Here is a 44,829-nt window from a genome sequence, read left to right on the forward strand (position 1 = left end):
CCCCTCTGTTTAAACATAATATCCTGGTCTTTATGAGGAAAAATGCTGAATAAAAACAACTTCTAAACCTCTAGGAGATAGTGATACAATGTCAAATGGGGGGAGGGTATGAACTATGGTTAATCAACGTATAAAGGAAATAACACTAATTACAATTGGTTCATTATTATTCGCAATTGGTATTAATTACTTTGCAATTCCAAACCGTTTATCGGAAGGTGGAATTATTGGTTTAACGGTTGTTACGTACTACTTATTTGATTGGTCACCAGGGGTTGTGAACTTTGCTATAAATGCAATTTTACTAGCTGTTGGTTATAAATTTTTTGATAAGAAAACGATGGTTTATACAATTTTAGGGATTGTAGAAACATCTTTGTTTTTATATGTTACGGAACATATTGAGTATCATGTAAATAGTGATACTTTATTAGCGGCACTATTTGCTGGTGTATTTGTCGGTATCGGATTAGGCTGTATGTTCAAAGCTGGAGGTACATCAGGGGGATCGGCAATTTTAGCACGGTTAGCAAATCAATATTTAGGTTGGAGCGTCGGTAAAGGTGTACTTATTATTGATATCGTTGTAATTGCTGGTTCCGTATTTATAATAGGGCAAGAAAAAGCGATGTACACACTTGTTGCAGTATTCATCGGAGCGAAAGTAATTGATTTCATTGTAGAAGGAATGGACACAAAAACGGCTGTTACAATTATTTCAAATCAACCAGAGTTAATACGTGAGGCTATTACGAAAAACATGACACGCGGCGTTACTGTATTAGAAGGGCGCGGCGGATATACTGGTAAAAATAAAGAAGTTTTATATGTTGTTATTAATAAACAAGAGCTTGTTAAGTTAAAGCAAGTTATTAGTCGAGTAGATGACGATGCTTTCGTCGTTATCCATGATGTACGTGATGTACTTGGTGGGGGCTTTAAAGCGAGCTAAAAGGTGAACGAGTAAATTCGTTCACCTTTTTTTAATTCTTACAAAAATGTAAGTGTAATGTAATGAGATTCAATAGTAGATTGTATTCCTTCTTTTTAAAATGGATGTATATATATCCTGCAGAGGAGGAATGTTTATTATGAAGAAAAAAATGATCACTACTATAATAGCGATGATAGTCATAGTAATAATGTTACTACCTACGAAACTTGGACCGGTTATCGATAAATATAATCCATTTTATAAGACGAAAGAATACTATACGGTTGTGAATACAATTGGTCAGCATATTGGCGATGAGTGGTATGAATATGAATTTATTGCATTTGACGAACGTGGAAGAGAACAAAAAATAAAGAAGACTGTTAAGCATATGTTAAAGAGAGATGAAACATTAAAGGTGTACGCAAAAGGACGCTACGGCGAGTCGATTGAAGAAATTGAAGCTGTAAATATTCCTATTAATGCAAAGAGTAAACTTTTAGCGATGAGATAGCGGATTATACCCCCACCTATTTTTTGTCGAAAATAAAAATACTAGGTAGGGGTATTTTAGTGTATGTGAAAAAGCCTTGGTCCATATGGACCAAGGCTTTTTTATTATATAAAGGGGAAGGGGGTACATTGTAGTAGCATGAGTGAAAGGTATAAGAAGAGTGGCTACTAACAATGCAATTTGGTTATGTGAGTGTTCTTCTTATTTGGCTTACTTTCTAAATTTATTGTACGAAATATTGATAAGGGAAACTATCGAATTACATTACACCTAGCTTACAAACATGTAAGTCTTCTGTAATGTAATTCGATAGTTAAAAGCTATTGAATTTCATATAGTGTAATTAGAAAGTCTCACTATATTACTTTCTGTTTGTAATGTAATGAAGAATGAAAAACCAACTACTTTTTAATAGCCCTCATCTGTATGTAGATGGGGCCTTTTTTATAAACCTTACAACATTGTAAGGTTTACGTAAGTTAATTCGATAGTAAATTTGTCATATTTTTTGCATAATAGATACAAATAGATAAAAATAATTAGGGATATAGTAAGAAGGGAGAAGAATGGGATGCGTAAAGAAGAAGTAGTGAAGTTTCCAATTAAAGATTTCTGTAGCTACTTTACTGTTGCCGTAGTATGTATTGGATTATTTGATATCATAACAAACTTAATTGTTAAATAACATAGATGATAAAACAAGAAAGGAGATCCTTTCTTGTTTTTTTATGGGGGAATAAAGGTGAAGTGGATTGATAGTCATATACATGTTGACCAATATAAGGATGAAGAGAAAAGTAAATTACTTAAAGATGTGGAGCATAGTAAAGAGATAAATGGGCTTATTGCAGTATCTATGAATTATCAATCATGTAAAGAAACTTTATCTTTAGCAAAACTATATCCTTTTGTACATCCAGCAATAGGTTTTCATCCGGAGCAACCGATTCATAAAGAAGAATGTGAGCAAATTTATAAATTAATTGAAGAGCATGTAGATGATATAGTTGCGATTGGTGAAGTTGGCTTACCGTATTATTTAAGAAAAGAAGATGAGCGCATTGCTATCAATTCGTATATATCAGTGTTACAACGGTTTGTTGAACTAGCTAGTAAATATGATTTACCAATTATATTACATGCAGTGTATGAAGACGCTGATATTGTATGTGATTTACTGGAGAAATATAAAGTTTCACGTGCACACTTTCATTGGTTTAAAGGAAGTGAAACAACAATGAAACGGATGATGAGGAATGGTTATTACATTTCTATCACGCCAGATGTTTTACATAAGGAGAAGATTAGAAAAATTGTTTCGTATTATCCTCTTGAATATATGATGGTAGAAACAGATGGACCGTGGGAATTTCAAGAGGGTGTTATGACACATCCGAGAATGATTCGAGAGGTATTAAAGGAAATTAGTGTTATAAAAAACGTAGCTGTTGATAAGGTTGCAGAAACGATATATGAAAATACGATTCAATTTTATTTGAAAGGATAGAATTGTTATTTTAGCCCTTCTTATTATAGAGAAATAGAAGTTGAATTTATTTATGAACATAATCAATGGGTTATTAATAATATGCCACGTTTTGGTTTAAGTTAAAAAAACCACCAAGCATTTTGCTTGGTGGTTTTGTATTAGGATTCTAATTTTTTCGCACGTCTTAATAATAAGAGAAAGACAATGACGAGGAAACCGAGTATAAGGAAGAATCCATATTGTTTTATATAATCTATTATGTCACTTGCGCTTGTTGGTTTTTCAACGTGAATGCCGTCTTTATTAGTAGTGATATGAATATCTTTCATTTTCACTTCATTTGTTTCTTTTTGTAAATCAATCCATTCTATATTTGGAATACTTTCTAGATCCTTTAGTACTTCTTTTAATGGTTTTACACCTAAGTAAGGATGATAGAATGCACCAATAACTCCATCGGATAATTTGGCAACAGATACAGCATTTGCTTTCATTTTAGCAATAGCGTGTGGTTTATCTTCTTCGATAAATCCAACTGTTTCAGGCATTAATTTCATGCCATGTAAAAATGATGGTGTACTTCTGTATGCCGGAGAGTGCATAGATTTCCAAGTTGTGTCACTTAACTGTAGTTGTCCTACATAAGTTGAAAAGTATCTTGATAATATTTCATATCCTTTTTGAGACATCGTGTAATGAGGTGCTTCAAATGCGACCGGATACAGTTTGGCATCTACAAGTTCTTGAATGCCTTTTTCAATATGATCAGTCGTATATTTTTCTTCAAATTCTTCCCCTTTTTTTACGTATGTATTATATGCCTCTATATTAGGGAAATCATCTTTTGTTTTTGGTTTTTCATGCTTCGGTTGACGAATTGGTTGGTCTGTTTTTACGTCCCAAAATTCAAAACCTTCATCAGTTTCACTATCATAAAATTGGTGAGTATAACCATGCATAATAATTGCTGCACCATCATCTTGCATAGAGCGTAAAAGATCGACTAGTTCGGGTTTATCTTTTAAATGTAGTGTTTTACCTGTTTCTGGATCCGTATATACAGGAATAACAGTGATCATGTATGGCATCTTTTTCTCTTTTAATAATTCAGCAATTTCTTTTAATTGATTTATATCTGCGGCTGGATGAACGTCTTCAAGACGTAAATAAGCTTCCACTTTATTTTTCGTTGGCTTTTGTTCAAAGTAAGAAAATAGGCTTTCGCCAATATAATAAGATATCCAATCAAAGAGGTTAGAAGTTGCAACATAATAAGAATTATTTTGTTGTACAATTAATGGGTAAGTAGTATTTCCTTTTAAAGCATTGGCAAGAATTGTTCCATTTGTATCAAGGTTTTTAATGGATCGTTCGTCCTCTAATGTATTCTTTAGTTTACGTGTTGGATATTCAATTGTATCAGAGTTTATATCTTCATTTTTAAGTATAATAAATGAAAAACGTTTGGATAATTGTTCTATATTTTGACCTAAAACGAGTAGTGGTCCTGAGAAATTTTCTAGAAATTCTTTTGTTTCAGTGGGAAGTTCTTCTTGTTTTTCACCTATGTAAATAACATGTGTATATGAAGATTTATCAGTTATTTCAGCTAACTGTTTTATGTTTTTTATTGTTATGTTATTAGTAAAATGTCCTACTTGTGTATTAAGTATTTGGGTATCACTTGTAATTTGATCATCGCTCGAACTGTATAAAATAAGGACTTTTGGATTTTCGTTTTTTTGTGCGGAAATAGGGACAGGAATTAATAGTAGTAAACTAAATAAGAGTAGCAACCATTTTTTCATATTATTATTCTCCTAGTTTATATTTAGAATTCAGTTTACAATTATATACAAAAAATATGTTTCAGTCTATGAAAGTTACATTTTTTCACGTATTTACCAGCTGTTTTTTCACAAAATCGGTCTAAAGCATGATGATAATATGTATAGTTATTTGCTATGATAAAAGAGTAAGAGAATGATAGAATGTGGGTAATTGTAAAGGGAAGAAGGCTGAAAGGGGACAAATTTCAGCGGAGAAAGAGGTAGAGGTAGTGAAGAAATTCTTTGTAGGATTTTTAGTTGTTCTTGGGGTGTACTTATACTTCCAAGGAAAGTCTGAAGGAATGGGCAAATTAGTAAATGAGACAAGCTATGTTGACTCAGAAGAAGCAAAACAGATGAAACAAATTATTATAGAGGAAGCAAAGAAAGTCAATCTTCCAGAATGGATACCTCTTACAATTGCCGAACATGAAAGTCGATTAAATCCAAGAAGTGTTGGAGATAACGGAACTTCATTCGGATTGTTTCAATTGCATCGCGGTGGTGGACTTGCACCGGATCATTTAACGGATGACGAGCTGAAAGATCCACGTACAAATGCGCAAATTGCAATGCCGCATTTAATGAAAGGATATAAGCGCGGGGTGCAAAAAGGTTTGACGGATTTTGCATTATTAAAATATATAGCAAATACATCTGGATGGCCAGGGAATTTAGGGCCAGAGTGGACGGATAATAATATGAAGTATAACATCGGATTAGAAGATGTGTACTATCGAAATAAAGGTGTAATTAAAGAGTAGGTTTTTGATACCTACTCTATTTTTTTGTGGATAATCGCGTCGTTTTGTTTTGTGAAATACGCTGCTAGTTGTATTTTTACGTCTTCTAGTTTGGTGGAAACTTGCGGTATTTTATATCCTACATATAACGGTGAAACGACAAATCTAGGAACAACTTTACAAATGATTTTTCCGTTTAAGTAATAGAAGAATAAGTTATAACTACTACATCCTTTATGGAAATCTGTCAGTATGTAACGTACAGTTTGCTGAATATAAGTTGCTAGTTCATCTATGCATCCAATATCTTCGATAATGATATTAAATTCAGTAAAACCGATAATAGGACGATCTGAGATATTGAGTTCAATGTGTTCGTTCTTTTGAACAATTACGCCTTGGAAGTTGTCGTGTTCTACGTTATCGAGGTAGTTTACATATTTCATTCCAATAATCTGCATGTGTGCATGATGCAAACTTCCACCTGAGAATGGACCATGATTTTTGTATAAAATTACAGATGTGAATTCTTCATTCTTCTGTAAATCTAACCAATGTTTAATGGAGAAACGAATTAGCGATTTCATATGTTCTTCTGTATATGTCGCAATATGGTCTTCACAATTATCTGTTTCGATTAGCACCGTTTGAAATGTATCTTTTAATGTAGGAAATTTGTTTTTTAGCCAAATAATTGAGCCCTCAATTGCTAAAATATCCGTTAAACTTTCTCTGTCACAAAAAGGACATGCAGCGCTTCTATTCCGGATGCTTTCTGGTTTTTGTTTGCCAATATCGTTTAAAAAGTATAGTTGTTGTGTATCCATTTGTATATATGCCCCTTTAAAATATGTGTAAAAATCCCGCTTAATACATTCGGGATAAGGAGAAGAAAATCCTTTAAAGGGAATATAAAAAATAAAAGACAAGATATCCTCATTAAGATAGGGTACCTTGTCTTTTATTTTTTCTTTAATAATGTGTATGGATAATATAGATTGTTTTTATTATACTTCTTTTCTCTATTTTTTATTGTGTATAAGGCAATTGCTGTACTTGCGATTACAAAAATGGCTTTCTTCATATTCACATACCCCTTTTTATTGTTGGTTTAATTCTTGGCTAACTGCTTTTGCATCAACTAGAGCGTGTAAAATCATTTTTACCATGTTCATCATATTCTTTCACTCCTTTTTATAGTTCATTTAGTTCTTTTACAACTGCTTGTCCGTTCACTAATACCTCAAAGATTGCTTTTACGATTTCTTTCATCATGATTGTTTCCTCCTTTTGTTGTCTCTCTTGTTTACATCTTTATTGTATAGGGAGGCATCTTTTCGTACTATCGCTTTCCATTACGTGAACATAACAGTTTTGTAAGATTTGATGTCACTTATTGAAATGTTTAGTCTATCTTCATTATTTTCAGAAAAATGACTATTCAAACATGAAATGGGAAAGTATAATAAAGAAGTAAGTATTAAATTCCGTACGAAAGAGGTGAATGAGATGAAACGTTCTTTAGCTGCACGTGCCAAATTTTTAGATTTTATCTATTTTTGTCGTGCGATTTTTCATGATGTAGTTGTTAACGGGATACGTCTGTCCTTTTTTAACAATTGCATAGTAGCTATAGAACGATAGAAATCTCTTCACCCATTTTTAATAAACGTGTGAAAAGGGAGCTATTTAGCTTCCTTTTTCTATGCCGAAAACCATGGGGAATGTTTCTTTCCTATGGTTTTTTATATTGAAAGGAGTACGGAAAATGACAATTTGTAGTGTAAATAATGTAACGAAATCTTTTGGTGGAAACATCATATTTGAAAATATATCGCTTGAAATAAAGAATGGTGAACGTGTTGGATTAGTTGGTCGTAACGGTAGTGGGAAGACAACAATCTTTCAGCTTTTAACTGGAATGGAAAGTTTGGATGCAGGGGCCATTCATATGAAGAAAGGTACACGTATTGGTCATGTGGCACAAATTCCGAAATTTGATGAGAGTATGACTGTATATGAAGTATTGAGTTCCGCTTTTAAAATAGAAAAGGAATTAGAAAGAGAAATGCGTACTTTAGAAAAACATATGGCGGAAGAACAGGAATCTTCTGTTTTACAAAAATTAATGGAAAGATACGGAATCATCCAAGAAAAGTTTGCGTTTCTTGGTGGTTATGAAATCGAAGCGAACATTATGAAGGTAGCAAATGGTTTACAGGTGACAGAACTATTCCCACGATCATTTGTGGAGATAAGTGGTGGGGAGCAAACAAAAGTAAGCCTTGCATACATGCTGTTGCAGAAACCAGATTTACTTTTATTAGATGAACCAACCAATCATTTAGATTTATTTGCAGTCGAATGGTTAGAGCAATTTTTGAAAGAATACAATGGAACGGTTGTGGTTATTTCACATGATCGTTATTTCCTTGATGAAGTTGTAACGAAGATTTTTGATTTAGAAGATGGAGAGATTCACGTGTATCATACAAACTATTCTCGGTTTGTTGAAGAGAAGGAAGAAAGGTTACTTCAGGAGTTTCAGGCTTATCAAGAACAGCAAAAGAAAATAAAGAAAATGAAAGAAGCAATTAAGCGATTACGTGAATGGGCAAATCAGGCGAATCCTCCGAATGAAGGATTGCATAAGAGAGCAAGAAGTATGGAACGTGCACTGGAACGTATGGAGAAACTAAAAAAACCTATTTTAGAACGAAAACAAATGGGACTTCAGTTTGAAGGGCAAGAGAGAAGTGGGAAAGATGTTGTTGTAATGAAAGAAGTGAGTAAAGGATTTGCTGAACATCTTTTATTTAACGAAGCAAATTTACATGTTCGTTTTCAAGAGCGTGCGGCTATCGTTGGTCGTAATGGTACAGGAAAGACAACGCTATTAAAGTTATTATTAGAAGAAATAGAACCAGACGCTGGAGAAATTCGAATTGGAAGTAGTGTGAAAATCGGTTATTTATCCCAGCATGCGTACGGAAATATGAAGAGTAATGTATTGGAGGCTTTCAGGGAATGTGTAGCTGTAACAGAGGGAGAAGCGAGACATATATTAGCTAAATTTTTATTTTATGGTCCAGCGGTGTTTAAGAAAGTAACGCAACTGAGCGGTGGAGAAAAAATGAGGTTAAGACTTGCACAACTTATGTATCAAGATATCAATTTTTTAATTTTAGATGAGCCGACAAATCATCTCGACATTGAATCAAGGGAAGTTTTAGAGGAAGCTCTTGAACAATATAATGGGACGATTTTAGCTGTTTCACATGATCGTTATTTTTTAAATAAGTTATTTGAAAAGACGTATTGGATTGATGAGTGTAAATTATTTGAGTTTGCAGGGAACTATGCATGGGCGCGTCAAAAGTGGGAGGAAAAGCTCGAGACACAAGTAATAAAGCAGCAACGCCAAGGAAGAAAAAGTGTTGAAACAGTCTCTGTAAAAAAGAAAGAAGTTAGGAATATTGAGGAGATTGAAACCGAATTAATGCATGTTGAAGAAGATATATATACGCTTGAGTGTAAGATGGAACATGTAGTTGATGTTGAAATGCTTGAACAGTTGTATGAAGAAAAAACGAAGAAAGAGTTGTTACGAGCGGATTTATATAATGCTTTAGAGAATATCATGGAGTAAAGAGATTAGAATGAAAGAGCAAGTTGTTTTCTCATGTTTTGAGGGGGGCTTGCTTTTTTTTGTGTGTAAGGAAAGAGAAGTAATTGGTATAATTTTCTTGTTATTATAATGAAGAGATGCACTTTAGGTTATTAAAATGTGAGGAGAATTTTATGTTAGGATACGCGCGAATTATTACAATCGTCATGATTTGTTTTGTTTATGCAAACCATGTTTCACGTGAAACAGCATATTTGCAATTTTTTGTAGGTACAGCACTTTTTATTTATATTGTGAATCATATTTTGCTAGTAAAAGTGAATGGAGGTAAAAAACTTGGTTTTTATACACTATTAGCAAATGGGATAGTCACAGCTTTATTAGGTTTTTTATTTCCCGAGACATGTTTATATTTAATTATATTTGGAATTGATGCAGTAGGGCTATTTATTCATGAGTTTCGTAGAAGCATGACGTACTTTTTTATTACTTTTTTCTTTCTTTGTTGGTTTATAAATATATTACATGCGTATCAACATACAGGTAGTTTAGAATTGGAGAGTAATTCCATTAATTTTATGTTCATCGTTTTTAGTGCTTTAGCTGGAAGCTTAATAAAAAAACTTACAGCTGCTCGGAAAATGGTAGATGAACAATATGAGGAATTGACATTGTCTCATACAGCTCTAAAAGAAGCGCATGAACAATTACGTCTATATGCCAAAGAGGTAGAAGAATTGACAGCCGTTCGAGAGCGAAATGATATTGCCCGAGAAATTCATGATACTGTCGGTCATAATATGACAGCCTTACTTGTCCAATTACAACTGGCAGAGGCTTTGTGGAAACAAAAGTCGGACGCTACGGAAGAGGTTTTACATACATGTCATGGGCTAGCCAGGAAATCACTTCAAGAGGTGAGAGCGTCTGTACATGCCTTAAAAGAAGAAGGTAAACTAGGGAACATAATAGAGAATATGCGTGAAATGTTACATGGATATTCTAAAGCGACGAAAGTACAAGTATCGTTTCAATTACAAGGAGATCCGGTTGTGATTCCGCTGTCACTACAACCTACACTGCTCCGGGTTATGCAAGAGTCTTTAACAAATGCAAAGCGGCATGGCAAGGCGAGCTTATGTGAAGTGAGTTTAACTTGTTCGGCGAAACAAGTTAAACTATGTATTTTGGATAATGGCGTGGGAGTTAACGAGGTAAGCCCAGTTTTTGGTTTACTTAATATGAGAGAACGAGTAGAGGAACATGGTGGAACTATTCAATTTGAGAGTGAGATAGAAAAAGGCTTTCGGTTACAGATTGAATTTCCACTTCAGGAGAAAACGTGGTTAATAGGGGGGACTGTATGATTCGGATTATGATTGTTGATGATCAATCACTCATTCGTGATGGCTTAGCGATGTTATTAAATTTACGTCAGGAACTTGAAGTAGTGGGAACTGCTACAGATGGAGACGAAGTGATACAAAAGGTGAAAGAGTTACATCCTGAAATTATTTTGATGGATATTCGGATGCCCCGTATGAATGGTGTTGAAGGAACACGTTTAGTTAGAGAACAGTTCCCTCATATAAAGGTACTTATGTTGACGACTTTTAGTGATAGTAAGCTTATCTTTGAAGCATTGGAGCAAGGAGCAAGTGGTTATTTATTGAAGGACATGGAGACAGATGCAATCGCTCAAGCAATTTTAACGGTGCATAGTGGAGGGGCTGTGCTTCCTCAGGATATAACAGCGCAAATTATAAAAGAATTAAAAAAGACAAAAGTAGCAGTAGAGTGCACCACACCAGAACAATTAGCACAATTAACTGAGCGAGAAGTAGATGTTTTAAGGGAAATTGGACTTGGGTTAAATAATAAAGAGATTGCGGAAAAGTTATTTATTACAGAGGGAACTGTTAAGAATCATGTTTCTAATTTAATTAGTAAGTTAGAACTGAGAGATCGAACGCAAGCAGCCATATACGCAGTAAGGTATGGCATCACGATGTACACATGACTTTTGGCATATATAAGTGTGAAAAAGCAGCAGAATTTGCTGCTTTTTTATTTTGTATTTCTATCTCAAGGATGATGGAGAGAAGAAGAAATTTTTCTACAATGAAAGTGTAGATGAATGCAAAGGGGCTGAATCAGTATGTTAGTCATAGATCATATTACGAAATCATTTGGTAAGAAGGAAATTATAAAGAATGTTTCTTTTGAGGTGAAGAAAGGGGAAACATTTGGATTACTTGGTCCAAATGGTGCGGGAAAATCAACGACGATATCAATGATTTGCGGGTTAATTTCATACGACAGTGGTGATATAAAAGTTGGTGGGAAATCAGTAAAAGAATATCCATTAGAGGCGAAAAAGAAAATTGGTATTGTTCCACAAGACATTGCGCTCTATCCAACACTTTCAGCGAAGGAAAATTTGGTTTTTTGGGGAAAAATGTACGGTTTAAATGGGAAAATTGCAAAAGAACGAGCGGAGGAAGTATTAGCTTACGTCGGTTTACAGGACCGTGGAAAAGATAAAATTGAAACATTTTCAGGTGGAATGAAAAGGCGTATTAATATTGGTGCAGCACTTATGCATGAGCCAGAGTTGTTAATTATGGATGAACCGACAGTTGGGATTGATCCGCAATCGAGAAACCATATTTTAGAGACTGTTAAAAAGTTAAATGAAAAAGGGATGACAGTTATTTATACGAGTCATTACATGGAAGAAGTAGAGTATTTATGTGAAAGAATTGCAATTGTTGATCATGGAAAGGTAATTGCATTAGGAACGAAAAGGGAACTATGTAATCGCCTGGCGGATGGGTTTATAGTGAGATTGCAATTAAATCGTTATAGTACGGAACTGCTACAAAAGTTGAAAGCACTCTCTGTTGTTGAACGAATTATTTTTGATGAAGATAATAGTACGATTGATATTGGGCTAAATGGTGGTGAGTCCATTGGTACAGTTGTGTCAGTAGTTGTGGAGAACAACGCTCAAATTTTAAAGCTTGAAGTGCAAGAACCGAATTTAGAGGCACTCTTTTTACAATTAACAGGACGTTCACTTCGTGATTAAGGAGGTTAGTGCGAGATGAAAAGTTTTATTATTGCATGGAAAGATTTAAAAATACGTTTAATTGATCGGCGCGGATTTATGATGATGTTAATTATGCCGCTTTTATTAACAGCGATTTTAGGTTCAGCGTTAAGTAATATATTTGATAATGGTGGACTACCCAAAACAGTGATTGGCTATTATCAAGTAGGAAATGATGAGTTTGCAGATGTCTTTCAAAAAGACGTATTGCAATCTAAAGAATTAAAAGATGATGTGAAAGTAAAGATAGTTAATTCTCAGGAAGAGCTTGAAGATATGTTAAAGGAAAAGAAAATCGATGTGGGAATCGTCATCCCGAATAAATGGAGCGAACAAGTACAAGATGGAAAATTAAAAGAACCAAAGGTGTTTATAGACCCATCAAAAGATATACAAGCGAAAATCGCTGAATCAATGGTCCGCTCTTTTTCAGAGCGTGTTCAAACAGTTGCGGTATCTACTAAAAGTGTTGTGACGGAATTAGCAAATTCTCAGCATAGTAATGTGGAACAAGTTGCAAAAGAAGTAAGTGGAGATTTACAAACAGTAGCAACTTCGGGTGCAGATAACATTGAAAAAGGAACGATAGGTAAAAAAACAGTTGCAGCGATGCAATATTATGCCGCAGCGATGTTAGTCATGTTTTTACTATATAACATAACAGTAGGTGCAAAGTCAGTTGTAACAGAGCAACGAACTGAGACGTTGGCGCGTTTGTTCAGTACACCGACGAGTTCATTTTCAATTTTATTCGGGAAGTTTTTAGGTACATTATTATTTGCTTGTATACAATTTGGGATATTTATAGTTGCTACACACTTTATGTTTCATGTGGAATGGGGCGGAGACTTATCTCAAATAGTAGCGGTGGGAATGTCTTATGCAATTTGTGTTTCGGGTTTATCTATGTTAATTGCCGCTTTTATTCGTGAGGAAAAAACGGCAGATGTAATGGGAGGAATCGGTATTCAAATACTCGCTATATTAGGAGGATCGATGTTACCAATTTACGTATTCCCTGATACACTTCAAACCATTGCGAATGTTGCTCCGAATAAATGGGCACTTACAAGCTTTTTAAATATTATGTCGGGAACATCTTGGGATGTGTTACTCCCTGTTATTTTTAGTTTATGTGGTGCAGGAATTGTCTCCGTTATGATAGGGACATTACGTTTACGTACGAGATAGGAGGGAGAAATGATGAAGAAGGTTTGGGCACTTTGTTGGCTAGAGTTAAAACAAATTTTAATAAAACCACAAAGTTATATACTTATGTTTGGAATGCCTATTATTTTTACACTCATTTTCGGCGGACTTTTAGGTGGAAGTGGGAATAAGAAAGTAAATGTTAGCTTAGTAGATGAAGATGGTTCTGTATTATCTAGCAAGTATTACGAGGACATACAGAAAAGTGACTTAATTTCTATAGAGAAGGTAACGTATAAGGAAGGCAAACAGAAGATTGAAAACAAAAAATCATCCGGCATAGTTCTTATTCCGAAAGACTTTCAAAAGAATATGTTAGATGGAAGGGTAGAAAATATTCAGTTTCAAGCTAGTGCTGATTTTACTGGTGGAACTTCTGTAGAGCAAGTATTGGCAAGTGCATTAAAAAAAATGGAGATAGAAGTTAGTGCAGCGAGAGATTTTGAGAAGAAAAGTAACGCTTCGTGGGAACCTATGTATAAAGAAATCTATACAAAAGTAGAACCTGCTTCGATTCAAAAAGAATCAATTTCACATGATGATCAAAAGTTAAATAACGTTACAGGGCGAGCAGCGGGATTTTCAATTCTATTCGTTATGATTGTTATGTTAAGTGCGACGGGGACTATTTTGAAAGCTAGACAACTTGGTGTTTGGTCTCGTTTATTAGAAGCACCAGTTTCAAAAGTTCAAATACTAACGGGATATATCCTTTCATTCTTCTTAATAGGATGGATTCAATTTGGTGTTCTAATGATATTAACGAATTCCTTATTTAATGTGCAGTGGGGAAATTTGTTAGGGGTTATTATACTCGTTTCCGTATTATTATTAGCTGTCATTGGTCTAGCCTTATTATTAGCAAGTATCGTGAAAACAACAGAACAACAGTCTGCATTAGGTAATATCGTTGTGATTTCAACATGCATGATTGGTGGCCTGTATTGGCCAATTGAAATTGAACCAGCATGGATGCAGACAGCAGCAAATTTTGTTCCGCAAACTTGGGCGATGCGTGGCTTTACGGAGTTAATTGTAAGGGGAGGTACATTGGCTGATATAGGAGGATATATTGGTATACTCATTTTATTTGCAGGAGTCTTTTTCATAATTAGTTTAACAAGAATACGTTACGACTGAAAAAAACAGAGTTACAGCTTTACACGCTGAACTCTGTTTTCTTTTTGTGTGGTATCTTCCTTTGTTGAAATGATAATAGCGATCCCGAGCATAATAAAAAAAGCTAAAAAGAGGACGAACTTTGGGAAGAACGGGAATAGTAATAGCGCCCCAACTATCATAATTGTTAATAATACGTAGTGAAGGACGTATTGGAATAGGTTGTCCATGTTTTCGCCCCCTTTTTGGTAATTGGTTATTAGTATTCTATGTTTCATACGGAACGAATAGAAGTGAATTTTTAATTTTTTAATACGAAATAAAAAAGAACGGTTGACATGTTTAAAGGAAAGGAATAATCTTGAAATTAATTCATACTATTTTTATAGGAATAATAAATATAGTTGCAGGAAGGAGTCCTATGTTCCTACATCGTTAAAAATTAGGAAGGTAAAGGTGATAGTGCAATGAAAAATGTTTTTAAAGGAGCAATTGCTACATTTTTGAGTGTATCAGTATTACTAGCCGGATGTGGTCAAGAGGAAGCGAGTACAAACGAGGCCAGGAACGTCCCGAAAGTAAAAGATGAATTTATTCAGGCAAGCGACAAAGCAAAAAGTCCCGTAAAAGCAAAAGAAAGAAAAGATACTTTTGTAGTTGGAATGCCGAGTCCTGGAGGGATATTCCTTCCGCACTTTATGGAGAATGGATGGGATGGTAATATAACGCAAGCTATCTTTGCACCTCTTGTTGGACTCGATAAGGAAGGAAAACCAATTCCAATTTTAGCGAAGAAGTGGGATATTTCGGAGGATCAGCTTACATACACGTTCTATTTGAAAGATGGTTTAAAGTTTAGTGATGGATCACCACTAACTGCAGATGACGTAGCATTTACATTAACGCTATTACACGATCCAACTTATAGTGGAGCGACTGATATAAGTCAAACAGCAATAAAGGGTGGGCAAGCGTATAAAGAAGGAAAGGCAACCTTTATTGAGGGAATTCAAGTCATTGATCCGAAAACAATTACGATTACGACTGAAAAGGTAAATGCTCAAACACTATCATTAATCGGTGGAGAAGTTATATCTAAAGCTTATTACGGGAAAGAGTATAAACAAGGGCACCTAGAGTATTTAAAAGAGTTGTATGGAAAACCGATGGGAGCAGGAGCTTATAAGTTAGATAAATATATTCCTGGTCAAGAGGTTCGATTTGTAGCTAATGAAAATTATTTTGAAGGAAAACCGAAGATTGAGCACTTTATTTATAAAATTTCAAAAGGTGATACAAAGCTACAACAATTTCAAGCCGGGGAAGTAGATTATGATGGTTTTACGACAAACACGGAGACGATTGAACAGTTAAAGGATTTAGGTTTTGCCAATATTAATGTATATACGGGAAGCTCTTATGGTTACATTAAAATGAATTATAAGAAACCATACTTTAAAGATAAGCGTGTCCGCCAAGCATTTATTTACGGATTAGAGCGTCAAAAAGTTATTGATACGTATTTCCAAGGTTATGCTTCACTCGTTAATGTACCGATTACGCCAGTTTCTTGGGCGTATACAGAAGAAGGGATTAATAAATATGAGTATAACTTAGAGAAAGCAAAGAAATTATTGGATGAGGCTGGATGGAAAGCTGGTCCAGATGGAATTCGCGAAAAAGATGGCCAAAAATTGAAGGTAAGTTATTTTGCTTCTTCTGCAAGTAAAATAAATGATGTAATGATCCCGGTGATGAAAGAGGATTATAAAAAGCTTGGTGTAGAGTTTAATCCAGAATATATGGACTTTAATACGATGATTTCAAAAGTGATAAAAGGTGATTATGATTTAGCGATGGTATCTACGCCAATGATTGATGATCCGAGTGGAACGATTGAAGAGTTTGTTTCAACAAGTAAACGAAACTATGATGGATACCATAATCCGAAAGTAGATGAATTAGCGAAGCAGGCACTAGAAACATTAGATATTGAAAAACGAAAAGAAATTTATAAAAAGTTGTACCAGGAGTTAAGTGAAGATCCACCTGTAATCTTCTTAAATAATAGTAAAGTTGTGTCTGCACATCATGCGCGCATTCAAGGATTGCAAGAAGATAACTATAACGGTATTTTGTTAAGTTTACCTAAATTAAAGATAGAATAATAATTTTTGAAAAATTTTAAAAATATTTATTTAGAAAGAATTGACAAAATATAACGGAAGATATAAGCTAATAACCATAAAGTCTACCGGAAAGGTCGGAATAGGATTGTTACCCCTCAAAAACATCTATTTTTTTACGATTAAAACCGACTTTTCCGATTGGCTATAAATGTTGCTGTGGGAGGCATACATAAGGTAATAAGTTCAAAGGGTATCACTATTAAAAAGTTAGGGTGGGGACAATGAAGAAAAAGACAAAAAAATGGGCTGGTGTATTTTCGGTATTACTGAGTAGTTCGCTTGTGTTATCTGCTTGTGGGGGACAGGAAGATACTGCTTCTACGGAACCGGTTAAACAGCAAGATTTGAAAAATATAAAAATTGAAAAGATTGCTGCGAAAGATAAAACGAAAGTGCCAGATAAAGCGAAAAATCGAAAGGATACGTTAGTAGTTGGGATTAATAAACCAGGCGGCGTATTTTTACCATATTTCCAACAAAATGGTTGGGATGGAAATGTCACTTCAGTTATTTTTGCATCTCTTGTATCAACCGATAAACAAGGGAAACCAATTCCAGAATTAGCTGAGAAGTGGGACATTTCTTCTGATCAGTTAACATATACATTCCATTTACGTAAAGATTTAAAATTTAGCGATGGATCACCATTAACAGCGGATGATGTAGCGTTCACATTGACGCTTTTACATGATAAGGCGTATGAGGGTGAAGTAGACATCTCTCAATATGCGGTTAAAGGTGGTAAGGCATATAAAGAAGGAACAGCAACTTCAATTGAAGGCATTCAAGTTGTTGATCCACAAACAATTAAGGTTACGACTGAAAAAGTTAATTCACAAGCTATATTTGTTTTAGGTGGTACTGTGCTATCAAAGGCTTATTACGGAAAAGATTACAAACAAAATACAAGTTTGGATTATTTAAAAGAGTTGTATGGAAAACCGCTAGCTGCGGGTCCATATAAATTTGAAAAGTATATCCCAGGTCAAGAAGTTCGTTTTGTAGCAAATGAAAATTACTATGCGGGTAAACCAAAAATTCAAAACTTCATTTATAAAATTACTTCTGGCGATACGAAACTTCAACTATTCCAAACAGGTGAAGTAGACCATACTGGCTTAGGTACTGGTGACGAAGTTCTTGAACAGGCAAAGGCTTTAGAATTTGCAAATATCCAAATTGAAACAGCACCGTCATTTAGTTATATTTATATGAATAATAATAAGCCGTACTTAAAGGATAAGAAGGTCCGCCAGGCACTTATTTACGGATTAGATCGTAAAAAATATGTTGATACAGCGTTAAAAGGATACGGTACAGTAGCCAATGTACCAATCCATCCGACTTCTTGGGCTTATACGGAAGAAGGTGTTAATAAATATGAGTATGACAAAGAAAAAGCGAAAAAGTTATTAGATGAGGCAGGATGGAAAGTTGGCTCGGATGGAATTCGTGAAAAAGATGGTCAAAAATTAAAGCTTTCTTATTTTGGCCCAAGTTCGGCTAAAGATAGTGATTTATTAATTCCGATTGCGAAAGAGAATTATAAAGAGATAGGTGTAGAGTTTAATCCTGAATTTATGGACTTTAATACGATGCTTTCAAAAGTTAATAAAGGTGATTATGATTTAGCCTCTGTTGCTACACCAATTACAAGTGATCCAAGTGAAACAGTTGGTGAATATTTATCAGGTGCTAATGAGAAGAGTCTTGGTTATAAAAATGCAAAAGTAGATGAGTTAATTCAAAAAGGTATTGAAACTGTAGATATTGAAAAACGTAAACCAATCTATAAAGAACTTTATAAAGAATTAAGTGATGATCCACCAGTAATTTTATTAAACTATCGTAGAACAATTACTGGTTATAACGGGAATATAAAAGGAATTGATCCTGAGAAATACAATAGTATTAGCGCAAATTTACCAGTATTATCATTTGAAAAATAACGAGAAGAATGTGAAAGTAGAAGACATTTTTTCATTCGGTTAGAAATGTGCCGATTTGAAAAAATGTTCTTCTATTTTAAGCATTAGATTGGAGAGAAAAAGGGTGAAAACATATATTGTTCGCAGGTTGCTACAAATGATTCCTACACTGTTTGGAACATCAATTATTATCTTCTTCCTGTTCGCGCTTCTTCCGGGTGATTATATTGATTCAAATCCAAAGATTACACCGGAAAGGGCGGCTGAGCTTAGGGAATTGTATGGATTGAATAAACCAATTGTCGAACGCTATTTTCATTGGTTAGGTAATGCGTTGCAAGGAGACTTTGGTTTTTCGCTTCAATACCAAGAACCTGTAACGTCACTATTAAATAAGTTTATTTGGAATTCGTTTAGTGTGGCAGTTATTGCATTATTTTTCATTTGGCTAATTGCACTTATTATTGGCGTATTCTCGGCGACGAAACAACATTCTTTATTCGATAAACTTGTAACAATTGGTGTTTTTGCAGCAATGTCGTTTCCTTCTTTTTTTATCGGTTTGTTTTTAATTAAAGTGTTTGCAGTTGATTTTAAGTTATTACCGATAGGTGGGATGATTGATGTTGGTAGTAATTCAACAGGGTTTGCTTATGTAATAGAGGTAGCAAAGCATATGATCTTACCAGTATTTATCTTGACTCTTCTAGGTGTAGGTTCATTAACTCGTTATTTTAGAACTAGTATGTTAGAAGTTGTAAGGCAAGATTACATACGAACCGCACGAGCAAAAGGTTTAAAAGAGAAGACCGTTATTTATAAGCATGCATTAAAAAATGCGATTTTACCGGCGATTACTTTATTAGCATTTGAATTACCAGGTTTATTTTCAGGAGCGATTATTATTGAACAAATCTTTAACTGGCCAGGTATTGGTAACATTCAATTAGAGGCACTTAATTTCCGTGATTATACAGTATTAATGGCATTTACGATGTTTCTTTCTTGTTTAACAATTGTTTCAAACTTTTTAGCGGACATTGTATATGCAGTTGTTGATCCACGTATTCGGTTGAAGTAAGGAGGGGAATGGGATGGAAACTATTACAGTGATTACAGAAAAAAAGGAGAAAAAGAGAAGAAAAAATGAATCATCACCGTGGCGACAAGCTCTTAAAAAAATAAAGAAAAATAAGATGGCACTAGTAGGATTGTATGCATTAATTTTTATGTTTTTATTTTGTTTTATAGGACCATTTTTTTCGCCGTATGCATCAGGAAAAATACAAGTTACGTTAATTAACAAACCACCTAGTTTTTCTCATTGGCTCGGTACAGATCAATTGGGAAGAGATATTTTAACGAGGCTTATGCAAGCAGGACGAATCTCATTAACGATTGGCCTGGCTTCTATGGTTTTATCAGTGATATTAGGAGCTGTATTAGGGGCTATTGCAGGATTTTATCGCGGCATCGTTGATAATATTATTATGCGTCTTGCCGATATTTTAATGTCGATGCCAGGATTACCGTTACTTATTATAATGGGAGCGATTTTATCAGAGTGGAAAGTACCATCTGATTATCGTCTATATGTCATTATGATTATTTTAAGTTTAGTAGGTTGGCCGGGGCTTGCGCGTCTTGTAAGAGGTCAAATTTTATCACTTAGAGAGCAAGCGTTTATGCAAGCTGCTGATGTGTTAGGGATAAAAGATTACCGGAAAATTATCTATCACTTAATTCCTAATGTTTTACCAATATTAATTGTTGTATCCACATTAGGCGTTGCAGGTTCTATTTTAGGAGAGTCCGCACTAAGCTACTTAGGTCTCGGCGTTGTCCCACCTACACCATCATGGGGGAATATGATTAGTGCAGCGAACTCATTAATTGATTTTCAAAAGCGCCCATGGTTATGGATTCCGCCTGGTTTTGCAATCTTTATAACAGTTGTATCCATTAATTTACTTGGTGATGCACTTCGTGATGCGTTAGATCCAAAGATGAGACGGTAGGTGAGGGAATATGAGTAAAGCAGTAGTAGAGCTAAAAGATTTACAAACACACTTTCAGACAGAAGAAGGAACAGTAAAAGCTGTGAATCATGTTAGTTTTTCTGTTCGAGAAGGTGAAACTGTTTGTGTTGTAGGTGAATCTGGTTGCGGGAAAAGTGTAACGGCTTTATCTATTATGGGACTTATTGCTGAATCAGGTAGTGTAGTAGGTGGAGATATTTTATATGAAGGAAAAAGTCTTTTAGGAATGAAAGAGAAAGAGCTTCGTAGTTTACGAGGGAATGATATTGCGATGATTTTCCAAGAACCGATGACATCGCTAAATCCAGTCTTTACTGTAGGGGAACAAATTGTAGAGACGTTAAGGGAGCATGAATTACTTAGTAAAAATGAAGCATATAAGAAGGCAATTGAGTTAATTCGTAAAGTCGGTATAGCTCGCGCGGATGAAATCGTCCATTCTTATCCACACGAACTGAGCGGTGGTATGTTACAACGTATTATGATTGCTGTTGCACTTAGTTGTAATCCGAAGTTATTAATTGCTGATGAACCGACAACGGCTCTTGATGTTACGATTCAAGCTCAAATATTAGATTTATTAAGGCAAATAAAAAAGGAATTTAAAACATCCATTTTATTAATTACACATGACTTAGGTGTCGTAGCGGAAATGGCTGATTATGTTGTCGTTATGTATGGCGGGAAAGTTATTGAAGAAGCACCGGTACTAGAAATATTCCAAAATCCGAAACACCCGTATACGAAAGGTTTGTTAAAATCAAAACCAGTGATGGGAAAACGAATAGATAAACTATATTCTATTCCAGGGCAAGTTCCTAATTTAGTTGGTTTGGATGAGTTTTGCTACTTTAGCGGCCGTTGTGAGCATTGTATGGAAATATGTAAAGAAGAAGCGCCAAGTTTGAATGTACATGATGAGAATCATAAAGTTGCTTGCTGGTTATATGAGGAGCGTGCGAAACAATGAGTGAACCATTATTAGAAGTAAAAAACTTAAAAACATATTTTCCAATTAAAGGCGGCATATTTAGTAGAACGGTTGGACATGTAAAAGCAGTTGATGGAGTAAGTTTTACTATTAATAAAGGTGAAGTATTCGGCCTCGTTGGTGAATCGGGAAGCGGAAAAACAACGATAGGAAAAACAATTTTACGTCTCGTCCAAAAAACGGAAGGGGAAGTGAAGTTTAAAGGGCAAGATGTTCACTCTTTATCTAAGGAAGAATTGAGAAAACATCGTCCTAATATGCAACTTGTCTTCCAAGATCCATTTAGCTCATTAAATCCGAGAATGAGAATTGGGGAAGCGCTTGGTGAACCGATGTTAGCTCACGGATTAGCGACGAAAGAAAATGTTCGTGAAAAAGTGACAGAAGTATTAGAGTTATGTGGCTTAGCCCCATATCATATTGATCGGTACCCTCATGAATTTTCGGGTGGACAACGCCAACGTATCGTTATTGCAAGAGCTATGGTATTAAACCCAGAATTTATTGTAGCTGACGAACCTGTGGCAGCATTAGATGTATCTATTCAAGCACAGATCATTAATTTATTTAGTGAGCTACAGGAGAAAAAGGGATTATCTTATTTGTTCATTTCACATGATTTAAGCGTAGTAGAGCACTTATGTACGAAGATTGGAATTATGTATTTAGGAACGATTGTGGAAACAGCGCCGCGTGATGAGTTATTTACGAATCCACTTCATCCGTATACGAAAGCATTGTTATCCGCTGTTCCAATACCAGATCCAACAGTGAAGCGAGAGAGAATCATACTAGAGGGTGACATTCCAAGTCCAGCGAATCCACCTTCGGGGTGTCGTTTTCATACACGTTGCCCGTTTGCAACAGATATTTGTAAACAAACGGTACCTGAATTTCGTAATGTTGGTGAGGAGCATTTTGTTGCTTGTCATCATGTATAAAAGAAAAAGACTCTTTCAAATAGAAAGAGTCCTTTTTTTATTTACTAGATGAAGTTTGTTTCAATACAAATTGTTCGATTGCATGAGCAACACCATGTTCATTGTTTGTTAATGTTACAACATCACATAGTTTTTTTACATCTTCTTCAGCGTTTCCCATTGCAACTGATAAACCAGCTGCTTCTAACATGGGTACATCGTTAAAATTGTCACCGATAGCAACTGTATCTTCAATTGGTATATTAAAATGGGCTGCCATTTGTTTCAGTCCATTTCCTTTATGTCCATTCTTGTCCATAATTTCTAAATTAGTAGGAGCAGATGCTGTAACCATAATATCAGTATCTTCTTGTAACATACTTAATAGCTGTGCGCGATGCCCTGCGTTAAATGTCAAAATAAAGAATTTAGATATTTCTAATTCTGGATTATTTACAACATCTTCTATTTTTTGGAAATCAGTAATTAAGTTTGATTTCTTTTGTTTTTCTGTAATTCTTTCAAGTTCCTCAAGCGTAACATCTAGTGCATGCTTATTTTCTTCGAACGCTTGCATAACTTGATCTTGCCATGTATATGGAGAATAAACTCCTTTATTTGTATATAGCTTATAAGGAAAGCCTTCAGATTCTAGTAATTTTGCAAGTTTGTACACTTTGTCGTTTTGTATACAACGCGAGTTAATTACTTCTCCATCCACATAAACAATTGCCCCATTGCTTGCTCCAACTGGAAGAGATAGTTTATACTCTTCCAATAATTTCAAAGCATCCTCTTTTGCACGGCCAGAACAAATCATGACAATATGACCAGCCTCTTTTGCAGTTTGGATAGCTTGTAAGTTCTCTTTGGAGATTTCAAGATTAGATGATAGTAGTGTACCATCCATATCTAATGCGATTAATTTCAAAATGACCACCTCTTTGTTCTTATTATACATAGTTATATAAAGGAAACATATAAACTTATCTTGGAAAGATTGTATTTTATCTCTCATGAACTATCAGTAAGAATTTGATAGATTCCACTTTATTAATGAAAGATTTATCTTACTTTGTAACAAAAGTAGAGGTAGGTATAGGGATGTTTCGTTATATGACTGTAATATTACATGAATGTTACAAATATGGATTTAGTAGAAAATGCATTAAATCAAGGTTTTTGAAGGTGTTTATAAAAAAACGTAAAAAAAGTGTAATAAAATTTACGTAATTATATTGCAACGTAACAATAGTTATGTTACATTAATGTTACAAACGTTACGTTATTAAATTTAATGTAACGTCAACATAAAAACTATGAAATAAACATTTCTTAGAAATTACATATAGATAACTTATTAAAAAGGAGGATACATAATATGAAAGAGCAAGTATTACAAGTAACAAAAGGTGACTTCGTAGGATCAGCAAGTGGAGCAGTAGTATTAACAGCATTAATCGTATTCTTATCAAGCGTATTAGTATAATAGAAGTTTTGTAAAAAGAAAAAGAGAGGAGAATGCAAAATGAAAGAGCAAGTATTACAAGTAACAAAAGGTGACTTCGTAGGATCAGCAAGTGGAGCGGTAGTATTAACAGCATTAATCGTATTTCTATCAAGTGTATTAGTATAATAGAAGTTTTACATTATACAAAATGAAAGGAGAATGAGGAATATGAACGGTGAGCAAGTGTTACAAGTAACAAAAACAGATTTATTAGGATCATTAGGTGGAGCAGTAGTATTAACATCATTTATTCTATTCCTTGCAAAAGTATTAGTATGAGACATATAAATACAATCATTCAAAAAAAATAAAGACTCTAGCATATTAGTAAGTAATTAATATGTTGGAGTCTTTTTTATTTTTCTTCTATATATCCCTTCAAGTATGAATAGCCCCCTTTATTTTAAAGAGAAAAAAGTCGAATTTTATATGTAAGAAAAAAAGAGGAATTTGACAGAAAAGATAGAAAATTTTAAAGGTCAGAATTTGTTAGCTTGCTAACTAATTTCTATCAATTGATGTTGGAAGCGTTTTCGGTTGGTTTTAAGTATGAACCATTTAATCTATTTACAGGGGGATGAGGATTTTATGAAACAAAAATCTATGGATACGCTAGCTGCACAAATGGAGGACTTTTTTCCAGTACGTGATGTAGATCATTTGGAATTTTACGTAGGAAATGCAAAGCAATCAAGTTACTATCTTGCGAGAGCATTCGGATTCAAAATTGTGGCTTACTCTGGATTAGAAACTGGTAATCGTGAAAAAGTATCTTATGTTCTTGTGCAAAAAAATATGCGTTTCGTTGTGTCTGGGGCTTTAAGTAGTGACAATCGTATTGCAGAGTTTGTAAAGACTCATGGTGATGGCGTGAAAGATGTGGCATTACTTGTTGACGATGTTGATAAAGCATACTCAGAAGCGGTGAAACGTGGTGCCGTCGCAATTGCTCCGCCTGTAGAGTTAACAGATGAGAACGGTACATTGAAAAAAGCAGTTATTGGTACGTATGGTGATACAATTCATACGCTTGTAGAGCGTAAAAATTATAAAGGGACATTTATGCCAGGATTCCAAAAGGCTGAGTTTGATATTCCATTTGAAGAGTCAGGTTTAATTGCTGTAGACCATGTAGTTGGTAATGTTGAAAAGATGGAAGAGTGGGTTAGTTATTACGAGAACGTTATGGGCTTTAAACAAATGATCCATTTTGATGATGATGATATTAGTACAGAGTATTCAGCATTAATGTCGAAGGTTATGACAAATGGAAGTCGTATTAAGTTCCCTATTAACGAGCCAGCGGATGGAAAGAGAAAATCACAAATTCAAGAATATCTAGAGTTCTATAATGGAGCAGGTGTACAGCATCTTGCTTTACTAACAAATGACATTGTTAAAACAGTAGAAGCGCTACGTGCAAATGGTGTGGAGTTTTTAGATACACCAGATACTTATTATGATGAATTAACTGCACGAGTTGGAAAAATTGATGAGGAAATTGATAAGTTGAAAGAATTAAAGATTTTAGTAGATCGCGATGATGAAGGATACTTACTACAAATCTTTACGAAACCAATTGTAGATCGTCCAACTTTATTTATTGAAATCATTCAGCGTAAAGGTTCTCGTGGATTTGGAGAAGGAAACTTTAAAGCGTTATTCGAATCAATTGAAAGAGAACAAGAGCGTCGCGGGAATTTATAAAATTTATATCCACCAGCAATCATTCTTTTGCTGGTGGAAATTTCATTTTCATAAGGAGGAATTAGGATGAAATTCGTTACATTTCGTCTTCCTTCAAAAGAAATGCGAGCTGGATGGCTTGAAGGTGACAAAGTAATCGATATGAATCTTGCTAGTGGTGGAAAATTACCTTCTTCTATGTTCGCCTTTTTAGAGAAAGCGGATGAGTATGTAGAAGTGTTGCGTAATATTAATAATCCGGAAAAGGGCATATATTCTTTAGAGGAAGTGCAATTAGCAGCAGCGATTCCTAATCCGAGTAGTATTAGGGATTTTTATGCATTTGAACAGCACGTAAAAACGGCACGTAGCCGAAGAGGGTTAGATGTTGTACCTGAATGGTACGATATCCCGGTTTTTTATTTTACGAACCATCGTGCTGTAATTGGTCCAGATGATGTTGTAATTAGTCCGAAGAAATCTAAAAAACTTGATTATGAGTTAGAGATTGCTTGCGTAATTGGGAAAGAAGGAAGAAATATTTCTCGTGAGCAAGCAGAGGAATACATTTTTGGTTATTGTATTATGAATGATTGGAGTGCAAGGGACTTACAAGCAACAGAAATGAAGGTAGGACTTGGTCCAGCGAAAGGAAAAGATTTTGCAACTTCATTAGGAGCGTACCTTGTTACGAAAGAGGAACTAGATATTTATCGTAATGGTGACCGTTATGAGTTAGAGATGACTGCTCATGTAAATGGAAAGCTATTATCAAAAGGGAACTTTCGAGATATTTACTATACATTTGCTGAAATGATTGAACGTGCTTCGGAAGATGTTACGTTATATCCAGGCGATGTGATTGGTTCTGGAACAGTAGGAACAGGTTGTATTTTAGAACTGGGTACAGAAGAGTGGCTGCAAGATGGTGATGTGGTAGAGCTTACGATTACTGGTTTAGGTACATTACGTAATACGGTCAAAAAAGAAAAGGAAGCAGGTGATGAGCATGTTTTATCGTCACATGGGGGAGCTACCTCATAAACGACATGTACAATTCCGTAAAAAAGATGGATCACTTTATCGTGAACAGGTAATGGGAACAAAAGGTTTTTCTGGTACGCAATCTATTTTGTATCATCATTATATGCCAACGGAAGTAGGGCATGCGGCATTATCTCATTCTTGTCAGTTGCAGTATGAAGAAGATGTTGCTCTTTCTCATCGTCACTTTCGCACGAAAGAAAATAAAAAAAGTGGTGATGCAGTAAGCGGAAGAAACTTTATACTTGGGAATGAGGATTTATTAATCGGAGTAGTGAGCCCAACAGAAAAAATGGACTATTTCTACCGTAATGGTGATGGCGATGAAATGTTGTTTGTCCATTACGGAACAGGAAAAATTGAAACGATGTTTGGAACGATTCATTATCGAAAGGGCGATTATGTAACAATTCCAATTGGAACGATCTATCGTGTTATTCCAGATGAAGGAGAGACTAAGTTTCTTGTTGTAGAGGCAAATAGTCAAATTACAACACCGCGTCGCTATCGTAATGAATATGGACAATTGTTAGAGCATAGCCCGTTTTGTGAGAGAGATATTCGTGGTCCTGAAAAATTAGAGACGTATGATGAAAAAGGTGAATTTGTCGTAATGACAAAGTCGAGGGGATATATGCATAAACATGTTTTAGGACATCATCCGTTAGACGTTGTTGGTTGGGATGGTTATTTATATCCGTGGGTCTTTAATGTTGAGGACTTTGAGCCAATCACAGGTCGTATTCATCAGCCACCTCCAGTACATCAAACGTTCGAGGGTCACAATTTTGTTATTTGTTCTTTCGTACCACGTTTATATGACTATCATCCAGAATCTATTCCGGCACCGTATTATCATAGTAACGTGAATAGTGATGAAGTACTGTACTATGTAGAAGGTAACTTTATGAGCCGAAAAGGTGTGGAGGAAGGGTCTATTACACTTCATCCGAGCGGCATTCCTCACGGGCCACATCCTGGGAAAACAGAGGCGAGTATAGGGAAAAAAGAAACGCTTGAATTAGCTGTTATGATAGACACATTCCGTCCGCTTCGTATTGTAAAACAAGCACATGAAACAGAAGATGAAAAATATATGTATAGCTGGATTGAAGAGGGATCATATACTGTGAAATAAGTAAAAAAGGCATGCTCAATAACAGAGCATGCCTTTTTCATGGAATCGACATGTATAATAATACCAAAAAAAGTTATAGAAAGATATATAGAAAGAATGATAAAAATCGTGCATATTCATAAGAGTTTCTACTTATTTCGACAAAAGTATTGACTGGAAAAAGTACTATGAGTAAAATGAAAAAGCGAATTAAAAATTTTCAGAAAATTTAAAACTTGGAGGAGCATGCTATGAAGCAAATTTTTCAAAAGAAGCCTATTGCAAAGTTAATGCAAGAGAGTAAACAAAAGACGTTAGCAAGAACATTGGGCGCACTAGATTTAACGATGCTTGGAATCGGGGCAATTGTTGGAACGGGTATTTTTGTTCTAACGGGCGTGGTAGCAGCGAAACATTCTGGACCAGCTATTATATTATCATTTGCGATAGCCGCGTTAGCATGTGCCTTTGCTGCATTTTGTTATGCTGAATTTGCTTCTTCAGTTCCTGTCTCAGGCAGTGTGTACACGTACACATATGCGACGATGGGAGAAGTATTCGCATTTTTAATTGGATGGGACTTAATGCTTGAGTATTTACTTGCAACCTCTGCTGTGGCAAATGGTTGGTCCGCGTACTTCCAATCTTTATTAAAGGGATTTGGAATTCATATTCCTACCATTCTTTCCTCAGCCCCTGGTACAGGAAAGGGTGGAATAATTGATTTGCCAGCAGTTCTAATTATTTTAGTGATGACGGTTCTTTTATCTAGAGGTGTTCGTGAAAGTGCACGTGTAAATAATATTATGGTATTTATTAAACTAGCGGTTGTTCTTATTTTTATCTTTGCTGGTTTTAATTATGTGAAACCTGAAAACTGGACGCCTTTTATGCCATTTGGCTTAGATGGTGTAATGGCTGGAGCTGCTACAGTGTTCTTTGCATTTATAGGGTTTGATGCAGTTTCAACGGCAGCAGAAGAAGTGAAACGTCCACAACGTGATTTACCAATTGGTATTATTGCATCTTTATTAATTTGTACGGCTCTTTATATTATCGTTTCGCTTATTTTGACAGGAATTGTTCCATACGGGCAGTTGAATATATCAGATCCAGTCGCTTTTGCACTTCAATTTATTGGACAAGATAGTTTAGCGGGAGTAATTTCAGTAGGCGCAATTACAGGAATCACAACAGTAATGTTAGTTATGATGTATGGGCAAGTACGAGTTTCATATGCAATGAGTAGAGATGGATTATTGCCGAAACGTCTTGCTAAAGTTCACCCGAAATTTAAAACACCGTTTTTAAATACGTGGACAACGGGAATTATTGCAGCACTTATTTCAGGATTAATAGATTTAAATGTGTTAGCGCATCTTGTAAATATGGGGACTTTATCAGCCTTTGCACTTGTAGCTGTTGCTGTTATTGTAATGAGAAGAACGCATCCTGATTTACCAAGAGCATTTAAGGCGCCGCTTGTACCATTTTTACCAGCGTTAACGGTAATTTTTTGTTTATACTTAATGCTTCAATTATCCGGGACGGCTTGGATTAGTTTTGGTGTATGGATGATTATCGGTATTGCGGTTTACTTCTTATATAGCCGAAAACATAGTGCTTTAAATAATAGTAAAGAAGAAGACGACGCAGCCAATTTATAAGTAGAAAAATCCATTCTAATTCTGTTAGAATGGATTTTTAATTTTGAAAATTTACATTCTTCTGAACTTGTTATAAGATAATTATTGTTGAACAAAAGGGGTGAAATAATGAAAAATACGTGGCGTGAGTTAAGGGAGATGGACCGTAACGTATGGATTCGGTTTATTGGTGAGACGTTAAATGGAATTGCAATGATGATGTTGATGCCTTTTTTTGCATTATATTTAAAAGATAAGGTAGATTCATTATTACAGGTCGGAGTGATTATGGCACTGTCTCCAATTGCTGCAAGCTTTGGATCAATTATAGGGGGAAGAATTGCTGATATATATGGAAGAAAACCGATTATGATATTTTCGATGGCGAGCAATGCAGTATTCATGCTCGGTTTTTTATTTATAGAAGGATTTATTCCATATGCGATTTTATCTGTTTTTTTAGGATTAAGTAATTCGTTATTTCATCCAGCTGCATCAGCGATGGTTGCGGATGTAACGGCGCCAGAAAAAAGAACAGAAGCATATGGTTTATTGCGAATGGGGCACAATATAGGTGCTGCAATTGGTCCGATAATGGGGGCTTCAGTAGTTATGTTATCGAAGAACCTTGTGTTTATTATTGCCGCATCTACGATGTTATTTTATGCATTGCTTGTATTCGTCCTTATTCAAGAGACAATGCCAAAGAGTACGAATAAAGAAGGTGATACAGAAAAAGAATCAGGAGCAGTGTGGAAAATTGTATTGCGAGATAAGGCACTCATGATTTATTTATTAGCAGGTATCATTATTTCGATGGGATTTTCTCAAACAGAAGGCATGTTGCCACTGCACTTTGACAATGAAATGAAAGGTATTTTTGGAACTAACAATCCATATCCATATTTAATGGCTTTAAATGGACTATTAGTTGTGTTGTTCCAATTTCAAATTTCAAAATGGGTCACAGATAAACCTGTTGGAAAGACGATGTTATATGGTGCATGTTTGTTTGGGATTGGGTTATTTTTTATAGGGTGGTTACCGAAGTGGTTTGGAGGACTTGATACAAATGCTACGATTATTTTAATAACGTTACTGTTTATATATGCCATATATACGTTAGGTGAGATGATTATGTCGCCTGTACAGATGACGTTTGTAGCGAATTTGGCTCCTGAGCATTTGAGGGGGACTTATATGGGAGCTGCAAGTTTGCAGTGGATTACAGGAAGTGCATTCGGCCCACTTCTTGGAGGTTTTTTATTAGACCGATTACTTGGCCACTTTTTATTTACAATTTTAGCTGTCGGTTGTGTAGTTGCAGGTATTGTATATATTTCTTTAGACCGTCTCGTTGAACAAAGGCAAAAAAGCACACTAACCAAACAATCTTCTTAATAATTAGATGACATACACAAAAAGGGGATTTCTACATATTTTAGGTAAATAACCAGGTTGGATTGCAATTTTATCCCACTTTAATGGGCAGTAAGACCCCCACCTCAAAATTCAGCGAAAGCAAGGAATTTAGGTGGGGGTCGGGCTGCCCATTAAAGTCCGATTGGTTCAACTAATAATCAGTAGGGGATGAAGCCCCCCACTGATTAAAGTTTCACTTTATATATTTATCAAGAAAGTTAAGTGGAAAAAGTATAGAAAACCAATAAGTGGTGTCATTTAATTATTTGTGGAAGTTGCATTTTATTTCAAATAGGAACTACCTATTTTTATAAAAAGTGCTAAAATAGAAAAATGAAAACAATTGGTTAGGGTGATTTCAGTGACAAAAATTAAATTAGGTTTATTATATGGTGGAAAATCAGCTGAGCATCAAGTTTCGCTACAAACGGCTCTTGCTGCTATTAAAGCATTAAATCAAGATAAATTCGAGATTCATCCAATTTATATTACAGAACAAGGTCAATGGGTACGCGGTGAGCGTATTGAAGGTGAAGTAACAGATGTTGAAGTTCTAAAAATGAGCGGTGCAGAAAATGCGATTTCTCCGCTATCATTAAGCACAGAAATCATTCCATCTGCAAATGCTGAGGAAAATGCTATCGACGTTATTTTCCCATTACTACATGGACCAAATGGTGAAGATGGAACGGTACAAGGATTATTAGAATTAATGAATATTCCTTATGTAGGAAATGGTGTTCTAGCATCTGCTGCTGGTATGGATAAGGTTGTTATGAAAAACATTTTCGCAGAAGCTGGATTAAAACAAGCGAAATATGCATCATTCATTCGTAGCGGATGGGAAAAAGATCGTGAAACAGCATATGAAAAAGTAGAAGAAGTATTAGGATACCCTTGCTTCGTAAAACCAGCAAACCTTGGTTCAAGTGTTGGGATTAATAAGTGTAAAAATCGTGAAGAACTTGAGAATGCATTTGAAGAGGCATTCCAATTTGACCGTAAAATTATTGTGGAAGAAAATATCGTTGGACGTGAAGTAGAAGTTGGTGTACTAGGTAATGATGAACCGAAATGTTCAGTTGTAGGTGAAATCGTACCTAAAAAAGACTTCTATGATTATAAGTCGAAATACATCGATGGTGATACAGCGTTAATTATTCCAGCTGAAATGACAGAAGAAGAGTCTAATGTTATTAAGCGAGATGCGATTGTTGCATTCCAATCGTTAGATGGTGCTGGCTTAACGCGAGCTGATTTCTTCTTAACGAAAGATGGAGAAGTATACATTAACGAAGTGAATACGATGCCAGGATTTACGCCGTTTAGTATGTTCCCTCTACTATGGCAACATACTGGATTACCGTATCCGGAATTAATTGAAGAGCTAATTCGTTTAGCAATGGAGCGTCACGAAGAAAAACAAAAAATTAAATATACAATCTAACAAAAAAAAGGAGGAGGCACTATTCGAAGGAATAGTGCTTCCTCTATGTAAGGAGTGTTTTTATGATAAATCGAACGTTAAAACAAGTAGAACAAATGACAAATGGTACGGGATTAGCAGAGCAGTATGAGGGAATTACTATACAAGGAGTGTCTATTGATACGAGAAAAATCGAAAAAGGAAACTTATATGTTCCGATTCAAGGTGAACGTTTCGATGGACATGCTTTTGTAGATAAAGCTGTTGAAAATGGAGCTGTGGCGACATTATGGATGAAAGATGTAGCAAATCCACCTGAGAATCTTCCGGTTATTTTTGTAGAAGACACGCTATCAGCATTACAAATGTTAGCAAAAAACTATCGTGACCAATTGGATGTTAAAGTGATTGGTGTGACAGGTAGTAACGGTAAAACATCTACAAAAGATATTGTAACAAGTCTTCTTGCGACTAAATTCAAAGTTCAAAAAACAGAAGGAAACTTCAATAATCATATCGGGCTACCTCTTACTATTTTAAACTTAGAAGAAAATACAGAAGTAGCTGTATTAGAAATGGGAATGTCAAGCCGTGGGGAAATTGAATTCTTATCTAAGTTAGCTCGTCCAAATGCAGCTATCATTACGAACATTGGTGAAGCGCATTTAATGGACTTAGGCTCTCGCGAGGCAATTGCTGAAGCGAAATTAGAAATTGTGACAGGATTACAAGAAGGTGGAGTGTTCGTATATAACGGAGATGAGCCATTATTAACGAATCGTGTTCCTGAAATGAATTTAATAGCTGAAACAGTTACGTTTGGTGATGCTAGAGCAAATGATTACTATCCAACGACTGTAACGTTACAAGCAACTGGGACACACTTTAAAATGAATAGAGAAGAAAACATTTCATTCTATCTACCGGTATTAGGGAAACACAATGTGTATAATACGCTTGCTTCTATGGCAATTGCGAAACATTTTGGTGTAACGTGGGAAGAGATGAAAGAAGGTTTAGTAACACTTCAAATGACAGGCATGCGTATGGAAATTGTAAAAACAAATAGTGGATTAACAATTATCAACGATGCTTATAATGCAAGTCCAACAGCTATGGAAGCAGCATTCCACCTAATGAATGGTTTAGATGGATTCTCTAAAAAAATTGTTGTTCTCGGCGATATGTTAGAGCTTGGAGATCAAGAAGTACAGTTTCATTATGAGGTAGGTAAATTAATCGATCCAGCAAAAATCTCCTATGTGTTCACATATGGTCAATTAGGAGCTCAAATTGCTGAAGGAGCAAAAATTAATTTCCCTAACGAACGTGTAAAGGCTTATGATAATAAAGAAGAGTTAGTAAAAGAGTTGCAAGCAGTAGTCGATGCGAAAGATGTTGTATTAGTCAAAGCATCTCGCGGTATGAAATTGGAAGAAGTAATTACGATGTTGAAATAATTGGTGTATATAAATAGGGATGATAGCAACGAAAAAAGAAGAAACTTATAATAAGCGCTTACAGTAAATATAAAAAAATAAAAGTGAAGAAAAAAACTCTTAATATGAAAATAAGGTAACAGTTGGGTTTGCTTTTTACACATACAAAACTTATAATTGATAAAGTGTAATAACGTTTAGAAGTATTTTCGTGAAGAATATACGCCCGTTTATATACGTGAGCATTCAGGAAAAGGGCTTTTCCGCAAATTCGGAAAACGCCTTTTTTTAAATGATAAGTATAGGATAGAAAAGGAGAAGTAACATTGACAACATTTCGAGAATTAGGATTAAGTGATTCTTTACTGCAATCTGTTGAAAGTATGGGCTTTGAAGAGGCTACGCCAATTCAAGCTGAAACAATTCCACATGCATTGCAAGGTAAGGATATTATTGGGCAAGCACAAACAGGTACAGGGAAAACAGCAGCATTCGGATTACCACTATTAGATAAAGTGGATACACATAAAGAATCGGTTCAAGGTATTGTTATCGCGCCAACGCGTGAATTAGCAATTCAAGTTGGAGAAGAGCTATACAAAATTGGTAAACATAAACGCGTTCGTATCTTACCAATTTACGGTGGTCAAGATATTAACCGCCAAATTCGTGCTCTAAAAAAACACCCACACATTATTGTTGGTACGCCGGGTCGTATTTTAGATCATATTAACCGTAAAACACTTCGCTTACAAAACGTAGAGACAGTTGTTCTTGACGAAGCGGATGAAATGTTAAACATGGGCTTCATTGAAGATATTGAAGCAATTTTAACAGATGTGCCAGAAACACACCAAACATTACTATTCTCAGCGACAATGCCGGATCCAATCCGTCGTATTGCTGAGCGTTTCATGACTGAGCCTCAACACATTAAAGTAAAAGCAAAAGAAGTAACAATGCCAAACATTCAGCAGTTCTATTTAGAAGTGCAAGAAAAGAAAAAGTTTGATGTATTGACACGCTTATTAGACATTCAATCTCCAGAGCTTGCGATTGTATTCGGTCGTACAAAGCGTCGTGTTGATGAATTATCAGAAGCATTAAATTTACGTGGTTATGCTGCGGAAGGTATCCATGGTGATTTAACTCAGGCGAAACGTATGTCTGTATTACGTAAGTTCAAAGAAGGTTCTATTGAAGTTCTTGTTGCAACAGACGTTGCTGCACGTGGTCTTGATATTTCGGGTGTAACACACGTATACAACTTCGATATTCCACAAGATCCAGAATCATACGTTCACCGTATTGGCCGTACTGGTCGTGCAGGTAAAAAAGGTATTGCAATGCTATTTGTAACACCACGTGAATCTGGACAATTAAAAAATATCGAGCGTACAACAAAACGTAAAATGGACCGCATGGATGCACCAACACTTGACGAGGCACTAGAAGGTCAACAACGTTTAATCGCTGAAAAACTTCAAAACACAATTGAAAATGAAAACTTAGCATACTACAAGCGTATTGCGGAAGAAATGTTAGAAGAGAACGACTCTGTAACAGTAGTAGCTGCTGCTTTAAAAATGATGACAAAAGAGCCAGATACAACTCCAATCGCTTTAACATCAGAACCACCAGTTGTTGCAAGAGGTGGCGGTTCTAAAAAACGCGGCGGTAACGGAGGCGGATACCGTGATGGTAACCGTAATCGTAGTCGTGATGGACGCGGTGGCGATGGTCGTAATCGTGACGGTAACCGTGATCGCAATCGTGATGGTGGCAACCGTGGTCGTCGTGGCGAAGGTCAAGGACGCCCAGGATCTTCAAACGGACGCGGCGAAAGAAAACATCATAGCCGTAAGCCACAAGCTTAATAATGAAAAAGAGAATGCCCTTTGCCGGCATTCTCTTTTTTTATTTTTGTAATTGTACATACTACATAATAACTTATGTAGAAATGAGGTGCCGCATGCTTGTAAGGCTTGGCTATGTCGCGATGAGTGTACATTTGAAAAATGCATCTCCATCTCAAACGATGACGTACGCGCAGTTTCAAAAAATAGATGATCGGGAAGCGGCGATTCGTAAACTTGAAAGAATTGCTAATTCGAATTTGGAAAACTGTTTACGATTATTAAAACATAATAAAGGACATGACATATCGTTCTTTCGACTTAGTTCCAAGCTGATTCCTTTAGCGAATCATGAGGAGTTGTTAGATTGGAATTATATTCGCCCTTTAAAAGAAAATTTAAAAGTGCTAGGTGATTACGCTATTCGAATGAATATGCGTATTGATTTTCATCCAGATCATTTTGTTGTACTTAATTCACCCGAGGAGAATATTTTTAAACAATCTGTAAAGACGTTACAGATGCATAGAAAATTATTAAAAGGTATGGGGATTGAACATAAGCAACGATGTGTCATGCATGTTGGTGGCGGATATAAAGATAAAGAGCTTGCATTAGAGCGTTTTATAGAGAATTGGTCTAATGTCCCAAGAGGTATTCAGGAAATGATTATGTTAGAAAATGATGATACAACTTTTACGCTCGAGGACACATTATATTTAGGAGAAAAATTGGACATTCCCGTTGTATTTGATTTACATCACCATATGATGAATCATGATCGAGAAGATTGGCATGAAGATTGGGCGCGTGTCGTACATACGTGGGAATCGTCTTTGTTACCAGTGAAAATGCACATTTCTAGTCCTAGAGAGGGAAAAGACCCGAGAGCACATGCGGACTTTATTGATGTAGATACTTTTTTATCTTTTTTAAAAAAGATAAAGGGAAGTGTTCCACAAATTGATTGTATGATTGAAGCGAAGATGAAGGATGAGTCTTTATTTCAACTCATGAGGGATTTAAGTGAACAAACAGATGTGGAAATTATCGATGGTGCGAGCTTTTATATTAAATGAGCTCTGCACCATCGAGTTTTTTTATTAATAAAGGGGTGCAAATACCACCAATGATCAATCCTGTTAAATGGCTGATAGGGTTGGCAGAGGGATTGAAGAAAGTGAATAGTAGTAATATACATATCATGATTGAAAAAATAGCGATGTCTCTTGGATTGGAAGAACGATAGCGGCTATACATTAGAAATAACTGTGCACCTAGCAATCCGAAGATACCACCAGATGCCCCGGTATGAATATATTCATGGGGCATAATAAGATAAGAGAAAATATTTCCGAGAATGCCAGAAAGGAAAAAAATAATGATGAAAGAAAAGTGGCCTAGTTGTTTTTCAATAGAAGAGCCAAGGACGAATAAACAAATACTATTAGAAAGAAAATGTGGTAAGTCTACATGTACGAGTAGGGAAGTTATGAGACGCCACCATTCTCCTTTAGCGATATATTCATTAGAAGCTGCCATAGGAAAGAGGAAAAAATCGCCTAATATAATCATGATTAATTGTACGAGAAGTAAAGCGATGACGATTGGTTGTAAGGAAATGCGGGCGGATGGTATTAGCATATTGTGAGTATCACTCCTTTTGCATCAGAAAGATTCTCTGTTATTCTTACAATATGAAAAAAGAAAGCTAAATAGAAGAAGGGGATTTTGAAATGATTGTAGGGATTGGAATCGATATTATTGAATTGAATCGAATTGAAAAAATGATAGATGGAAAGCTTAAATTTATGGAACGTATTTTAACTGAAAGTGAACGTAATGTTGCTAAGGGGCTGAAGGGAAGCCGCCTTACAGAGTTTGTAGCTGGAAGATTTGCAGCGAAAGAGGCGTATTCAAAAGCGGTAGGAACTGGTATCGGGAAAGAAGTGAGTTTTTTAGATATTGAAGTAAGAAATGATGATAGAGGGAAGCCGATTCTTATTACAAGTACAGAGCATATTGTTCATTTATCAATTAGTCATAGTAAGGAATTTGCTGTTGCTCAAGTTGTTTTAGAAAGCTCGTCACGCTAGTCTGCATATTTTATATCTTTGTCTCATATATTTGTGGTAGCGATAAGGAAGGTACATCTTCCATTCATTTATAGGGGCAAAGGGGCTGAAGTGATGAAAAGGCGTCTGTTTTTAGTTCTTGTCGGTTTATTAACCGTTTTTGTGTTGGCCGGTTGTATGGAAAAGAAACAAGATGATGTTGTGAGAGATTTAGAAGCGAAAGTAAAAGGGTTGAAAAGCTATCAAGCTGAAGCGAAATTATCTATTAAAACAGGGAATGAGCCTCAGGAGTATAAGGTAGAAATATGGCATAAGGAACCTTCTTTTTATCGTGTGAATTTGCAGAATGCGAAAAAAGACCAAAGTCAAATTATTTTAAGGAATGAAGAAGGTGTATTTGTATTAACGCCAGCGCTTAATAAGAGTTTCCGTTTCCAAAGTGATTGGCCGCAAAATAGTAGCCAGGCTTATTTATACGAATCTCTTGTGAGGGATATTTTGCAGGATAAGAAAAACCTTACTTTTGAAAAAACAGATAAGTATTATATCTTTAAAACAAAAACAAACTATCAGCATCAAAACATGTTGCCGAGACAAGAGATTACATTGAAGAAAAGTGATTTAACACCAGTTTCGGTGAAGTTAATGGATAATGATCAAAATGTTCTTGTGAAAGTAGATTTCTCTAAAGTGAAATTTGATGCGAAATTTGATAAAGGTGCATTTGATACGAAACAAAATATGTCTAGAGCGCAAGTAGATGTTCAAACGACAGCGAAAGAAGACAAACCATTTGCTATTTTGTATCCGCGTGATACGCCGCAAGGTATGACTTTGAAAGATGAAAAAGAGTTGAAGACAGACAGTGGCAAGCGTGCGATACTCACATACACTGGAAGTAAGAAATCCTTTACTTTAATACAAGAAAAGGCAAAAGTTGCAGAGGCTTCGTCAGCGATAAGTGTGAGCGGGGAATTGGTTGATCTTGGCTTTACAATTGGAGCATTGACGAAAGACTCTTTAACGTGGTCGCATAACGGAGTAGAATATATGCTCGTGTCTAAAGGTTTAGAGCCGAAGGAGCTGTTAATGGTTGCTCGTTCAGTTACAGAGAAGCAAGTGAAGTAAACTTCTTAGACGTGGTGATATATGTGCACCACGTCTTTTCTTAGTTTGAAGGGTGGATTTCATAAAAGAAGCATATAAAAGAATAAGCTTCGCATATCGTGTATAAGGAAGTGTGTTTATGGAAGAAGCGCCATTTTACCGTGACACTTGGGTGGAAGTGGATTTAGATGCCATTTATAACAACGTTACACATATTAAAGAATTTATCCCGAGTGATGTAGAAATTTTTGCCGTTGTTAAAGGGAATGCATATGGGCACGATTATGTACCGGTGGCTAAAACAGCATTAGAAGCGGGGGCGACAAGGTTAGCAGTTGCGTTCTTAGATGAAGCTTTAGTGCTTCGAAGAGCTGGTATTACTGCGCCGATTTTAGTGTTAGGTCCTTCTCCTCCTCGTGATATAAATGTAGCTGCTGAAAATGATGTAGCATTAACTGTTTTTCAAAAGGAATGGGTAGATGAAGCAATCAAACTTTGGGATGGTTCGTCTACGATGAAATACCATATTAATTTCGATAGTGGTATGGGGAGAATTGGAATACGTGAACGTAAAGAATTAAAAGGATTTTTAAAAAGCTTAGAAGGTGCACCATTCTTAGAATTGGAAGGAGTTTATACGCATTTTGCAACGGCAGATGAGGTGGAGACTTCTTACTTTGATAAGCAATATAACACATTTTTGGAGCAGTTAAGTTGGTTGAAAGAATTCGGAGTGGATCCTAAGTTTGTTCATACAGCTAATAGTGCTGCAACGCTACGTTTTCAAGGGATTACATTTAATGCAGTACGAATTGGTATTGCGATGTATGGGTTATCTCCATCTGTAGAAATACGCCCTTTTTTACCGTTTAAATTAGAACCAGCGCTATCATTGCATACGAAAGTTGCTCATATTAAAGAGGTGATTAAAGGGGATGGAATTAGTTATAACGTCACTTATCGAACGAAGACGGAAGAATGGATTGCGACCGTTGCAATTGGTTATGCAGATGGCTGGCTTAGAAGATTACAAGGATTTGAAGTGCTTGTAAATGGTAAAAGGGTACCGATTGTAGGGCGAGTAACAATGGATCAATTCATGATTCACCTTCCTTGTAAAGTGCCTCTTGGTACGAAAGTTACACTCATTGGAAGGCAAGGAGATGAATATATTAGCGCTACAGAGGTTGCGGAATATTCAGGTACTATTAATTATGAAATTATTACAACGATTAGTTTCCGTGTGCCGAGAATATTTATACGGAACGGTAAAGTTGTGGAAGTAATCAATTATTTGAATGATATATAGAAGGTAGTATGATTTGCTTCTTGTCATGTGAGAGGACTTTTCGTTGGCTAAGAATAAGTTCGTTTTTTGACGAGAAGCTTTTTACTTATCATTACTTTTAACATAATTTAACGTGGAAACTCTTCCGTTTCTTGTTGTAATGAGATAAAAAATAAAAGAATATGAATGTTTTGTTTGTGAATTGGAAAACATAAGCAAGGAATAAGGAAGTCTTTGCAACAGGCTCCATACAATGGTATTATTACAATAGGTGTCATATATATATTTGGGTGTGTAGTTGACGGTGGAGGTGTATTTTTGTGTCCGAATCAAGTGTAACTACTGAAATCGTGGTTCGGTTGCCAAAGCAAATGGTAACGGAATTGGACGGAATTGGAAAACAAGAGAATAAGAATCGCCATGAACTAATTTGCCAGGCAACACAACTGTTATTGCGTCAACATAAGACGAAGAAACGCTACCAACATGAATCAATGCGACGTGGGTACATTGAAATGGGAAAAATTAATCTTGGTATTGCATCTGAAGCTTTCTTAGCAGAGTATGAAGCAGCTCATACAGTAGAACGCTTAGTTAGCGGGGGGTAATATTTTGATTGTAAAACGCGGCGACGTGTATTTTGCAGACCTTTCCCCAGTTGTTGGTTCTGAGCAAGGAGGCGTTCGTCCGGTTCTTGTCATTCAAAATGACATCGGAAATCGTTTTAGTCCAACGGTGATTGTAGCGGCTATTACTGCACAGATTCAAAAAGCGAAATTACCCACTCATGTGGAAATTGATGCGAAAAAGTACGGTTTTGAGAGAGATTCTGTTATTTTACTTGAGCAGATTCGAACAATCGATAAGCAGCGCTTAACGGACAAAATCACTCACTTAGATGAAGTGATGATGATTCGTGTAGATGAAGCGCTACAAATTAGTTTAGGACTAATAGATTTTTAAATCGGCAGTTTAAGTTGCTCTCTTTGAAGGGCAACTTTTTTTATTATAGAGGAGGTTGCGGTTGTATATGGAAATGGTAGATAATCGACAAGCGTTAATGAAAATGTTAGTGAAGGAATTAGGCTTTACCGAAAAGCAAGTTCGTCATGTTATTCAATTAACAGAAGAAGGTAACACAGTTCCATTTATTGCTCGTTACCGAAAAGAATGGACAGGCTCTTTAGATGAAGTGCAAATTCGTACAATTTTAGAGAGATGGCAATATATAATGCAGCTTGAAGATAGAAAAGAAGAGGTTCTTCGTCTTATTGATGAGAAGGGGAAACTGACAGGAGAATTACGTCAGCAAATTGTGAAAGCTACAAAGTTGCAAGAAGTAGAAGATTTATATCGTCCATATAAAGAGAAGAGAAGAACGAAAGCAACGATTGCAAAAGAAAAAGGACTAGAGCCATTAGCTGAATGGTTATTGTTATATACAAAAGAAGATCCGAATCAGAAGGCAATGGAGTTTATAAATGCCGAGAAAGAAGTGCAATCTGCAGAAGAGGCATTACAAGGTGCTCAAGACATTATTGCAGAAATCGTTTCAGATGAAGCAGCATATCGTAGTTGGATTCGGAATGTTACTTTTAGAAAAGGTGTTATGTCTTCGGCTGTAAAAGATGAAGAGAAAGATGAAAAAAATATATATGAAATGTATTACGATTATGAAGAGCCGTTGCAGAAAGTCGTGCCGCATCGTGTATTAGCGATGAATCGCGGTGAGAAAGAAGATATATTGAGAGTTTCTGTTGTTCCGCCAGTAGATGAGATAGTAACTTTCTTATATAAGAAAGTAATTCGTGATAACGATTCAAAAAGTGCACAGTATGTAAAGTTAGCAATTGAGGATGGTTATAAACGATTAATTCAATCCTCTATTGAAAGGGAGATTCGAAAAGAATTAACAGAAACAGCTGAGGAACAAGCAATACATATTTTTTCTGAGAACTTACGTAATTTGTTATTACAACCTCCAATGAAAGGAAAGGTTGTGTTAGCTGTAGACCCTGCATATAGAACGGGTTGTAAATTAGCTATCGTAGACGATACGGGGAAAGTTCTATATATTGATGTTATTTATCCGCATCCACCAGTGCGTAAATATGAAGATGCAAAAGCGAAAGTTCTTTCTATTATAGATAAATATCAGGTTGAAATGATTGCGATTGGGAATGGTACAGCTTCTAGAGAATCAGAAGAATTTATAGTTGATGTATTACAACATGTGAAACGAGAAGTCTTCTATATTATTGTGAACGAAGCTGGTGCGAGTGTGTATTCGGCTTCTGATTTAGCCCGTGAGGAATTCCCAGATTTACAGGTTGAAGAAAGAAGTGCGGTTTCTATCGGTAGACGTCTGCAAGATCCACTTGCTGAACTTGTAAAGATTGATCCTAAATCAGTTGGGGTTGGACAATATCAACATGATGTGTCTCAAAAAAGATTAAATGAATCATTAACGTTTGTAGTAGAGACAGCAGTTAACCAGGTCGGTGTGAATGTAAATACAGCTTCAGTTGCGTTGTTGCAATATGTTTCAGGCTTATCAAAAACTGTTGCGAAAAATATTGTAGCAAAGCGTGAAGAAGAAGGGAAATTTACAAAACGAACAGACTTAAAGAAAATACCACGTCTAGGTGCGAAGACATATGAACAATGTATAGGTTTCTTACGTATATTAGAAGGGGCAAATCCGTTAGACCGTACAGGTATTCATCCAGAACAATATAAAAATGTTGAATTGTTATTGAAGAGTCTAGGATTATCGAAAGATGACGTAGGGCAACCGCAATTACAAAAGAGTTTAGAAGAAGTAGAGATTTCTAAGTTGTCGCAAGAAACGGGAGTTGGAGAACCAACATTAGTTGATATTATAGATGCACTCATTAGCCCAGAGCGAGACATGAGGGATGAGTTGCCTAAACCGCTTCTGAAAAAAGGGATTTTGAAGTTAGAAGATTTAAAACGTGGTATGGAACTGGAAGGAACAGTTCGTAACGTTGTTGATTTCGGTGCTTTTGTTGATGTAGGTGTGAAACAAGATGGTTTAGTACATATTTCTAAACTAAGCAAACAATACGTGAAGCATCCGTTAGATGTTGTATCTGTCGGACAAATCGTCAAAGTATGGGTAGATGATATTGATACGAAAAAAGGTCGCGTTGCATTATCTATGTTGCCGATTGAATAGTAAGAGAAGAGAGCAGATGAAACTGCTCTTTTTTTATAGGATAAAACGTGTAATGGATTAGGAACTTTGATGTATTTTGCTATAATAAAACCAGCATTCATTTAGTAATTTAATTTGATACCGGTTTTTTTCAAAATATGCGCGTTGCATTTGTTTTTTGAGCCATGTAGGCATAGGAATCCCTCCTTGTTTAATCCTACTCTCATAAATGTAAAGTACTATTGATGAGAGGTTGGTGAGTGGATTTCTATTTTTGCTATGTTTTTAGAAACCACGCTTCTTGAATGAGGATGGGTATATGTACTATTTAATATATGTATAAGAGAGGAGAAAAGTGTAAAAATATTTTTTTGTTTAGGAGGAATGAAAATGGATGAGCAAGAAATACAGCGGCTAGTGGAAGAAGTATCACTACAATATTTCGGAATGCAGTTTTTACATAAAGCAATGTTTAATAGTAGGTTGCGTACAACTGGTGGACGTTATCTGTTGAATACACATAATATTGAACTGAATTATCGATATTATGAAATGTATGGGAAAGAAGAATTAGTTGGGATTGTTAAACATGAACTTTGTCATTATCACTTACATATTGCGGGAAGAGGGTATAAGCATCGGGATAAGGATTTTCGAGAATTATTAAAGGCAGTTGATGCACCACGCTTTTGTAAACGAATGATAAATGAAGAGAAGGGAAAAAAGGTTTATATGTATGAATGTATGGAATGCTCACTTCAATATGTAAGGAGGCGTCAAATAGATACAAAAAGATATGTCTGCGGAAAGTGTAAAGGGAAACTAATCTTGATAAAGAAAACATCTTGACAGTGAAAACGCAATCCAGTATATTATAAACATGTCACGTTTGTACAAGATGTTGTGAAAAAACTTCTTGACTTACGATGAGAATTTTTATAAGATACAAATTGTCTTTATTATTCCGCAGTAGCTCAGTGGTAGAGCTATCGGCTGTTAACCGATCGGTCGTAGGTTCGAGTCCTACCTGCGGAGCCATACAGAGAAGTACCCAAGTGGCTCAAGGGGCTCCCCTGCTAAGGGAGTAGATCGCGAACGCGGTGCGAGGGTTCGAATCCCTTCTTCTCTGCCATTCATATTGGCCCGTTGGTCAAGTGGTTAAGACACCGCCCTTTCACGGCGGTAACACGGGTTCGAATCCCGTACGGGTCACCACTTCGGAGGATTAGCTCAGCTGGGAGAGCACCTGCCTTACAAGCAGGGGGTCGGCGGTTCGATCCCGTCATCCTCCACCATAATATTATAATGAAAAGTAAAATGACATTAATGTAAAGATTAAATGGTCCCGTGGTGTAGTGGTTAACATGCCTGCCTGTCACGCAGGAGATCGC

43 protein-coding genes and 5 tRNA genes (1 of these 48 running past the window's edge) are annotated in these 44,829 nt (G+C 35.8%); 41 read left to right on the forward strand and 7 right to left on the reverse strand.

From position 1 onward, the window contains the following. Positions 1-115: 115 nt before the first annotated feature. The 3 genes from PSR14_RS01215 to PSR14_RS01225 all read left to right on the forward strand — a co-directional run bounded on the left by PSR14_RS01215 (position 116) and on the right by PSR14_RS01225 (position 2,955). Positions 116-952: a YitT family protein gene (locus tag PSR14_RS01215; RefSeq protein WP_000248051.1), complete on the forward strand. Its 837-nt coding sequence runs from the start codon at positions 116-118 to the stop codon at positions 950-952. 139 nt (positions 953-1,091) lie between these two features. Continuing rightward, positions 1,092-1,448, forward strand: a complete 357-nt coding sequence (locus tag PSR14_RS01220; protein ID WP_000728419.1) for a YxeA family protein — start codon at positions 1,092-1,094, stop codon at positions 1,446-1,448. A gap of 742 nt (positions 1,449-2,190) precedes the next feature. Beyond that, positions 2,191-2,955, forward strand: coding sequence for a TatD family hydrolase (locus PSR14_RS01225; RefSeq protein WP_033672009.1), 765 nt, complete (start codon positions 2,191-2,193; stop codon positions 2,953-2,955). A gap of 140 nt (positions 2,956-3,095) precedes the next feature. Here the strand turns inward: PSR14_RS01225 and PSR14_RS01230 are convergent, their stop codons facing one another. Then, on the reverse strand, positions 3,096-4,745 hold the full coding sequence (locus PSR14_RS01230) for a DUF2334 domain-containing protein (RefSeq protein WP_098487039.1): 1,650 nt from the start codon (positions 4,743-4,745) through the stop codon (positions 3,096-3,098). A gap of 251 nt (positions 4,746-4,996) precedes the next feature. On the opposite strand from PSR14_RS01230, the gene PSR14_RS01235 reads away from it, so the two are divergent. Next, on the forward strand, positions 4,997-5,530 hold the full coding sequence (locus PSR14_RS01235) for a transglycosylase SLT domain-containing protein (protein WP_000713259.1): 534 nt from the start codon (positions 4,997-4,999) through the stop codon (positions 5,528-5,530). Between the two features lie 11 nt (positions 5,531-5,541). Here PSR14_RS01235 and PSR14_RS01240 read toward each other — a convergent pair whose 3' ends face one another. Together PSR14_RS01240 and PSR14_RS01245 are read right to left on the reverse strand one after the other, a co-directional pair. Next, positions 5,542-6,438 (reverse strand): DUF4931 domain-containing protein, encoded by an 897-nt coding sequence (locus PSR14_RS01240; protein ID WP_002163773.1) that lies wholly within the window; start codon positions 6,436-6,438, stop codon positions 5,542-5,544. A 32-nt stretch (positions 6,439-6,470) separates the two neighbouring features. Further along, positions 6,471-6,599: a hypothetical protein gene (locus tag PSR14_RS01245; RefSeq protein WP_025991723.1), complete on the reverse strand. Its 129-nt coding sequence runs from the start codon at positions 6,597-6,599 to the stop codon at positions 6,471-6,473. A 419-nt stretch (positions 6,600-7,018) separates the two neighbouring features. On the opposite strand from PSR14_RS01245, the gene PSR14_RS01250 reads away from it, so the two are divergent. The 7 genes from PSR14_RS01250 to PSR14_RS01280 all read left to right on the forward strand — a co-directional run bounded on the left by PSR14_RS01250 (position 7,019) and on the right by PSR14_RS01280 (position 14,598). After that, positions 7,019-7,153, forward strand: coding sequence for an RAxF-45 family protein (locus PSR14_RS01250; RefSeq protein ID WP_000830642.1), 135 nt, complete (start codon positions 7,019-7,021; stop codon positions 7,151-7,153). Positions 7,154-7,277: 124 nt separating this feature from the next. Continuing rightward, positions 7,278-9,158, forward strand: coding sequence for a ribosomal protection-like ABC-F family protein (gene abc-f / locus PSR14_RS01255; RefSeq protein WP_098487040.1), 1,881 nt, complete (start codon positions 7,278-7,280; stop codon positions 9,156-9,158). Between the two features lie 152 nt (positions 9,159-9,310). Next, a complete protein-coding gene (locus PSR14_RS01260) occupies positions 9,311-10,504 on the forward strand; it encodes a sensor histidine kinase (protein WP_098487041.1) in 1,194 nt (397 codons plus the stop codon). Beyond that, positions 10,501-11,157, forward strand: coding sequence for a response regulator transcription factor (locus tag PSR14_RS01265; protein WP_061185324.1), 657 nt, complete (start codon positions 10,501-10,503; stop codon positions 11,155-11,157). The genes PSR14_RS01260 and PSR14_RS01265 overlap by 4 nt, the downstream gene beginning before the upstream one ends. 138 nt (positions 11,158-11,295) lie before the next feature. Beyond that, positions 11,296-12,228 carry an ABC transporter ATP-binding protein gene (locus tag PSR14_RS01270; protein WP_000960160.1) on the forward strand — a complete coding sequence of 311 codons (933 nt, stop codon included), beginning with the start codon at positions 11,296-11,298 and terminating at the stop codon, positions 12,226-12,228. A 15-nt stretch (positions 12,229-12,243) separates the two neighbouring features. Then, a complete protein-coding gene (locus PSR14_RS01275) occupies positions 12,244-13,440 on the forward strand; it encodes an ABC transporter permease (protein WP_000834534.1) in 1,197 nt (398 codons plus the stop codon). A gap of 12 nt (positions 13,441-13,452) precedes the next feature. Then, the gene (locus PSR14_RS01280) at positions 13,453-14,598 is read left to right on the forward strand and encodes an ABC transporter permease (protein WP_061185326.1); all 1,146 of its coding nucleotides are present in this window, start codon (positions 13,453-13,455) and stop codon (positions 14,596-14,598) included. Positions 14,599-14,609: 11 nt separating this feature from the next. Here PSR14_RS01280 and PSR14_RS01285 read toward each other — a convergent pair whose 3' ends face one another. Further along, positions 14,610-14,807, reverse strand: a complete 198-nt coding sequence (locus tag PSR14_RS01285) for a hypothetical protein (protein WP_000369249.1) — start codon at positions 14,805-14,807, stop codon at positions 14,610-14,612. A 237-nt stretch (positions 14,808-15,044) separates the two neighbouring features. Between PSR14_RS01285 and PSR14_RS01290 the strand changes: the two genes are divergently transcribed. The 6 genes from PSR14_RS01290 (at position 15,045) to PSR14_RS01315 (ending at position 22,665) form a co-directional block, all read left to right on the forward strand. Next, positions 15,045-16,745, forward strand: coding sequence for an ABC transporter substrate-binding protein (locus PSR14_RS01290; protein ID WP_061536079.1), 1,701 nt, complete (start codon positions 15,045-15,047; stop codon positions 16,743-16,745). A gap of 242 nt (positions 16,746-16,987) precedes the next feature. Further along, positions 16,988-18,715 (forward strand): ABC transporter substrate-binding protein, encoded by a 1,728-nt coding sequence (locus PSR14_RS01295; protein WP_061185328.1) that lies wholly within the window; start codon positions 16,988-16,990, stop codon positions 18,713-18,715. 103 nt (positions 18,716-18,818) lie between these two features. Continuing rightward, complete coding sequence (locus PSR14_RS01300; protein ID WP_061185329.1) at positions 18,819-19,775, forward strand: ABC transporter permease; 957 nt, start codon at positions 18,819-18,821, stop codon at positions 19,773-19,775. A 13-nt stretch (positions 19,776-19,788) separates the two neighbouring features. Continuing rightward, a complete protein-coding gene (gene opp4C / locus PSR14_RS01305; RefSeq protein ID WP_000447986.1) occupies positions 19,789-20,712 on the forward strand; it encodes an oligopeptide ABC transporter permease in 924 nt (307 codons plus the stop codon). 10 nt (positions 20,713-20,722) lie between these two features. Beyond that, positions 20,723-21,703: an ABC transporter ATP-binding protein gene (locus tag PSR14_RS01310; RefSeq protein WP_000030784.1), complete on the forward strand. Its 981-nt coding sequence runs from the start codon at positions 20,723-20,725 to the stop codon at positions 21,701-21,703. Next, positions 21,700-22,665, forward strand: a complete 966-nt coding sequence (locus PSR14_RS01315) for an ABC transporter ATP-binding protein (protein ID WP_001294512.1) — start codon at positions 21,700-21,702, stop codon at positions 22,663-22,665. Before PSR14_RS01310 ends, PSR14_RS01315 begins: the two co-directional genes overlap by 4 nt. Before the next feature lie 37 nt (positions 22,666-22,702). On the opposite strand, the gene PSR14_RS01320 is transcribed toward PSR14_RS01315, so the two are convergent. After that, positions 22,703-23,575 carry a Cof-type HAD-IIB family hydrolase gene (locus tag PSR14_RS01320; RefSeq protein ID WP_000766404.1) on the reverse strand — a complete coding sequence of 291 codons (873 nt, stop codon included), beginning with the start codon at positions 23,573-23,575 and terminating at the stop codon, positions 22,703-22,705. Positions 23,576-24,025: 450 nt separating this feature from the next. Here PSR14_RS01320 and PSR14_RS01325 point away from each other — a divergent pair, with 450 nt between their 5' ends. The 12 genes from PSR14_RS01325 (at position 24,026) to uvsE (ending at position 36,869) form a co-directional block, all read left to right on the forward strand. Next, the gene (locus tag PSR14_RS01325) at positions 24,026-24,133 is read left to right on the forward strand and encodes a DUF3948 family protein (protein ID WP_000664237.1); all 108 of its coding nucleotides are present in this window, start codon (positions 24,026-24,028) and stop codon (positions 24,131-24,133) included. 39 nt (positions 24,134-24,172) lie between these two features. Then, complete coding sequence (locus PSR14_RS01330) at positions 24,173-24,280, forward strand: DUF3948 family protein (protein ID WP_000664237.1); 108 nt, start codon at positions 24,173-24,175, stop codon at positions 24,278-24,280. Positions 24,281-24,313: 33 nt separating this feature from the next. Beyond that, complete coding sequence (locus PSR14_RS01335; RefSeq protein WP_001993573.1) at positions 24,314-24,433, forward strand: DUF3948 family protein; 120 nt, start codon at positions 24,314-24,316, stop codon at positions 24,431-24,433. Between the two features lie 309 nt (positions 24,434-24,742). Further along, entirely contained in the window at positions 24,743-25,861 is a 1,119-nt protein-coding gene (hppD, locus tag PSR14_RS01340) for a 4-hydroxyphenylpyruvate dioxygenase (protein ID WP_000810913.1), read from the forward strand. A gap of 66 nt (positions 25,862-25,927) precedes the next feature. Beyond that, positions 25,928-26,884 (forward strand): fumarylacetoacetate hydrolase family protein, encoded by a 957-nt coding sequence (locus PSR14_RS01345; protein ID WP_000674031.1) that lies wholly within the window; start codon positions 25,928-25,930, stop codon positions 26,882-26,884. Then, entirely contained in the window at positions 26,850-28,022 is a 1,173-nt protein-coding gene (locus PSR14_RS01350; RefSeq protein WP_000499916.1) for a homogentisate 1,2-dioxygenase, read from the forward strand. The genes PSR14_RS01345 and PSR14_RS01350 overlap by 35 nt, the downstream gene beginning before the upstream one ends. A gap of 230 nt (positions 28,023-28,252) precedes the next feature. Then, positions 28,253-29,668 carry an amino acid permease gene (locus tag PSR14_RS01355; RefSeq protein WP_000809368.1) on the forward strand — a complete coding sequence of 472 codons (1,416 nt, stop codon included), beginning with the start codon at positions 28,253-28,255 and terminating at the stop codon, positions 29,666-29,668. 108 nt (positions 29,669-29,776) lie between these two features. Continuing rightward, a complete protein-coding gene (locus PSR14_RS01360; RefSeq protein WP_074543891.1) occupies positions 29,777-31,048 on the forward strand; it encodes an MFS transporter in 1,272 nt (423 codons plus the stop codon). A 382-nt stretch (positions 31,049-31,430) separates the two neighbouring features. Then, entirely contained in the window at positions 31,431-32,516 is a 1,086-nt protein-coding gene (locus PSR14_RS01365) for a D-alanine--D-alanine ligase (RefSeq protein ID WP_000161445.1), read from the forward strand. Between the two features lie 62 nt (positions 32,517-32,578). Further along, the gene (gene murF / locus PSR14_RS01370) at positions 32,579-33,955 is read left to right on the forward strand and encodes a UDP-N-acetylmuramoyl-tripeptide--D-alanyl-D-alanine ligase (RefSeq protein ID WP_098487042.1); all 1,377 of its coding nucleotides are present in this window, start codon (positions 32,579-32,581) and stop codon (positions 33,953-33,955) included. A 305-nt stretch (positions 33,956-34,260) separates the two neighbouring features. Beyond that, positions 34,261-35,811 carry a DEAD/DEAH box helicase gene (locus PSR14_RS01375; RefSeq protein WP_048520050.1) on the forward strand — a complete coding sequence of 517 codons (1,551 nt, stop codon included), beginning with the start codon at positions 34,261-34,263 and terminating at the stop codon, positions 35,809-35,811. A 95-nt stretch (positions 35,812-35,906) separates the two neighbouring features. Continuing rightward, positions 35,907-36,869: a UV DNA damage repair endonuclease UvsE gene (gene uvsE, locus PSR14_RS01380; protein WP_000961149.1), complete on the forward strand. Its 963-nt coding sequence runs from the start codon at positions 35,907-35,909 to the stop codon at positions 36,867-36,869. On the opposite strand, the gene PSR14_RS01385 is transcribed toward uvsE, so the two are convergent. Continuing rightward, positions 36,862-37,434 carry a rhomboid family intramembrane serine protease gene (locus PSR14_RS01385; protein ID WP_000906924.1) on the reverse strand — a complete coding sequence of 191 codons (573 nt, stop codon included), beginning with the start codon at positions 37,432-37,434 and terminating at the stop codon, positions 36,862-36,864. The two genes, uvsE and PSR14_RS01385, sit on opposite strands and share 8 nt — an antisense overlap. Positions 37,435-37,526: 92 nt before the next feature. Here PSR14_RS01385 and acpS point away from each other — a divergent pair, with 92 nt between their 5' ends. The 6 genes from acpS (at position 37,527) to PSR14_RS01415 (ending at position 43,459) form a co-directional block, all read left to right on the forward strand. Continuing rightward, positions 37,527-37,886 (forward strand): holo-ACP synthase, encoded by a 360-nt coding sequence (acpS, locus tag PSR14_RS01390; protein ID WP_000635037.1) that lies wholly within the window; start codon positions 37,527-37,529, stop codon positions 37,884-37,886. Positions 37,887-38,042: 156 nt separating this feature from the next. Next, entirely contained in the window at positions 38,043-38,993 is a 951-nt protein-coding gene (locus PSR14_RS01395) for an outer membrane lipoprotein carrier protein LolA (RefSeq protein WP_025991724.1), read from the forward strand. Positions 38,994-39,111: 118 nt separating this feature from the next. After that, complete coding sequence (alr, locus tag PSR14_RS01400; RefSeq protein WP_000390599.1) at positions 39,112-40,281, forward strand: alanine racemase; 1,170 nt, start codon at positions 39,112-39,114, stop codon at positions 40,279-40,281. A gap of 299 nt (positions 40,282-40,580) precedes the next feature. After that, positions 40,581-40,868 carry an antitoxin EndoAI gene (locus PSR14_RS01405; RefSeq protein ID WP_000004570.1) on the forward strand — a complete coding sequence of 96 codons (288 nt, stop codon included), beginning with the start codon at positions 40,581-40,583 and terminating at the stop codon, positions 40,866-40,868. A gap of 4 nt (positions 40,869-40,872) precedes the next feature. Next, positions 40,873-41,223, forward strand: a complete 351-nt coding sequence (gene ndoA, locus PSR14_RS01410) for a type II toxin-antitoxin system endoribonuclease NdoA (protein ID WP_000635963.1) — start codon at positions 40,873-40,875, stop codon at positions 41,221-41,223. 67 nt (positions 41,224-41,290) lie between these two features. Next, entirely contained in the window at positions 41,291-43,459 is a 2,169-nt protein-coding gene (locus PSR14_RS01415) for a Tex family protein (RefSeq protein WP_071741907.1), read from the forward strand. Positions 43,460-43,516: 57 nt separating this feature from the next. On the opposite strand, the gene cmpA is transcribed toward PSR14_RS01415, so the two are convergent. After that, positions 43,517-43,633, reverse strand: coding sequence for a cortex morphogenetic protein CmpA (gene cmpA, locus PSR14_RS01420; RefSeq protein WP_001143642.1), 117 nt, complete (start codon positions 43,631-43,633; stop codon positions 43,517-43,519). A 195-nt stretch (positions 43,634-43,828) separates the two neighbouring features. Between cmpA and PSR14_RS01425 the strand changes: the two genes are divergently transcribed. From PSR14_RS01425 to PSR14_RS01450, 6 genes are all read left to right on the forward strand, one after another. Then, positions 43,829-44,287, forward strand: coding sequence for a SprT family protein (locus PSR14_RS01425; RefSeq protein ID WP_098487043.1), 459 nt, complete (start codon positions 43,829-43,831; stop codon positions 44,285-44,287). A 114-nt stretch (positions 44,288-44,401) separates the two neighbouring features. Next, positions 44,402-44,476, forward strand: a tRNA-Asn gene (locus PSR14_RS01430). Positions 44,477-44,479: 3 nt separating this feature from the next. Then, positions 44,480-44,570, forward strand: a tRNA-Ser gene (locus PSR14_RS01435). A gap of 8 nt (positions 44,571-44,578) precedes the next feature. Next, a tRNA-Glu gene (locus tag PSR14_RS01440) sits at positions 44,579-44,653 on the forward strand. 4 nt (positions 44,654-44,657) lie between these two features. Then, positions 44,658-44,733: transfer RNA gene (locus tag PSR14_RS01445), tRNA-Val, on the forward strand. A 46-nt stretch (positions 44,734-44,779) separates the two neighbouring features. After that, positions 44,780-44,829: transfer RNA gene (locus PSR14_RS01450), tRNA-Asp, on the forward strand (it continues 26 nt past the right edge of the window).

The sequence above is a fragment of the Bacillus sp. A01H genome (genome assembly GCF_045277205.1).
Lineage (GTDB): Bacteria > Bacillota > Bacilli > Bacillales > Bacillaceae_G > Bacillus_A > Bacillus_A paranthracis.

Coding starts and splice junctions, on each gene's coding strand:
- uvsE (WP_000961149.1), top strand. CDS start 35,907: ATGCTTGTAAGGCTTGGCTATGTCGCGATGAGTGTACATTTGAAAAAT.
- hppD (WP_000810913.1), top strand. CDS start 24,743: ATGAAACAAAAATCTATGGATACGCTAGCTGCACAAATGGAGGACTTT.
- murF (WP_098487042.1), top strand. CDS start 32,579: ATGATAAATCGAACGTTAAAACAAGTAGAACAAATGACAAATGGTACG.
- PSR14_RS01265 (WP_061185324.1), top strand. CDS start 10,501: ATGATTCGGATTATGATTGTTGATGATCAATCACTCATTCGTGATGGC.
- PSR14_RS01250 (WP_000830642.1), top strand. CDS start 7,019: ATGAAACGTTCTTTAGCTGCACGTGCCAAATTTTTAGATTTTATCTAT.
- PSR14_RS01345 (WP_000674031.1), top strand. CDS start 25,928: ATGAAATTCGTTACATTTCGTCTTCCTTCAAAAGAAATGCGAGCTGGA.
- PSR14_RS01360 (WP_074543891.1), top strand. CDS start 29,777: ATGAAAAATACGTGGCGTGAGTTAAGGGAGATGGACCGTAACGTATGG.
- acpS (WP_000635037.1), top strand. CDS start 37,527: ATGATTGTAGGGATTGGAATCGATATTATTGAATTGAATCGAATTGAA.
- PSR14_RS01260 (WP_098487041.1), top strand. CDS start 9,311: ATGTTAGGATACGCGCGAATTATTACAATCGTCATGATTTGTTTTGTT.
- cmpA (WP_001143642.1), bottom strand. CDS start 43,633: ATGCCTACATGGCTCAAAAAACAAATGCAACGCGCATATTTTGAAAAA.
- PSR14_RS01270 (WP_000960160.1), top strand. CDS start 11,296: ATGTTAGTCATAGATCATATTACGAAATCATTTGGTAAGAAGGAAATT.
- PSR14_RS01335 (WP_001993573.1), top strand. CDS start 24,314: ATGAGGAATATGAACGGTGAGCAAGTGTTACAAGTAACAAAAACAGAT.
- PSR14_RS01310 (WP_000030784.1), top strand. CDS start 20,723: ATGAGTAAAGCAGTAGTAGAGCTAAAAGATTTACAAACACACTTTCAG.
- PSR14_RS01230 (WP_098487039.1), bottom strand. CDS start 4,745: ATGAAAAAATGGTTGCTACTCTTATTTAGTTTACTACTATTAATTCCT.
- PSR14_RS01295 (WP_061185328.1), top strand. CDS start 16,988: ATGAAGAAAAAGACAAAAAAATGGGCTGGTGTATTTTCGGTATTACTG.
- alr (WP_000390599.1), top strand. CDS start 39,112: ATGGAAGAAGCGCCATTTTACCGTGACACTTGGGTGGAAGTGGATTTA.
- PSR14_RS01325 (WP_000664237.1), top strand. CDS start 24,026: ATGAAAGAGCAAGTATTACAAGTAACAAAAGGTGACTTCGTAGGATCA.
- PSR14_RS01285 (WP_000369249.1), bottom strand. CDS start 14,807: ATGGACAACCTATTCCAATACGTCCTTCACTACGTATTATTAACAATT.
- PSR14_RS01215 (WP_000248051.1), top strand. CDS start 116: ATGGTTAATCAACGTATAAAGGAAATAACACTAATTACAATTGGTTCA.
- PSR14_RS01280 (WP_061185326.1), top strand. CDS start 13,453: ATGAAGAAGGTTTGGGCACTTTGTTGGCTAGAGTTAAAACAAATTTTA.
- PSR14_RS01330 (WP_000664237.1), top strand. CDS start 24,173: ATGAAAGAGCAAGTATTACAAGTAACAAAAGGTGACTTCGTAGGATCA.
- PSR14_RS01350 (WP_000499916.1), top strand. CDS start 26,850: ATGTTTTATCGTCACATGGGGGAGCTACCTCATAAACGACATGTACAA.
- PSR14_RS01315 (WP_001294512.1), top strand. CDS start 21,700: ATGAGTGAACCATTATTAGAAGTAAAAAACTTAAAAACATATTTTCCA.
- PSR14_RS01355 (WP_000809368.1), top strand. CDS start 28,253: ATGAAGCAAATTTTTCAAAAGAAGCCTATTGCAAAGTTAATGCAAGAG.
- PSR14_RS01290 (WP_061536079.1), top strand. CDS start 15,045: ATGAAAAATGTTTTTAAAGGAGCAATTGCTACATTTTTGAGTGTATCA.
- PSR14_RS01395 (WP_025991724.1), top strand. CDS start 38,043: ATGGAAAAGAAACAAGATGATGTTGTGAGAGATTTAGAAGCGAAAGTA.
- abc-f (WP_098487040.1), top strand. CDS start 7,278: ATGACAATTTGTAGTGTAAATAATGTAACGAAATCTTTTGGTGGAAAC.
- PSR14_RS01275 (WP_000834534.1), top strand. CDS start 12,244: ATGAAAAGTTTTATTATTGCATGGAAAGATTTAAAAATACGTTTAATT.
- PSR14_RS01425 (WP_098487043.1), top strand. CDS start 43,829: ATGGATGAGCAAGAAATACAGCGGCTAGTGGAAGAAGTATCACTACAA.
- PSR14_RS01415 (WP_071741907.1), top strand. CDS start 41,291: ATGGAAATGGTAGATAATCGACAAGCGTTAATGAAAATGTTAGTGAAG.
- PSR14_RS01220 (WP_000728419.1), top strand. CDS start 1,092: ATGAAGAAAAAAATGATCACTACTATAATAGCGATGATAGTCATAGTA.
- opp4C (WP_000447986.1), top strand. CDS start 19,789: ATGGAAACTATTACAGTGATTACAGAAAAAAAGGAGAAAAAGAGAAGA.
- PSR14_RS01385 (WP_000906924.1), bottom strand. CDS start 37,434: ATGCTAATACCATCCGCCCGCATTTCCTTACAACCAATCGTCATCGCT.